The sequence below is a fragment of the Nonomuraea composti genome, from assembly GCF_012034275.1.
Classification (GTDB): Bacteria; Actinomycetota; Actinomycetes; order Streptosporangiales; family Streptosporangiaceae; genus Nonomuraea; species Nonomuraea composti.
The window spans coordinates 112937-170607 of the sequence record NZ_JAATEP010000016.1 but is presented as its reverse complement, the minus strand read 5'-3'; the positions used below and the strand labels follow the sequence as shown (position 1 = coordinate 170607).

General features: G+C 73.2%; 49 protein-coding genes and 1 pseudogene (2 of these 50 running past the window's edge). 30 read left to right on the top strand and 20 right to left on the bottom strand.

What is annotated here, in order from left to right:
• On the bottom strand, positions 1-331 hold the 5' portion of the coding sequence (locus HCN51_RS23620) for an STAS domain-containing protein (RefSeq protein ID WP_168011629.1). Its footprint begins 434 nt before the window's first position; only the first 331 of its 765 coding nucleotides appear in the window; the start codon lies at positions 329-331; its stop codon lies off the left edge, out of view.
• Positions 332-462: 131 nt separating this feature from the next.
• Between HCN51_RS23620 and HCN51_RS63020 the strand changes: the two are divergent.
• From HCN51_RS63020 to HCN51_RS23595, 5 genes and pseudogenes are all read left to right on the top strand, one after another.
• Positions 463-1082 (top strand): annotated as a pseudogene (locus HCN51_RS63020) (TIM-barrel domain-containing protein).
• Between the two features lie 236 nt (positions 1083-1318).
• On the top strand, positions 1319-2518 hold the full coding sequence (locus HCN51_RS23610) for an MFS transporter (protein WP_168011628.1): 1200 nt from the start codon (positions 1319-1321) through the stop codon (positions 2516-2518).
• Positions 2519-2593: 75 nt separating this feature from the next.
• A complete protein-coding gene (locus tag HCN51_RS23605) occupies positions 2594-4690 on the top strand; it encodes a protein kinase domain-containing protein (protein ID WP_168011627.1) in 2097 nt (698 codons plus the stop codon).
• Positions 4691-4836: 146 nt separating this feature from the next.
• Positions 4837-5250 carry a peptidase inhibitor family I36 protein gene (locus HCN51_RS23600; RefSeq protein WP_168011626.1) on the top strand — a complete coding sequence of 138 codons (414 nt, stop codon included), beginning with the start codon at positions 4837-4839 and terminating at the stop codon, positions 5248-5250.
• 174 nt (positions 5251-5424) lie between these two features.
• Positions 5425-6345: a phosphotransferase family protein gene (locus HCN51_RS23595; protein WP_168011625.1), complete on the top strand. Its 921-nt coding sequence runs from the start codon at positions 5425-5427 to the stop codon at positions 6343-6345.
• 19 nt (positions 6346-6364) lie between these two features.
• On the opposite strand, the gene HCN51_RS23590 is transcribed toward HCN51_RS23595, so the two are convergent.
• Complete coding sequence (locus HCN51_RS23590; protein ID WP_168011624.1) at positions 6365-7543, bottom strand: FAD-dependent oxidoreductase; 1179 nt, start codon at positions 7541-7543, stop codon at positions 6365-6367.
• Between the two features lie 86 nt (positions 7544-7629).
• Here HCN51_RS23590 and HCN51_RS23585 point away from each other — a divergent pair, with 86 nt between their 5' ends.
• From HCN51_RS23585 to HCN51_RS23570, 4 genes are all read left to right on the top strand, one after another.
• The gene (locus HCN51_RS23585; protein ID WP_168011623.1) at positions 7630-7977 is read left to right on the top strand and encodes a hypothetical protein; all 348 of its coding nucleotides are present in this window, start codon (positions 7630-7632) and stop codon (positions 7975-7977) included.
• Positions 7978-8076: 99 nt separating this feature from the next.
• On the top strand, positions 8077-10308 hold the full coding sequence (locus HCN51_RS23580; protein ID WP_168011622.1) for a WD40 repeat domain-containing serine/threonine protein kinase: 2232 nt from the start codon (positions 8077-8079) through the stop codon (positions 10306-10308).
• Positions 10309-10458: 150 nt separating this feature from the next.
• Positions 10459-11979: a M1 family metallopeptidase gene (locus HCN51_RS23575; protein WP_206067574.1), complete on the top strand. Its 1521-nt coding sequence runs from the start codon at positions 10459-10461 to the stop codon at positions 11977-11979.
• A 77-nt stretch (positions 11980-12056) separates the two neighbouring features.
• A complete protein-coding gene (locus HCN51_RS23570; RefSeq protein WP_168011621.1) occupies positions 12057-13070 on the top strand; it encodes a LacI family DNA-binding transcriptional regulator in 1014 nt (337 codons plus the stop codon).
• Between the two features lie 30 nt (positions 13071-13100).
• Here HCN51_RS23570 and HCN51_RS23565 read toward each other — a convergent pair whose 3' ends face one another.
• On the bottom strand, positions 13101-13433 hold the full coding sequence (locus tag HCN51_RS23565; RefSeq protein ID WP_168011620.1) for an SbtR family transcriptional regulator: 333 nt from the start codon (positions 13431-13433) through the stop codon (positions 13101-13103).
• On the opposite strand from HCN51_RS23565, the gene HCN51_RS23560 reads away from it, so the two are divergent.
• Both HCN51_RS23560 and HCN51_RS23555 read left to right on the top strand, forming a co-directional pair.
• Positions 13393-13911, top strand: a complete 519-nt coding sequence (locus HCN51_RS23560; protein ID WP_168011678.1) for an SDR family NAD(P)-dependent oxidoreductase — start codon at positions 13393-13395, stop codon at positions 13909-13911. The two genes, HCN51_RS23565 and HCN51_RS23560, sit on opposite strands and share 41 nt — an antisense overlap.
• 155 nt (positions 13912-14066) lie before the next feature.
• Positions 14067-14408 carry a DUF4190 domain-containing protein gene (locus tag HCN51_RS23555; protein ID WP_168011619.1) on the top strand — a complete coding sequence of 114 codons (342 nt, stop codon included), beginning with the start codon at positions 14067-14069 and terminating at the stop codon, positions 14406-14408.
• A gap of 6 nt (positions 14409-14414) precedes the next feature.
• On the opposite strand, the gene HCN51_RS23550 is transcribed toward HCN51_RS23555, so the two are convergent.
• A complete protein-coding gene (locus HCN51_RS23550; protein WP_168011618.1) occupies positions 14415-15047 on the bottom strand; it encodes a TetR family transcriptional regulator in 633 nt (210 codons plus the stop codon).
• Positions 15048-15254: 207 nt separating this feature from the next.
• On the opposite strand from HCN51_RS23550, the gene HCN51_RS58160 reads away from it, so the two are divergent.
• Together HCN51_RS58160 and HCN51_RS58155 are read left to right on the top strand one after the other, a co-directional pair.
• On the top strand, positions 15255-15647 hold the full coding sequence (locus HCN51_RS58160) for a 5'-nucleotidase C-terminal domain-containing protein (protein WP_206067572.1): 393 nt from the start codon (positions 15255-15257) through the stop codon (positions 15645-15647).
• Positions 15602-15919 (top strand): 5'-nucleotidase C-terminal domain-containing protein, encoded by a 318-nt coding sequence (locus HCN51_RS58155; RefSeq protein ID WP_206067570.1) that lies wholly within the window; start codon positions 15602-15604, stop codon positions 15917-15919. The genes HCN51_RS58160 and HCN51_RS58155 overlap by 46 nt, the downstream gene beginning before the upstream one ends.
• Here the strand turns inward: HCN51_RS58155 and HCN51_RS23540 are convergent.
• From HCN51_RS23540 to HCN51_RS23525, 4 genes are read right to left on the bottom strand one after another with little or no spacing between them, the layout of a single operon-like run.
• Positions 15882-16697: a carbohydrate ABC transporter permease gene (locus HCN51_RS23540; RefSeq protein ID WP_168011617.1), complete on the bottom strand. Its 816-nt coding sequence runs from the start codon at positions 16695-16697 to the stop codon at positions 15882-15884. The genes HCN51_RS58155 and HCN51_RS23540 overlap by 38 nt on opposite strands.
• Positions 16694-17677 (bottom strand): carbohydrate ABC transporter permease, encoded by a 984-nt coding sequence (locus tag HCN51_RS23535; protein ID WP_168011616.1) that lies wholly within the window; start codon positions 17675-17677, stop codon positions 16694-16696. Before HCN51_RS23535 ends, HCN51_RS23540 begins: the two co-directional genes overlap by 4 nt.
• A 4-nt stretch (positions 17678-17681) precedes the next feature.
• On the bottom strand, positions 17682-18902 hold the full coding sequence (locus tag HCN51_RS23530) for a sugar ABC transporter substrate-binding protein (RefSeq protein ID WP_168011615.1): 1221 nt from the start codon (positions 18900-18902) through the stop codon (positions 17682-17684).
• Positions 18899-19900: a LacI family DNA-binding transcriptional regulator gene (locus HCN51_RS23525; RefSeq protein WP_168011614.1), complete on the bottom strand. Its 1002-nt coding sequence runs from the start codon at positions 19898-19900 to the stop codon at positions 18899-18901. Before HCN51_RS23525 ends, HCN51_RS23530 begins: the two co-directional genes overlap by 4 nt.
• 89 nt (positions 19901-19989) lie before the next feature.
• On the opposite strand from HCN51_RS23525, the gene HCN51_RS23520 reads away from it, so the two are divergent.
• Positions 19990-22194 (top strand): glycogen debranching N-terminal domain-containing protein, encoded by a 2205-nt coding sequence (locus HCN51_RS23520; RefSeq protein ID WP_168011613.1) that lies wholly within the window; start codon positions 19990-19992, stop codon positions 22192-22194.
• Positions 22195-22354: 160 nt separating this feature from the next.
• Here the strand turns inward: HCN51_RS23520 and HCN51_RS23515 are convergent, their stop codons facing one another.
• Both HCN51_RS23515 and HCN51_RS23510 read right to left on the bottom strand, forming a co-directional pair.
• Complete coding sequence (locus tag HCN51_RS23515) at positions 22355-23362, bottom strand: sugar phosphate isomerase/epimerase family protein (RefSeq protein WP_168011612.1); 1008 nt, start codon at positions 23360-23362, stop codon at positions 22355-22357.
• A gap of 115 nt (positions 23363-23477) precedes the next feature.
• Positions 23478-24785 carry an ROK family protein gene (locus tag HCN51_RS23510; RefSeq protein ID WP_346433761.1) on the bottom strand — a complete coding sequence of 436 codons (1308 nt, stop codon included), beginning with the start codon at positions 24783-24785 and terminating at the stop codon, positions 23478-23480.
• A gap of 241 nt (positions 24786-25026) precedes the next feature.
• Here HCN51_RS23510 and HCN51_RS23505 point away from each other — a divergent pair, with 241 nt between their 5' ends.
• From HCN51_RS23505 to HCN51_RS23465, 9 genes are all read left to right on the top strand, one after another.
• A complete protein-coding gene (locus HCN51_RS23505; RefSeq protein ID WP_168011611.1) occupies positions 25027-26307 on the top strand; it encodes an ROK family protein in 1281 nt (426 codons plus the stop codon).
• A gap of 238 nt (positions 26308-26545) precedes the next feature.
• Positions 26546-31459 carry a ThuA domain-containing protein gene (locus HCN51_RS23500; protein WP_206067568.1) on the top strand — a complete coding sequence of 1638 codons (4914 nt, stop codon included), beginning with the start codon at positions 26546-26548 and terminating at the stop codon, positions 31457-31459.
• 33 nt (positions 31460-31492) lie between these two features.
• Entirely contained in the window at positions 31493-32134 is a 642-nt protein-coding gene (locus HCN51_RS23495; RefSeq protein ID WP_168011609.1) for a hypothetical protein, read from the top strand.
• Between the two features lie 71 nt (positions 32135-32205).
• Entirely contained in the window at positions 32206-33216 is a 1011-nt protein-coding gene (locus tag HCN51_RS23490; protein WP_168011608.1) for a COG1470 family protein, read from the top strand.
• 29 nt (positions 33217-33245) lie between these two features.
• On the top strand, positions 33246-33857 hold the full coding sequence (locus HCN51_RS23485; RefSeq protein ID WP_168011607.1) for a hypothetical protein: 612 nt from the start codon (positions 33246-33248) through the stop codon (positions 33855-33857).
• Positions 33858-33933: 76 nt separating this feature from the next.
• Complete coding sequence (locus HCN51_RS23480) at positions 33934-35067, top strand: sigma-70 family RNA polymerase sigma factor (protein WP_240973160.1); 1134 nt, start codon at positions 33934-33936, stop codon at positions 35065-35067.
• 115 nt (positions 35068-35182) lie between these two features.
• Entirely contained in the window at positions 35183-36379 is a 1197-nt protein-coding gene (locus tag HCN51_RS23475; protein ID WP_168011606.1) for an MFS transporter, read from the top strand.
• 60 nt (positions 36380-36439) lie between these two features.
• Positions 36440-37660 carry an MFS transporter gene (locus HCN51_RS23470; RefSeq protein ID WP_206067566.1) on the top strand — a complete coding sequence of 407 codons (1221 nt, stop codon included), beginning with the start codon at positions 36440-36442 and terminating at the stop codon, positions 37658-37660.
• A gap of 133 nt (positions 37661-37793) precedes the next feature.
• Positions 37794-38573 (top strand): hypothetical protein, encoded by a 780-nt coding sequence (locus HCN51_RS23465; protein WP_168011605.1) that lies wholly within the window; start codon positions 37794-37796, stop codon positions 38571-38573.
• 73 nt (positions 38574-38646) lie between these two features.
• Here the strand turns inward: HCN51_RS23465 and HCN51_RS23460 are convergent, their stop codons facing one another.
• The 3 genes from HCN51_RS23460 to HCN51_RS23450 form a co-directional block, all read right to left on the bottom strand.
• Positions 38647-39063, bottom strand: coding sequence for a hypothetical protein (locus HCN51_RS23460; RefSeq protein ID WP_168011604.1), 417 nt, complete (start codon positions 39061-39063; stop codon positions 38647-38649).
• Between the two features lie 26 nt (positions 39064-39089).
• Positions 39090-39476 carry a hypothetical protein gene (locus HCN51_RS23455; RefSeq protein WP_080040207.1) on the bottom strand — a complete coding sequence of 129 codons (387 nt, stop codon included), beginning with the start codon at positions 39474-39476 and terminating at the stop codon, positions 39090-39092.
• Positions 39477-39756: 280 nt separating this feature from the next.
• Positions 39757-40113: an SPW repeat protein gene (locus HCN51_RS23450; protein WP_168011603.1), complete on the bottom strand. Its 357-nt coding sequence runs from the start codon at positions 40111-40113 to the stop codon at positions 39757-39759.
• A 246-nt stretch (positions 40114-40359) separates the two neighbouring features.
• On the opposite strand from HCN51_RS23450, the gene HCN51_RS23445 reads away from it, so the two are divergent.
• Together HCN51_RS23445 and HCN51_RS23440 are read left to right on the top strand one after the other, a co-directional pair.
• The gene (locus HCN51_RS23445; RefSeq protein ID WP_168011602.1) at positions 40360-40842 is read left to right on the top strand and encodes a general stress protein; all 483 of its coding nucleotides are present in this window, start codon (positions 40360-40362) and stop codon (positions 40840-40842) included.
• A 107-nt stretch (positions 40843-40949) separates the two neighbouring features.
• The gene (locus HCN51_RS23440) at positions 40950-41855 is read left to right on the top strand and encodes an NHL repeat-containing protein (protein WP_168011601.1); all 906 of its coding nucleotides are present in this window, start codon (positions 40950-40952) and stop codon (positions 41853-41855) included.
• Between the two features lie 58 nt (positions 41856-41913).
• Here the strand turns inward: HCN51_RS23440 and HCN51_RS23435 are convergent, their stop codons facing one another.
• Together HCN51_RS23435 and HCN51_RS23430 are read right to left on the bottom strand one after the other, a co-directional pair.
• Entirely contained in the window at positions 41914-43392 is a 1479-nt protein-coding gene (locus tag HCN51_RS23435; RefSeq protein WP_168011600.1) for a carboxylesterase/lipase family protein, read from the bottom strand.
• Complete coding sequence (locus HCN51_RS23430; protein WP_346433764.1) at positions 43389-44297, bottom strand: MBL fold metallo-hydrolase; 909 nt, start codon at positions 44295-44297, stop codon at positions 43389-43391. Before HCN51_RS23430 ends, HCN51_RS23435 begins: the two co-directional genes overlap by 4 nt.
• A gap of 203 nt (positions 44298-44500) precedes the next feature.
• Here HCN51_RS23430 and HCN51_RS23425 point away from each other — a divergent pair, with 203 nt between their 5' ends.
• Positions 44501-47443, top strand: a complete 2943-nt coding sequence (locus tag HCN51_RS23425) for an AAA family ATPase (RefSeq protein ID WP_168011598.1) — start codon at positions 44501-44503, stop codon at positions 47441-47443.
• A gap of 50 nt (positions 47444-47493) precedes the next feature.
• On the opposite strand, the gene HCN51_RS23420 is transcribed toward HCN51_RS23425, so the two are convergent.
• The 4 genes from HCN51_RS23420 to HCN51_RS23405 form a co-directional block, all read right to left on the bottom strand.
• Entirely contained in the window at positions 47494-48186 is a 693-nt protein-coding gene (locus tag HCN51_RS23420) for a carbonic anhydrase (protein WP_168011597.1), read from the bottom strand.
• A 312-nt stretch (positions 48187-48498) separates the two neighbouring features.
• Positions 48499-48669 carry a hypothetical protein gene (locus HCN51_RS23415; RefSeq protein ID WP_155127919.1) on the bottom strand — a complete coding sequence of 57 codons (171 nt, stop codon included), beginning with the start codon at positions 48667-48669 and terminating at the stop codon, positions 48499-48501.
• A 10-nt stretch (positions 48670-48679) separates the two neighbouring features.
• Positions 48680-49246 carry an ArsR/SmtB family transcription factor gene (locus HCN51_RS23410; protein WP_168011596.1) on the bottom strand — a complete coding sequence of 189 codons (567 nt, stop codon included), beginning with the start codon at positions 49244-49246 and terminating at the stop codon, positions 48680-48682.
• 76 nt (positions 49247-49322) lie between these two features.
• Entirely contained in the window at positions 49323-49631 is a 309-nt protein-coding gene (locus HCN51_RS23405; protein WP_168011595.1) for a MiAMP1 family antimicrobial peptide, read from the bottom strand.
• A 112-nt stretch (positions 49632-49743) separates the two neighbouring features.
• Between HCN51_RS23405 and HCN51_RS23400 the strand changes: the two genes are divergently transcribed.
• Positions 49744-50472, top strand: coding sequence for a hypothetical protein (locus tag HCN51_RS23400; protein ID WP_168011594.1), 729 nt, complete (start codon positions 49744-49746; stop codon positions 50470-50472).
• A gap of 7 nt (positions 50473-50479) precedes the next feature.
• Here the strand turns inward: HCN51_RS23400 and HCN51_RS23395 are convergent, their stop codons facing one another.
• On the bottom strand, positions 50480-51685 hold the full coding sequence (locus HCN51_RS23395) for an ATP-binding protein (RefSeq protein WP_277350068.1): 1206 nt from the start codon (positions 51683-51685) through the stop codon (positions 50480-50482).
• Between the two features lie 137 nt (positions 51686-51822).
• Between HCN51_RS23395 and HCN51_RS23390 the strand changes: the two genes are divergently transcribed.
• The 3 genes in view from HCN51_RS23390 to HCN51_RS23380 are tightly spaced (each overlapping or abutting the next) and all read left to right on the top strand, a layout consistent with a single transcriptional unit that may run on beyond the window.
• On the top strand, positions 51823-55350 hold the full coding sequence (locus HCN51_RS23390) for a WD40 repeat domain-containing protein (RefSeq protein WP_168011592.1): 3528 nt from the start codon (positions 51823-51825) through the stop codon (positions 55348-55350).
• Positions 55341-56027 carry a hypothetical protein gene (locus HCN51_RS23385; protein ID WP_168011591.1) on the top strand — a complete coding sequence of 229 codons (687 nt, stop codon included), beginning with the start codon at positions 55341-55343 and terminating at the stop codon, positions 56025-56027. The genes HCN51_RS23390 and HCN51_RS23385 overlap by 10 nt, the downstream gene beginning before the upstream one ends.
• Positions 56024-57671: the 5' portion of an NACHT domain-containing protein gene (locus tag HCN51_RS23380; protein ID WP_168011590.1), read on the top strand. 1049 nt of this gene lie beyond the right edge of the window; only the first 1648 of its 2697 coding nucleotides appear in the window; its start codon is at positions 56024-56026; its stop codon lies off the right edge, out of view. The genes HCN51_RS23385 and HCN51_RS23380 overlap by 4 nt, the downstream gene beginning before the upstream one ends.

Here is a 57671-nt window from a genome sequence, read left to right as displayed (position 1 = left end):
CGGCCACGCTCGGGTACAAGGCGATCGCGGCCGCGCCGTCGCCCCCGGCCCTGAGCTCGATCAGCCGGCGCAGCGGCGGCTGGGCGTCGGCGACCACCAGGCGCCCGCCCTTCACCCGCAGCCTCCGGTGCGTGAGGGAGAGCTGGTCGAACCCGCCCAGGTCGCAGAAGCCCAGGCCCCCCGCCGCCACCACCACGTACGTGACCGGGGAGCGCGGGATCGACTCCAGGGCGTCGGCCAGCACGAACCGGTTGGACCGGTCGAGCTCGCCCGCCATGAACAGCAGCAGGGTGACGTCACCCAGGGGGACGAGGCGCAGCGACAGGGGCATCACCCGGAACCACTTCCCTCCGGGGCCAGGCACATGCCAGGGACCGCCGGGAAATGACCCATTGGCCGTCATGACGTGGGGCTGAGGCGCAGGCGAGCGGGAATGTCCCTGATGACGAGGAAGCGGAGGACATGAACCGGGCACCAGGCATGGTGGATGTCGAGGCCGCCGAGCGGGGGTTCCTGCTGAGGCGGCCGGACGGGTCGGTGCGGCAGTGGGACCTGTGGCAGGCCGGCATGGGGCTGGTGGACCTCACATACCCCGGCGCGGCCGAGTGGTTCCAGTCGAAGCTGCGGGTGCTGCTCGACCAGGGGGTGGACACGTTCAAGACGGACTTCGGCGAGCGGATCCCGCTCGACGTCGTCTACGCCGACGGCTCCGCGCCCGAGCGCATGCACAACCTCTACACGCGGCCGTACAACCAGGCCGTGTTCGAGGTGCTGGAGGAGCGGCGCGGCCGGGGCGAGGCGGTGCTGTTCGCGCGGTCGGCGACGGCGGGCAGCGCATGCCGGTGCGCTGGGGCGGCGACACCGGATCGACGTACGAGTCGATGGCGGAGACGCTGCGCGGCGGCCTGTCGCCGGCGTTGTCCGGGTTCTCGTTCTGGAGCCACGACATCGGCGGCTTCGAGGGCACGCCGGACCCCGGCGTCTTCAAGCGCTGGGTGGCGTTCGGGCTGACGTCGTCACACTCGCGGCTGCACGGCTCGTCGTCGTACCGGGTGCCGTGTCTAACGGCGAGACGACCGTGACCGTCACCGATCCCGCCACGGGCGTGCCCGCGCGGTTCAGGGTGACGCGTTCGGGCGGGGAGGTGTCGGTCTCGTCGTCGGTGGCTTTCGGGTGGACCTACGAATCTGCCTAAGTGAGGCTTTATCCCGATATGATCGCGTCCATCACCTATAGGCGCCGATATCCCCCTTGACGCGACCCCCTCACGCGACCCCCTCACGCGACCCCTTCACGCGAATCCCGGAGATCTTGCTGCATGGACCTCGCCACGCGCCGGCGCCGGCAGGCGCTGTTCCTGTTCTTCCTCCTCCCCGGGATCGCGATGTCGTCGTGGGTGACCCGCACCCCCGACCTCCGTGACGGCCTGGAGGCGTCCACCGCGCAGATGGGGCTGATCCTGTTCGGCCTGTCGCTCGGCTCCATGATCGGGGTGCTGTGCTCCGGGCGCCTCGTCTCCCGCTTCGGGACCAGGCCCGTCATGGGCATCGGGACCGCGCTGATCGTCGCCGCCCTGGCCGTCATCAGCGCCGGCAGCCTCCTGGCGTCGGCGCCGCTGGTCACGGCGGGCCTGTTCGCGTTCGGCCTGGGCATCGGCGGCGGCGAGGTGGCGATCAACGTCGACGCCACCGACGTCGAACGCCTCACCGGCAAGACGACCATGCCCATCCTGCACGGCTGCTTCAGCCTCGGCACCGTGGCCGGCTCCTGCGCGGGCATCGCGGCCACCGCCGCCCGCCTGCCGGTCCACTGGCACCTGGCCGCCGTCACCCTGATCGCGGCCGCCATGCTCCTGTACGCCATCCGCGCCATCCCGGCGGGTACCGGCCTCGGCGCGCCCGGCGAGACCCGGTCGGGCTCCGCGCGGCCGAAGCTGTGGAAGGACACCCGGCTCGTCCTCATCGGCGCCGTCGTCCTGGCGATGGCGCTGGCCGAAGGCGCCGCCAACGACTGGCTGCCGCTCCTCATGGTCGACGGGCACGGCCTCGACGCCACCGCCGGCTCCCTCGTCTACACCGGTTTCGCCGCCGCCATGACCATCGGCCGGTTCGGCGGCGCCTACTTCCTCGACCGCTTCGGCCGCACCGCCGTCGTCCGCGCCAGCGCCGTCTCCGGCGCTGTCGGGCTGCTCCTCGTCATCTTCTCGGACAACGCCGTGCTGGCCGGGGCCGCCGTGCTCTTCTGGGGGCTCGGCGCGTCGCTGGGCTTCCCCGTCGCGCTGTCGGCGGCCGGCGAGACCGGCCCGGACGAGACCGCCCGTGTCAGCCTCGTCGCCACCATCGGCTACATCGCCTTCCTCGTCGGGCCGCCCGGGCTCGGCTTCCTCGGCGACCACTGGGGGCTGCGCACCGCCATGCTGGTGGTGCTCGCCTTCGTCGTCTCCGCCGTCTTCCTCGCGCCGGCCGTCGACACCCGCGGCCGCCTCGCCGCCGCCCGCTCCCCCTCCCGCCCGACCTGACCCCGCCGGGCGCTTCCCCTCCCGCACGACCTGACCCCCTTGTGTGAGGTCCACCGGATGGCCCCACAATGATCCATGGCCGACTTCACGCCGCTGCTGCCCGGTGACCCACAGGAGTTGGGCGGCCTGGAACTGCTCGGCAGGCTCGGTGAAGGCGGGCAGGGCGTCGTCTACCTCGCCCGCACCCCCATGGACGTGCGCGTGGCCGTCAAATGGCTGCGCCCGTCGGGCGACGACGGCTTCGAGCGCTTCCTGCGGGAGGCCGAGGTCGCGCAGCGGGTGGCGCCGTTCTGCACCGCGGCCGTGCTGAGCACCGGGGTCGAGCAGGGGCGGCCGTACATCGTCAGCGAGTACGTCGAGGGCCGCTCCCTGGAGCGCGTCGTCCGGCAGGACGGGCCGCTCGCCGGCGGGGACCTGGAGCGGCTGGCCGTCGGCACCGCCACCGCGCTCGCCGCCGTCCACCAGGCCGGCGTCGTGCACCGCGACTTCAAGCCCGGCAACGTCATCATCGGCGCCACCGGGCCGCGCGTCATCGACTTCGGCATCGCCCGCGAGCTCGACCCGGCCACCCTGACCAGCAGCACGCAGATCGGGACGCCCGCGTACATGGCTCCCGAGCAGGTCATGGGGCGGGGCGTCGGGCCCGCGGCGGACCTGTTCGCCTGGGCCGGCACGATGGTGTTCGCCTCCTGCGGGCGGGCGCCGTTCGGCCTCGACGGGGCGCACGCCGTGATGAGCCGGGTGCTGAACGCGCGGCCCGACCTGGGCGCGCTCGACGGGCAGCTCGGCGAGCTGGTGCTGCGGTGCCTGGCCAAGGACCCGGCGAGCCGGCCGTCGGCCATGGACGTGATCGCCTGCCTGCTGCGCAACCCGGCACCCGGCGCCGACCCGCTCGCCGAAGGCGCCCGCCAGGCCGCTCGCCCCGCCTTCCGCGACGCCACCCAGGACAGCACCCAGGACGCCCCGGGGCACGGCGCCCGCATCGGCTCCCGAAGCGGCCTGAAGAGCGGCTTTCAGAGCAGCCTTCCGAGCGGCTTTCAGAGCGGCCTTCAGAGCGGCTTCAAGGACGACGCACGTGGCGGCGCTCGGGACGCGTCGCGGGGCGGGCGCTCCAGGCCGCCGCGCGTGGCGGTCCTCCTCGCCACCGCGGCCCTGGTCACCACGGTCGTCCTGGTGACGGGGCTGGCCGTGCCCGGCTGGCTGCGGCAGCCGGGCGCCGCGCCGGCCACGCCGTCGCGTGCGGCGGCCCCGCCCACGCCCTCCGCGCTGACCTTGCCCGGCGGTGCGATCACCCTGTACGAGCGGCCGTCCGACCCGATCACCCTGACCGCGTACGAGGTGTACGACAAGAAGCTCGACGAGGACGTGGACTACGCCAGGAGCTCGCTGCGCGGCACGTTCGACAAGTATCCGGACAACGTGGATTCGCTGGTCTCCCCCGACGGCCACCTCCTGGCGGGCCGGCCGGAGGACTACACCTCCGACGGCTACGACTCGATCCTCATCACCGACCGGCGCGACGGCTCCAGCTTCCGCGTCAAGACCGTGCGCAAGCCGCTGGACACGAGCCTGCGCGCCTGGTCGAAGGACGGCACCCGGATCCTGCTCAACCTCGACAGGAAGAGCGAGGACGAGCGGGGCGAGACCGTGTGGACCACGCTCGGCTTCGCCATCGTGGACGTGCCCCAGGCGCGGGTGCGGGTGGTGCGGGTGGCCGACGAGAGCGTCCGTGACGGCAACTTCGGCTGGGACGGCGACGAGCGCGGCGTGGTCGCCGTGCACCGCGACGACGAGGGGCTGCGCTTCTTCGACGCCTCGGGCAGGCGCACGCGGGACCTGCCGGGGGTGGGCCGGCCGGCGTCCGGCACGGTGGACCTGTTCTCGCCGTCGGGCCGGACGTTCGTGACGAACTGCCCGGGCGGTGACGGCGGCGGTGAGCACTGCCTCTGGGACGCGGCCACCGGCAAGCAGGTCCGCAGGTTCACCTCCGACTGCGACAAGGTGCTCGGCTGGTACGACGAGTCGCATCTGTACTGCTGGGAGAACGACAACGGCACCGACTCCGAGGTGCGCGTCGTGGCGTTCGACGGCAAGCTCACGCACACGCTGCTGCGGGCGGCGGACGAGCTGGAGGTCTCCCCCTACTTCACGGTCGATCCGACGACGTCCTGATGCGGCAATTGCCGGCACCCAGGAATGGCGGCATCGGGCGGGCCCGATATGGAATTCACCGTTTCCCGTTCCGCACTTCCATGAATAGTCGGTCGCGTGTTTTCCTGCTGTGGGGAAAGTTTGTCAGCACAGAAACGGGGAGAATCGTGCGCAAACTGTTAATGATCATGGCTGTGGCCGTGCTCGCGATGACGGGCCTGTCCGGGCCGGCCACCGCCCAGACCGCGACCGCCGCCGCGTGGGAGTGCCCGGGAGGGTACGTCTGCTTCTACGGCAGCCAGAACGGGGTCGACAAGATCTGCCAGACCGCCGTCAGCGGGGCTTTCACCTGCAACGGCGTGCGGTCCCTGTTCAACAACGGCTTCGCGGCGCCGGGTCTCGACCACGTCGATCTCTACGGTCCCTCCGGCGGCTACTTCGGCTGCTTCCACTACGGGTGGGCCGAGGGCCGCTACAACGTGGCGACGGGCTTCGCCATCAACATCGCCCGCGTCCAATGGCGTGGTGAATGCCCCGCCGCCGCCACCGAAGCCGACTCGAGGCTGACCCAGGTCTCCTGATTGTGCGGCTTTTTGGGCCCCGCCCGGCAATGCCGGGCAGGGCCCGTCGCCGGATCCGCTAATTGTCGACGGTGCCCGGAATGGCGGTGCGCCGATTTTATGCTGTCCGGGAAACATCACGCGCCCGGAAAAAGGACGCGACGGCGGCCGGGCGGCCGTGGCAGCATGGCGCGGATGGCGGTCAAGGCGGGATACGAGCCGGGCGGCGCGGCGCTGTCCGCGATCGCCCGGCGGCACGGCGTCGATGGCGGCCGGGTGCGGCCGTTGCCGCCGGGGGTGGCCAACCACGTGTTCCTGCTCGGCGACGATCTGGTGCTGCGCGTCCCCCGGGCCGCGGAGTTCCTGCCCGACCTGGTCAAGGAGGCCGCGGTCATCCCGGCGGCGCTGCGCGCCGGCGTGCGCACGCCCGAGGTGGTCGCGTTCGACGACTCCTGCTCCGAGGTGGACGTCCCTTATATGGTGCTCACCCGGGCGCCCGGAACGGATCTCGCCCGGCTCGGCCTTTCCGAGGGCGACGCCGCCGGGCTCTGCCGGGAGGTGGGCCGCGAGCTGGGCAAGCTCCACGGGTCGGCCTCGGTGCCCGCCGGCGTTCCCACGGAGGACGACACGGGAGATCCGTGGGAGCTCACGGGCCGGCTGCTCGCGGAGGGGTGGGTCGACGCCGGGACGGCCCGCCGGCTCACCGGCTGGTTCGACCGGCTGGCGCCGCACCTGCCGGCGAGCCCGTCCCTGGTGCTGGTGCACGGCGACGTCGCCCCGCAGAACCTGCTCGTCTCCCCCGGCACGACGCGGCTGAGCGGGATCGTCGACTGGGGTGACGCCGCCCGCTCCGACCCCGCCGTCGACTTTGCCAAGATGCCGCTGACCTGCGTGCCCGCCCTGCTCGACGGCTACCGGCAGGAGGCCCACGCGCCCGCGCCCGCGTGGGAGGCGCGGATGTTGTGGCTGCATCTCACCTGGGCGCTGGGCCGGCTCGCGGCTCCGCAGCCGCGGCCGGGCGAGCGCCACTGGACCGCCCCGCCGGCCAGCCGCATCCTGGGCCTGCTGCACTTCTTCGCCGCGGCCCCGCCCGCCCCTTGGTCGGACCTGACCTGACCGGCGAGCAGGGCGTTTCTCAGCGGGTCGGGCGGGAGGGGACGAACGGGGCCCGGCGGGAGAGCTCGACGGCGGCGAAGCCGTCGCGGAGCATCCGCCTCTCGTACTCCCGCTTGGCCTGCGCCAGGGAGGAGCGGCCGGCCAGCAGCCGCGCCAGCAGCGCCGCGTGCTGGAGCGCCACGTTCGCGCCGTCGCCGCGGCCCGGCGACATGGTGTGGATCGCGTCGCCGAGCAGGGTCACCGCCGGCTCGTCCCACGGCTGGACGGGGCGGGCCGAGGTGATCGGGACGCCGAACGTGCCGGGCACGTCGGCAGCGGCGACGATCTCGCCGGGCGCCGGGTGCCAGCTCTCCACCGTGCGGGCGGCCAGCCGGTGCAGCTCCTCCGGCGCGGACGGGCGTTCGCCGCCGGCGGGGGTGGCGACCATCCAGGAGAAGTAGCCCGGGACGTCGGTCAGCCGGGCGCGGGGCGCCAGGCGCGCGGCCGCCCGGGACGGGGCCTCGGCGGTGCGGCAGGTGGCCACGGAGAAGGCGGTGCCGTCCGGCGCGATGACCCGGTTGAAGCTGTCGACCAGCTCCGGCGGGACGCGGTCCAGCAGCGCGGGGGTGATCGGGGTGCGGCCCCACACGGCCCAGGCGAGCTCGTCGACGACGGCGTCCGGGACGAGCTGCCGCCGCACCGCCGAACGGGTGCCGTCGGCGCCGACGAGCAGGTCGCCCACGGCGTGCGAGCCGTCGGCGAACACGGCGCGGACGCGGCCGTCGGGCAGCGGCTCGTAGTGGTCGAGCGCCGAGCCGAACCGGACGGCGTCCTCCAGACCGGTCAGCAGGATCTCCCTGAGGGTCAGCCGGTTCACCCCGAACGGGGCGTCCTCGCCGTCCGGCGCCGGCGGGACGGGCCGCTGGAACTTCGGCCGGAGCCGCTCGTCCATGAAGATCATGTGGGTGGCCGTGCGGATGGCGGCGGCCCGGCACAGCCGGTGGAGGTCGGCGGGCAGGCACTCGCGCAGGGCCCGGGCTCCGGTCTCCTTGATGCCCAGCCGGTAGCCCTGCCCCCGGATCTCGGGGGACTCGTCGCGTTCGTGGACCTGGACGCTCAGGCCCGAGGCGCGCAGTGCCTGGGCGAGGCAGAGGCCGGCGATCCCACCGCCGGCGACGATGACGTGGAGCGGTGACCGCTCGGTGTGTAAGGGATTCATTGTCGTCAGGGTAACCTGACGGCCTCGAAGGCGTCAAGGCAACCTGACGGCCGGGGAGCCGCTCCGGCTCGGCTAACCTGGCCACCGTGAGCGCCGACACCGACCGTGGCAACGAACTGTGGACGAGGTGGAGCACGTTCCTGGAGCGGATCCAGCTCCAGCACGCGCTGGCCGACGCGCGGTCGGCCGGCCGCCAGGAGGAGGCGGCCCGCCTGGAGGGCAGGCTCGCGGAGCTGCCCGAGATCACGCCGCTGGAGGCGCTCCAGGCCAACGCCGACCTCATGGGCATGCTCACCGCCCAGCGATGGATCGCCATGCGCGTCGCCCAGGCGGAAGGGGCCAGCCTGGAGCAGATCGGGCGGCAGCTCGGCATCTCCAAGCAGTCGGCGTGGGAGTTCATGAAGCGCCGCATCGACGCGCACGAGAACGGCTGAGCCTCGCCCTCACGCCCGGAAACCGCAGAATGCGGGCGCAGGTCCGCCGGGAACGCGGAGAATCGCCGTCTTTCTGCTGCTCGTGTATCGTCGTGAACCATGTTCCGCCCCCTGCAGGCCGGCGAGCCGACCCGGCTGGGTGACTATCGCATCGTCGGCGGCCTGGGCGAGGGCGGGCAGGGCGTGGTCTACCTGGCCGAGCACCCGTCCGGCGAGCGGGTGGCGATCAAGATGCTGCACGCCAGGCTGGCGGTGCGCAGCGAGGCCCGCGAGCGGTTCCTGCGCGAGGTCGACGCGGCCATGCGGGTGGCGGCGTTCTGCACGGCGCGCGTCCTGGACGTCGCGGTCGACGGCGACCGGCCCTACATCGTCTCGGAGTTCATCGACGGCCCGTCGCTGGAGGACTCCGTCCGCGAGCACGGCCCCAGGTCAGGAGGCGCGCTCGACCGCATCGCGGTCAGCACCGCCACGGCGCTGGCGGCCATCCACCGGGCCGGCGTCGTGCACCGCGACTTCAAGCCGTCGAACGTGCTGCTCGGCTCCGACGGCCCCCGCGTGATCGACTTCGGCATCGCGCGCGCCGTCGACATGACCGTCACGGGCGGCGGCTCGGTGGGCACGCCCGCGTACATGGCTCCCGAGGTGATCCACGGCGAGCCGGCGCAGCCCGCGTCCGACGTGTTCAGCTGGGCGGTGACGGTCGGCTTCGCCGCCACCGGCCGCCCGTCGTTCGGCCTGGACACGATGCCCGCGGTGATGTACCGCATCCTGAACGCCGAGCCGGACCTGTACGGCGTGCCCGAGCCGCTGCGCGCGCTGCTCACCCGGTGCCTGGCCAAGGCGCCGCAGGAGCGGCCCACGGCGGCCGAGGTCCTGCACCTCCTCCTCGGCCACGACCGCGGCGAGCCCGCCACCGGCTCCGGCTCCGGCTCCGGCACGCACCCGGCCGCGGCGCCGCCCACCACCGCCATGCCCGGCTGGACCCCCTCCCCCGGCATGACACCGCCCGGATCGCCGCTCGGCACGCCGTCCGGGTCACCGCTCGGGTCTCCGTCCGGGTCACCGCTCGGATCTCCGTCCGGTACGCCGCCGCCCGCCGGGGCGCCGCCGTTCGGAACACCGTCCCCGGGCGCGTCGCCCTACGGCGGCTCGCCGGACGTCCTCACCACGGGCTCCGGCCGCAAGCGGTCCCGGCTCGTGGTCGTCGGCGCGGCCGCGTCCGTGGCGGTGCTCGTGAGCGTGATCGTGGTGGCCCTGCGGGGCGGTACGAACCGGCCGCCCTCGTCCTCCACGCCCCCGGCCGCGGCGACGACGGCCACGACAGCGGTGACGACGGACGCGCCGCCGCCCGCCGCCGCCCGCCCGTACGGCACGAAGCTGGCCAAGATCTCGCTCGGCGGCGAGGTCAACAGCATCGCGATCAGCAAGTACGGCGGCGACCGCGTCGTGGTGGCCGGCGGCACCAAGGGCGTGGCCAGGGTGTGGAAGCTCGGCGCCCGCCCCACCGAGGTCACGGAGCTGGCCGAGCTGGAGAACATCGGCGGCGAGCAGACGGGCGCCGCCGTCGACGTCGGCGAGGTGGACGGGCAGGCGGCCACGTTCAGGCGGCTGCAGAACGGCGGGGTCGTCGTGTCGGCGGCCCAGGGCAACGCGCCGCTCGGCCCCACCTACAAGGGCCACCGGGACATGGTCTACACGATCGCCACCGCCCACGTGGCGGGCAAGACCCTCATGGTCAGCGGCGACCAGGCCGGCGGCGTCCACGTCTGGGACCCGAAGAAGGGCCAGGACACCGGACGCCAGCCCAAGACGACCGGCGGCGACCCGATCTTCGGCGTCGCCACCGGGACGATGGACGGGCATCCGTTCGCGGTGACCGCGTCGGCCGACGACACCGCCCGCGTGTGGAACCTGGAGACGGGCGCCCTGGGCGCCACCTTCCGCGGGCACACCGCCGACGTGTTCGCCGTGGCGACCACCGACATGGACGGCAAGCCGGTCGGCATCACCGGCGGCGCCGACCAGCAGGTCCGGGTGTGGGATCTGGGCAGCGGGCAGGAGGTGGAGTCGTTCTCCGGCCACAACGCCGAGGTCGCCGCCCTGGCGGTGGGCCGGGTGAAGGGCCGCGCGGTCGTCGCCTCCGGCGGGTTCGACGGCACCGTCCGCGTCTGGGACCTGCGCGACGGCAAGCAGATCGGCGACCCGCTGAAGGTCCCGGCCGGGCGCGTCTACTCGGTGGCGATCGCCGAGGACCGCGGGGAGACGTGGCTGGCCGCCGGCGACGTCAAGGGCAACGTCACCGTGTGGAGCCTCGGCCCGGCCTCCCCCTGACGACGCCGGCGTGTCGGCGCGTCCCCCGGCGTCAGCGATCGCGCCGCCCCCACGCGGCGGGGGATGACCGGTTCCGGCCAAGTGCCCGCACTTCACCCGGGCCGGTGGTTGACGTACGTTCGCGACCACCGGATCTCACCGAGGAGGGACATGCTCCCGCGCTCGATCAGGCGCGCCGCGACGGCCGCCGCCTTATCCCTGACCCTCGCCGTTCCCCTGTCCGCCCCTCTGCCCGCCTCCGCCGCCACGGGCGGCGTGCCCGGCGCGCCCGGGATCGGGGACGTGTACTTCCCCGATTACGGGAACGGCGGCTACGACGTCAAGCACTACAGCCTGAAGCTGGACTACCAGCCGGGCGCCGACCGGCTGGAGGGCCGGGCGACGCTGCTGGCCACCGCCACGCAGACGCTGTCGCGCTTCAACCTCGACTTCCTGCTGGACGTGCGGGAGGTCAAGGTCAACGGCCGGGCGGCCGCCTTCGCCAGGACGGGCGCGCACGAGCTGGAGATCACCCCGGCGCGTGACCTGCCCAGGTTCCTGCCGTTCGTCGTCGAGGTGGCCTACGCGGGCGTCCCCAGCTCGGTCGAGGTGCCCGGCATCGTCCGGCCGTGGATCAAGCGGGCCGACGGCGCGCTCGCGCTGGGCGAGCCGGAGGTCGCCTGGTGGTGGTACCCGAGCAACGACCACCCGGCGGACAAGGCCACCTTCGACGTGACGGTCACCGTGCCGGAGGGCAAGCAGGTGATCAGCAACGGTGTGCTCGCCTCCCGGCGCACCGCGCGCGGCACGACGACCTTCCGCTACGTGATGGACAAGCCGATGGCCACGTACCTGGCCATGCTCTACATCGGTGACATCGAGGTGCACCGGACCCGCTCGTCCACGGGCCTGCCGGTGACGACCGCGTACGACGTGACGCTCGGCCCGCGCATGGGGTTCGCGAAGGCCAGCGTCGAGCGCACGCCGGAGGTGATCGCGTGGGAGTCGAGCGTGTTCGGCCGTTACCCGTTCTCCTCGATGGGCGGCTCGGTCGTCAACGAGAACGTGGGCTTCGCGCTGGAGACCCAGTCGCACCCCGTCTACGACTCGGTCTTCTTCGAGACCGGCCCGGACATCAGCGTGGTGGTGCACGAGAACGCCCACCAGTGGTTCGGTGACAGCGTCGCGCTGGAGCAGTGGCGCGACATCTGGCTGAACGAGGGTTTCGCCACCTACGCCGAGTGGCTGTGGTCGGAGAAGGAGGGCACGGGCACCGCGGCCGAGCTGGCCAACGCGCTCTACGACGAGATCCCGGCCGATCACCCCCGGTTCTGGGTGCGGGTTCCGGGCGATCCCAGCCCGGAATTCCTCTTCTACGCCTCGGTCTACTGGCGGGGCGGCATGACGTTGCAGGCGCTGCGCGAGGAGGTCGGCGACCAGGACTTCTTCGCCATTCTCAGGGCCTGGGCGAGGATCGAGCAGCACGGCAACGGAACCACCGCGGAGTTCATCTCCCTGTCGGAGAAGATCTCCGGCGAGCAGCTGGACGCGCTCTTCCAGACCTGGCTCTACACGCCGAGCAAGCCGGCCAGCCCGCCGGGTGCGGTGCCTTCCACCGCCGCCAGGAAGGGGCTCCCGGCCTCCTACGAGAGCCACAAGAGGTTCCACGAGCTGCTGCACGGCCCCGCCTGAGCGGTCCTTCGTGCGCGCGGCGGCACGGCCGCGCGCACGACCCCCGCCTCTCCGGGCCGCTGATACGATTCCGCGCGATGGCGGGTGCGACGAAGGAGACCCGGGTGGCCAGAGCGCGGCGCGTCACGTCCGTCGATGTGGCCCGCGAGGCCGGGGTCTCGCAGACCACGGTCAGCTACGTGCTCAACAACGTGCCGCACCAGAAGATCTCCGAGGAGACCCGGCGGCGCATCCACGCCGCCGTCGAGAAGCTCGGCTACACCCCTTCGGCCGCGGCCCGCACCCTGCGGCTCGGCCGGAGCGACATCGTGCTGCTGCTCGTCGCGAGCATGCCGCTGGGCCCCACGGCCGTCGAGCTGATCGAGCACCTCACCGCCGGCCTCGAACGCCACGGCCTGAGCGTGATCACGCGCATCGAGAGCGGGCGCGGCGCCGGCTCGCTGTGGAAGGACCTGGCGCCGGCCGCCGTGGTCTCCTTCGCCCCCGTCGGCAGGGAGCAGCGGGCGGACCTGCGGGCCGCCGGCACGTACGTGGTCGACGTCTGGGGCGACAGCGACGGCGAGCCGAACGTCCTGACGCGCGGGCAGCTCCGCATCGGCCTGATGCAGGCCGCCCACCTGGCCGCCAAGGGGCACACCCGGGTCGGCTACGCCAGCCCCGCCGACCCGCGCCTGCGCGCCTTCTCCGAGCCGCGCCTGGAGGGCGTCCGGCAGGGCTGCGCCGAGCACGGCCTGGCCCCTCCGGACGTGCGGGAGGTCGCGCTGGACGTCGGGGCGGCGACCGCCGCGGCGCGGGCGTGGCAGGCGGCGGGCGTCACCGCCGTGTGCGCGTTCAACGACGAGGTCGCCATCGCCCTGCTGGCCGGGCTGCGCGCCACCGGCCGGCCGGCGCCCGCCGGGCTGGCCGTCATCGGCGTGGACGACATCCCCATGGCCCGCTTCGCCGAGCCGCCCCTCACCACGATCGACCAGCACATGGAGGCCGTCGCCGCCGAGCTGGCCGACGCGGTGCTGCGGGGCCTGGAGAAGCCGGACACGCGCGGCCGCCCGCCCTCGGAGGCCGCGACCCTGGTGATCCGCGACTCGGCCTGATCCTCAGGAGCCGCACGGCCGCGTCGGGGCTCATGAGGGACGTGCCCGCAGCCCGGCGAGTGCCAGGCCGAAGACCCGCTCGCGCTGGGCGTCGTCGGCGTACTCGATGGCGCTGATGCCGGAGAACATCCGCAGCAGGTCGTCGATCGTCGGCTCGGGAGCCGCGGCGCCCGCGCGCTGCGCCCGCTCCAGCAGCGGGCCTCCGGCTTCGCGCATCGCCTTGCGGCAGGCCTGGAAGGTGTCGGTGGAGCGGTTGAGCGCGTCGGCGAAGGCCAGCTTGGTCCTGATGTAGTCGACGAAGCGGCGCAGCCAGGCGGCCGAGCTGATCGAGCGTGAATACGGCCGGCTCGACGTCCTGGTCAACAACGCCGGCGTGCTGCGGCGCAAGACCGCCGCCGAGGTGTCGGCCGGCGACCTGCTCCCGGAGTTCGAGACGAACGTGCTCGGCATGGTGCGGGTCGTCCACGCGATGCTGCCGCTGCTGCGCCGGTCCCCGGCGGCGCGCATCGTCAACGTCTCCAGCGACTCGGCCGTGTTCGCCAAGGCCACCGAGCAGGGCTCGATGTTCGCCCGCTCCCACGAGTCGTTCGCCTACTCGGCGACCAAGGCGGCGGTGAACATGCTGACCGTCAAGTACGCCAACGCCTTCGCCGACGTTCCCGGCACGGCCCACATCAAAATCAACGCCGTCACGCCGGGCTACGTCGCGACCGGCCTCAACGGCTTCAAGGGCGAGCGCACCCCGGACGAGGGCGCCCGCGCGGTCGTCCACTGGGCCACGGTCGGCGCCGACGGCGAGTCGGGCGGCTTCTTCGACGACAGCGGCCGCATGCCCTGGTGAGCCCGCGAGCCCCGGGCATCGGGATACTCCGCGCCGGGCTCCTGGTCGAGCGCCGTCCGTCCCGCTCGAAAGCTCGTGACCCGCGCTGCGCGGAAGCGTAGGATCGCGTCGCGAAGCGATGCGGATTCCCCCCGGCGTCTCCTTGAGGAGGGCCCATGCACTCTTCCTACGGAGATCACGAGTACCGCCCGCCGCCCCCGGTCCCCGCGACGCCGACGTCAGGGGTCGCCGTCGCCAGCCTCATCTTCGGCATCATCGGGTTCGTGGGGAGCTGGTGCCTGTTCGGCATCCCGTCCCTCGTGGCCGTCGTGCTGGGGCATGTCGCGGCGAGGCAGACCAAGCGCGGCACGAAGGGCGGGCACGGCATGGCGGTGGCCGGGCTCGTCCTCGGCTACCTCGTGATCGTTCCCGCTCTCGTCGTCTCCGGCTTCCTGCTCGCCAACCCCTCGATGGTCGCCGAGTGGATCAACCAGACGCTCTCCGGCGTGCGGTTCTGACGACGTTCACGTGCGCGCGTCCTCGGCGAGCGCGGGCACGAGGGAGGCCAGGAAGTCCCTGATCGCGCGCTCCATCCGCACCGAGTCGCGGTCGAACAGCCACTGGGCCTGCACGCCGTTGATGAGCGCGATCGTCATCGTGGCCAGCGTCTCCGGGTCGCCGGCCGAGCGCAGCTCCCCGCGCTCGGCCAGGGCCTGGAACGCCATGGCGTAGAAGCGGCGCAGCATCCGGTAGCGCTCGGTGTAGCAGGCGTGCGCCGGATGGTGCGGCCAGGTGGCCTCCCCCGAGACGACGCAGTGCAGCTCCATGAGGCCGGGCTGCAGCTCGTCGTCGAGGATGACGGCGAGCATGCCGCGCAGGCTCTCGACCGGGTTGGCGCTCGCGTCGAGGGCGTGCGCCGACTCCAGGTAGGCGGTGCCGCGCTCGTCGCGCGGCGCCAGCACGGCGGCCAGCAGCTCCTCCTTGCTCGAGAAGTGGTGCAGCAGGCCCGTGTAACTGATGCCGGCGCGCTCGGCGATGTCCTTCATGGTCGCGCCGTAGAAGCCGGCCTGGCCGAAGGCGTCCACGCAGGCCTCGACGACCTTGCGGCGGATCGCCGCCGTCTTGACGTACGGCCCGCGGGCGGCGCTCCGCGTCACGTTCTCCTCCGGCGGCAGCTCGAACCGGCGCCGGCCTGCCGAACCAGTGCAACAACCTGGCCGCGCCGATCAAGGACATCGTGCAGAGGTTCGACCCCGAGGTGGACGCCGTCATCTCCGGGCACACGCACAACCCGTACAACTGCGTGATCAACGGGATCCCCGTCACCCAGACCTCCGCCCGCACGCGCGAAGCTGACCAAGGTCGTGCTCACCGTCGGCCGGGCCACCGGCAACCCGACGGCCGCCAAGGCCGGGAACGTCACCATCACCCACGACATCAGGCCGGACGCCCGGATCGCGATCCAGCCGCCCTACGGCGGCGGCATCGGCGGCGACCTGATCGTCAACCCGACCGGCAACGAGATGTCGAACCTCGTCACGCACGGCAAGGCCCTGCGCGTGCAGCCGTTCGGTAGCATGCTCGTCACCATGACGCTCACCGGCGCCCAGGTGGAGCGGCTGCTGGAGCAGCAGTGGTGCGGCCAGAGCACCGCCCGCGTGCTCGGCGTCTCGCAGGGGCTGACCTCCACCTACGACAACGCCAGGCCCGCGTGCGGCAGGATCGACCCGCCACCGTCAAGCTCGACGGCACCGTGATCGACCCGGCCGCCTCCTACCGCGTGACCGCCAACTCCTTCATCGCGACCGGCGGCGACGGCTTCCCGGTGCGCACCGAGGGGACCGAGCGGGTGGAGAAGGTGCGCGGCATCGAGGCGTTCGAGTCCTGCATCCGCGCCAAGAGCCCGCTCCAGGCTCCGGCGCCGGGGCGCGTCACCCGCGTGAACCGACGACCCGGGGCGGGCTCCGGCGCGGAGCCCGCCCCCGAAGGCGTCAGCCCTTCTCCGCGCCCTGGTTCGGATCGCGGATGAAGTGCCGCTGGAACACGACGAAGATCACCGCGACGGGGACGGTCGCCAGCAGGGCGGCGGCCAGCTTGAGCGGGAACTGGGTGCCGCCGCCGAGCGAGCCGCTGACCAGGTCGGCCAGGCCGCGCGGCAGGGTGAACAGCGCCGGGTCCTGCACGGCGACCAGGGTGTGCGGGAACTCGTTCCACGAGCCCTGGAACGACAGGATCGTCAGCGTGATCAGCGCCGGGCGCGACATGGGCAGCACCACGGACCAGAAGACCCGGAACGGGCCGGCGCCGTCGATGCGGGCCGCCTCCTCGACGCTGCCCGGGATCGACTCGAAGAACTGCTTCATGATGAACACGCCGGTGGCGTCCGCGATGAGCGGGAGGATCAGCGCGAGGTAGGAGTCGTACATGCCGAGCTGGTTCAGGACCAGGAACTTCGGGATGAAGAGCACCACCCCCGGCACCGCCATCACCGCGATCACCGCCGCGAACAGCCCCGAGCGGCCGCGGAAGCGCAGCCGGGCCAGCGCGTACCCGGCCATCGAGTCGAGCAGCACCCGCCCCAGCGTGACCACCACCGTCACCAGCAGCGAGTTCGCCAGCCAGACCGGCATGTCCGTGCCCAGGAACACCCGCTCGAACGCCGACAGCGTGGCCGGGTGCGGAAGGGGGGACAGCGGGTTGGCGGCGGCGTCGGGGTCGGTCTTGAAGGAGTTGGCGACCTGGATGACGAACGGGTAGACGAAGACGACCGAGAAGACGGCCAGGAGGATGCCTCTCATGGCTTTCATGCCCTGCGCTCCCTCATGACCCACCGCTGCACCAGCGTCAGCACCACGATGATCAGGAAGAGCACGAACGAGATCGCCGTGCCCGCGCCGTAGTCGAAGTCGCGGAAGGCCGTCCGGTACGACAGGAACGCCGGCGTCAGCGTCGTCTTGGCCGGATCGCCCTGGCTCATCACGTAGATCTGGTCGAAGACCTGCCACGTGCCGATCAGCCCGAGCGTCAGCACCAGGAACATGGTCGGCTTGAGCATCGGCAGCGTCACCCGGCGGAAGCGCTGCCACCGGGTGGCGCCGTCGAGCATGGCCGCCTCGTCCAGCGCCTTCGGGATGTTCTGCAGCGCCGCGAGGAACATCAGCATGAACGTCCCCGACGTCGTCCACACGACGAGCACGATGATCGCGCACATCGCCACGCTGGGCCCCGCCAGCCAGTCCCACCAGGTCAGGCCGAGCAGGCCGTGCTCGGTGAGCGCCGCGGGCGGCTCGCCGACGAGGAGCTGGATCACCCCGCGCGGGTCGGAGAACCACTGCGGTCCCCGCACGCCGGCCAGGGCCAGGAGCTGGTTGACCGCCCCCGAGTTGCTGAAGATGAACAGGAACACCACGCTGATCGCCACGGAGCTGGTCACCGAGGGGAAGTAGAACGCGGTGCGGAAGAACGCCCGGCGCCGGTTCACCACGAGGGCGAGGAAGAGCGCGAGCGCCGTCTGCAGCGGCACCACCGCGGCGACGTAGTAGACGTTGTTGCGGAGGCTGGTCATGAAGTTCTCGCGGGCCAGGCCGTCCTCGGTGAACAGCCGGGCGTAGTTGTCCCCGCCCACGAACGGCACGCCGGCGCGGAACGGGCTGCCCTGCCCGTTCCATCCCGTCAGGCTGACCCACAGCGCCATGAGGATCGGCAGCAGCAGGAACAGCCCGAGGATCGCCACGACCGGCGCCACGAAGAGCCAGCCCGCGAGGTTCTCCCTGGTACGACTGCGCATGACGTCAGCCGCGCACACTCTCGGTGTTCTTCTGCAGCCGGGCCAGGAGCTGCTTGGGGTCGCTGGTCGCCAGCTTCTGCAGCCCCGAGTCGAAGTCGGACAGGACGCTGTCCATCTTGGGGGCGTTGACCGGGCCCTGCGCGTAGTCGGCGCCGGCCACGAAGGCCGCGTCGCCGGGGAACTCCTTCAGGTAGGCGTCCTTGGCCGACTGGCGCGAGGGCATCACGCCGAAGGCCCGCGCGAACGCGAGCTGCTGGTCGGCCTTGGTCATCGCCTCGACGAAGCTGATCGCCGCGTCCTTGTGCCGCGACTTGGCGGAGATGCCCCAGCAGTTGCTGAACGACAGCGTGCCCTTGCCCTTGGGGCCCGCGGGCAGCTCGTGCACCGAGAAGCGCACGTCAGGGTAGTCGGCTTTCATCGCGCCCCGGATCCAGTTGCCCTCGATGGTCATCGCGGCCTTGCCCTTGCCGAACGCCTCGCCGCCCCAGTCGGCGTCGAGCGCCCTGGCGTACTGGGCCTGCTTGACGGTGAGCAGGCCCTTGACGTACTCCAGCGCGGCGAGGTTCTGCGGGCTGTCGCCGGTGGCCTGCTTGCCGTCGGGGCTGGTGATCCAGCCGCCGGCCTGCACCATGAAGACGCCGACGCGGTCGCGGGTGTCGCCGAACACCAGCGGCGTCACGCCCTTGATCCTCTTGGTGACGGCGGTCAGCTCGTCCCAGGTCGTGGGGATGTCGTCATCGGTGAGGCCGTTCTTCTTCCACAGCTCGTCGTTGACGACCAGGGCGAGCGTGGAGAAGTCCTTGGGCGCGCAGTAGAAGCGGCCGTCGTAGGTGAACGTCTCACGCAGCTTCGGGTAGAAGTCCTGGCTGGCGGAGATCCGGTCGGCGTACGGCTCCAGGGCGCCGACGCTGGCGTAGTCGGCGAAGCGGGAGGCATCGACGTAGAACACGTCCGGCGGGTTGCTGCCGGCCAGGGCCTGCCCGAGCTGCTGGTGGATGTCCTGGGCGGGGGTCACGGTGGCGGTGTTGCCGCTGGCCTTCGCCCACGCCTGCGCCGCCTGCTTGACGGCGTTCGTCTCGGCGTCGCCCGAGGAGGCCATGAGGATCTGGAGGGCGGCCGGGCCGGCGCTCTGCTGCGGCGCCGGCTGGCGGTCATCGAACCCGCTGCCGCAGGCCGTGAGAGACAGCAGCACGGCCGTCGCCGCCGGGATCGTGAGGCTCTTCATGAGCGAGGCTCCTTTCGGATGACCAGAGAGGGGGTGAGCAGCACGTGCGTCGCGGCGGGCCGATCGGGCAGCCGATCGGGCAGCCGGTCGGGCAGCCGGCCGGACAGCCGGCTGGTCAGCAGCTCCACGCAGCGTGCCGCCGCCTCGGTGAGCGGCTGGCTGACGCTGGTGAGCCCGACGGCCGCGGCCACGGGCGTGTCGTCGAACCCGACGACGTCGGGGACGACCTGCAAGGCGCCGAGCGCCACCGAGTCGCTGACGCAGACCAGGGCCGTCGCGCCGCGCTCCACCAGCTCGCGCGCGGCCGCCTGCCCCTGGGCCGACGACCCGTCGGTCTCCAGGACGAGGCCGGCGTCGAGCTGGTGCGCGGCCAGCGCCCGCTCCCAGCCGGCCCTGCGGTCGTCGCCGACGCCGGAGCCGGGCTCCCAGCCGATGAAGCCGATGCGGCGGTGGCCCGCGTCGAGCAGGTGGCGGGTGGCCGTCTCGGTGCCGGCGGCGCCGTCCACGTCCACCCAGGGATGCACGCCCTCCGGCGCCCCCCACGGCCGGCCGAAGCTGACGAACGGCAGGCCGCGCCCGGCCAGCCAGGCGGCCCGCGGGTCGCCGTGATGGGTGCTGGTCAGCACGAACCCGTCGGGCTCGAACTCGCCCAGGAGCTGGTCGATCGTGTCGATCTCGGCCCGGTCGTCGGCCGCGGTGTAGAGCAGCACGCGGTAGCCGGACCGCGCGGCCGACTCGGTGAGGCCGTGCAGGAAGCGGTCGAAGACGTTCATGCCGTCCTGCGTGGTCTCGATCCGCACGGCCAGCAGCCGCGAGCGGCCGGTGCGCATCTGCCGGGCGGCGGCGCTGACCCGGTAGCCGAGGGCCTCGACGGCGTCCAGCACGCGCTGCCGGGTCTCCTCCTTGACCACTTCGGGGGAGTTCAGCACGTTCGACACGGTCTGTCGGGACACGTTGGCGTAGCGAGCCACGTCGGCGATCGTCACCTTTGACGCCATATGTGTCCTTTCTGGGGGTTTGATCGATCCAAAAGGCGTGTGCCAAGATTAGATCGTTCAAATCAACGGAGTGTCAAGGGGCCCTCACCGTGCACGACCACCGTCTGCAACCGCTGCTGCACGACCTCGTCTCCACCGTCCGGGCGCCGACGACCGCGCTCAGCGGCACCGACGGCCAGATCAGGCCCGCCGGGGTGCAGGGGCTCTTCCACGCCGACGCGCGGGTGCTCTCCCAGGCCGGGCTGCTCGTCGACGGCCGCGAGCCGGAGCCTGTCGCGCACGCCGTCCCGGCGCCCGGTCTCTCCCGCTTCGTCTCCCTGGCCCGCTGGCTCGGCGACCCCACCGCCGATCCGACGGTACGCATCGACCGCGTCCGCCACGTCACGCCCGGCGCGATGGACGAGGAGATCACCGTCACCTCCACCGCGGCCGAGCCCGTCACCTGCACGGTCACGCTCACGCTGGCGTGCGACCTGGCCCCCGTCGAGGTGGTCAAATCCGGCAGGACCGCCGCCCCGCTCCCGGCCTCGGTCGCCGGCGGCACGCTGACCTGGCACTCCGGCCGGACCCGCGTCACCGCCCTCTTGGGGGCGGAGGACGGTGGAAAGGGCGACGGCAGGCCAGGCGCCACTTCAAGCATGAGTACCGGAGGTGCCGAGGTCGCAAACGCGAGCACAGGCGCAGACCCGGGCGCGAACGCAGACGCAGACCCGGGCGCGGGCACAAGCGCGGGCGCGGGCGTCGTTGCCGGCGAAGGTGGGGCCGTGCTCCGGTGGCGGGTGACCGTTGCGCCCGGGCGGGCCGTGACGCTGCGGTGGGGGGTGCGGGTCGAGGATCCGGAGGCCGTCGTGGCGGCGCCGGCCGGCGGCCCCGAGTGGAGCCGGCCGCGGGTCGAGGCCGACGACGCCCGCCTGGTACGCCTGGCCCGCCAGTCACTCGACGACCTGGAGTCGCTGCGGCTCACCGAGGCCGAGGCGCCGGGCGACACGTTCCTCGGCGCGGGCGTCCCCTGGTTCCTGACGCTGTTCGGCCGCGACAGCATCTGGGCCGCCCGCATGCTGCTCCCCCTGGGGACCCGCCTGGCCGCGGGCACCCTGCGCGTGCTGGCCCGCCGCCAGGGCACCAAGGTGGACGCGACCTCCGGCGAGGCCCCCGGCAAGATCATGCACGAGCTGCGCCGCCACGACTACGACCTCGAGACCAGCGGCCTGCAGCTGCCCGCCGCCTACTACGGCACCATCGACGCCACCCCGCTGTGGATCTGCCTGCTGCACGACACCTGGCGGTGGGGCCTGCCGGACGCCGAGGTGGCCGCGCTGCTGCCCGCCCTGGAGGCCGCGCTCGGCTGGCTCGGCTCCGACGGCGACGCCGACGGTGACGGCTTCCTGGAGTACATCGACACCAGCGGGCGCGGCCTGGCCAACCAGGGCTGGAAGGACTCGGGCGACGCGGTCCGCTTCCACGACGGCTCGCGGGCCGAGCCGCCGATCGCCCTGGCCGAGGTGCAGGGGTACGCGTACGAGGCGGCCGTGGCGGGCGCGGCGCTGCTGGAGGCGTTCGGCCGGCCGGGCGCCGACCGGTGGCGCGACTACGCGGGCAGGCTGGCCGAGCGGTTCCGGGAGCGGTTCTGGGTGGCGGGCGGCTACCCGGCCCTGGCCCTCGACCGGGACAAGCGTCCGGTGGACGCGCTGACCAGCAACATCGGCCACCTGCTCGGCACCGGCCTGCTCACCGCCGAGGAGGAGCTGCGGATCGCGCGCACGCTGACCGATCCGGCCATGTCCGGCGGTTTCGGCCTGCGGACGATGTCGGCCGCCGACGCCGGTTTCAGCCCGCTCTCCTACCACTGCGGCTCCGTCTGGACGCACGACACCGCGATCGTGATCTCCGGGCTGGCCCGGTCGGGGCACGGCGGCGTGGCCGCGGACCTGGCCGCCGACCTCACGCGGGGGCTCCTGTCGGCGGCCGAGACGTTCGGTTACCGGCTGCCGGAGCTGCACGCGGGCGACGACCGCACGCTGATGGGGCGGCCGGTGCCGTACCCGGCGGCGTGCCGGCCGCAGGCGTGGTCGGCGGCTGCCGCCGTCGCGATCCTGCACGCCGCCACGGGCCTGTACCCGGACGTGCCGTCGGGCCGCACGACCCTGCGCCCGCTGCCCGGCGCCCCGCTGGGCGCGCTGTCGGTACGCGGGCTGCGCGTGGCCGGCTCCCCGGTGGACGTGACGATCGACCGCTCCGGCACGCCCCAGGTCACAGGCTTGCCGGCGGGCATGGAGCCGCGCCCCGCCGAGTGACCCGGCACGTCCCCGACGCCCAGCGACGCGGGAGGACGACGCGCACGCGGCAGCCACCGGTGCGAGATGAGGCCAAGACGGCACGGCGGCGCACACGCCCGGCGCCACAAGACGGCACGGTGGGCGGCGGTCGCGGAGGGGGCCGCCGCCCGCCGGGGAATCACTCGGAGGAGAAGGCGGCGTCGAAGGAGGCGGCCGGTGGGGTGATGGCGTTGAGCGCGCGGATGTAGGCGAGGGATTCCGGCGCGCCGTGCAGCCGGTCCATGCCCGCGTCCTCCCACTCGATGGAGATCGGCCCGTCGTACCCGATGTGGTTGAGCGCGCGGAAGCACGTCTCCCAGGGCACGTCGCCCCGCCCGGTGGAGACGAAGTCCCAGCCGCGGCGGGGGTCGGCCCAGGCGAGGTGGGAGGCGAGCCGGCCGCGCCGCCCGTCGCGGCCGGCGACGCGGGCGTCCTTGCAGTCGACGTGGTAGATGCGGTCGGCGAAGTCGAGGATGAACCCGGCCGGGTCGAGGTCCTGCCACACCATGTGGGAGGGATCCCAGTTGAGGCCGAACGCGGGCCGGTGGCCGATGGCCTCCAGCGTGCGCACGGTGGTGTGGTAGTCGTAGGCGATCTCGCTCGGGTGCACCTCATGGGCGAAGCGCACGCCCACCTCGTCGAAGACGTCGAGGATGGGGTTCCAGCGGTCGGCGAAGTCGGCGTACCCGGCCTCGATCATCGACGGCGGGACGGGCGGGAACATGGCGAGGGTGTGCCAGATGGAGGAGCCGGTGAAGCCGACGACGGTGGTGACGCCGAGTGCGGCGGCGGCCCGGGCGGTGTCCTTGATCTCTTCGGCGGCGCGCCGCCGCACGCCTTCGGGCTCGCCGTCGCCCCAGATGCGGGCGGGCAGGATGCCTTTGTGCCGCTCGTCGATGGGGTGGTCGCAGACGGCCTGGCCGACGAGGTGGTTGGAGATGGTCCACACGCCGAGGTTGTACTTGGCCAGGGTCTCTTTCTTGCGTTCGATGTAGGAGTCGTCCGCGAGGGCCTTGTCGACCTCGAAGTGGTCGCCCCAGCAGGCGATCTCCAGGCCGTCGTAGCCCCATTCGGAGGCCAGCCGGCAGACCTCCTCGAACGGCAGGTCCGCCCATTGTCCGGTGAACAGGGTGATGGGTCTGGTCATGAAGTCCTCCACGGTGATCAGGGAACGGCCCCGCCCGCCTGACGGCGCCGGTTGGCACCGCCGCGGCGGCACCGAGTTCGGCGTCAACGGTGCCGGTGCGGCTCCGGGTGGCCGGTCAGGCAGGCGGGACGTTCTGGGGTGGCACGAGGCTGGGGACCGTGATGCTGGTGGGGTCGGACAGCGCCCGTTCGACGACGACTCCGGCCGCTCCGCGTGCGGCGGCGCCGAAGCCGAGGTCGGAGGCGGCGAAGTGGCAGCGTTCGATGGCGCCGTTCATGCCCGCGCGGGCCAGTTCCTCGTGTGCGGCGGGGATGAGCCGGTCGGCGAGCCTGGCGAAGTAGCCGCCCAGCACGATCACCCGCGGGTTGAAGATGTTGACGAGCATGGCGGCGCCGAGGCCGAGCCACCGGCCCACTTCGGCGACGGCGGCGTCCACGCGGGGGTCGCCTTCGGCGCGCCGCTGCTCGATCTCGGCCAGCCGCTCCTCCGGGTCGCGGACGAGGCCGGTGCCGTAGGCGTGCTCGGGCGTGGCCATGCGGACGAGGGCGGCCAGCCCGACCTTGGTCTCCCAGCAGCCGGCCCGGCCGCAGCGGCACGGCTCGCCGTCGGGCTCGATCATGACGTGGCCGACCTCGCCGGCGAAGCCGTCGGCGCCGCTGAGCAGCCGGCCACCGGCGATGACGCCGCCTCCGACGCCGACCTCGCCGGTGAGGTAGACGAGGTCGTCGGTGCCGGCGGCGACGCCGGTGGTGTACTCGGCCAGGGCGGCGAGGTTGGCGTCGTTGGCGACCGCGATGGGGATGCCCGCGGCGCGGCCGGCGCGTGACAGCCGCTCGGCCACCGGCACGCCGCGCCAGCCCAGGTTGGGGGCGACGACGACGGTGCCGGTGGTGGTGTCGATGAGGCCGGGCACGGCCACGGTGATGCCGGCCGGTCTGACGCCGAGCCGGTCGAGGTCGGCGACGGTGCGCTCGACCATGCGGGCCAGCTCGTCGAGGGAGCGTTCGGGGCCGGAGCCCATGGCGTCGAAGCCGATGCGCCGGTCGATGAGCACGCGACCGGCGAGGTCGGTGGCGATGGCGGCGATGTAGTCGACGTTGACCTCGACGCCCAGGGCGCCGACGCGGGAGCCGTCGAGGCCGAGCGCGACGCCGGGGCGGCCGACGGAGCCGGCGTGCTGCGGCCCCATCTCCTTGACCAGGCCGCGGGCCTGCAGCTCGCTGACGAGGCTCGTGACGGTGGCCTTGTTCAGCCCGGTGGCGCCGGCGACGGCCGAGCGGGAGCACGGGCCGTGCGTGCTGACGTGGCGCAGCACGAGGGCGAGGTTGGAGCGGCGCACGGTGGCCTGGTCGGCGGGCAGCCGCGCGGGCCGGCCGCGACTCGCCGAGCCGGCCGCGTGGCCGCCGGCCGGGTTGTGGTCCACGCTCCTCCTCGATTAGTCGGGGTGGCTAGCCGAATTAAAAGGGGCCGACCCGGCGCACACAAGAGTGAAATCGGTTACAGATTATGTAACGTTCCAGTAACGAGCCGCGCAATAGCTCCTGAAGTGCACGGAAATCAGTGTTGCCAACTCGTTACGAAGGCGCGGGGTGTACGGCGCGATCTCGCCGTGTTACAACTCCGATTAATTGATCTCGGAGATAAACAAAGGGCAGGTGGCGCGGATGACGTACAAGCCGCCCCGCACCCGCCCGCCGGGTGGCGCCCCTCCCGCGGGCGCCGCCGCGCTGCGCCGGGCGAACCTCTCGCTGGTGCTGCGCAAGCTGCGCGAGCACGCCTCCCTGTCCCGTGCCCACATCGCCGAGGCGACCGGGCTGCACCGGGCCACCGTCTCCAACCTCATGGCCGAGCTCCTGGAGCGGCGGCTGGTGCGGGAGGTCGGCGTCGAGCACGTGGGCGCGATCGGGCGTCCCAGGCGGGCGGTGGCCCTGCACGGGGCGCACGTCGGCGCCCTGGGCATGGAGATCAACGTCGACTACATCGCGGTGCACGGCACCGACCTCAGCGGCCGGGCCCTGGTCGAGCGCCGGGTCGCCTACGACGCCATGGGCAGCGGCCCCGACCGGGCCGTGCGCCGGCTCGGGCTCGTGGCCAAGGAGTCCGTGGAGGCGATGCGGCGGGCCGGGGCGGCTCCCGCCGGCGTCGCGGTCGCCGTACCGGGGCTGGTGGACGTGGCGCGCGGCATCGTGACCCTCGCCCCGAACCTCTACTGGCACGACGTGCCCCTGGCCGACCAGCTCGCCACCATGCTGGGCACGCCGGCCGTGCCCGTGCGGGTGGAGAACGACGCGAACCTGGCCGCCCTGGCCGAGTACACCTCGGGCGTCGCCGCCGGCACGCCCTACCTGGTCTACCTCACCGGCGAGGTCGGCGTCGGCGGCGGCATCATCCTGGGCGGCGAGTTGCTGCGCGGAGCCGACGGCTTCTCGGGCGAGGTCGGGCATCTGCAGGTGGACCCGAACGGCGCGCGCTGCGGTTGCGGCCGCGTCGGCTGCTGGGAGACCAAGGTCGGCCTGGCCGCGCTGGTCGGGGCGGCCATGCCCGAGCAGGCGTACGGGCTGCCCGGCCGGCCCGTGCCCGACCCGGGCGAGCGGGTGGCCGACATCGCCAGGGGCCTGGCCGCCGGCGACCGGCGGATGACGATGGCGGTGGCGCAGGTCGGCGAATGGCTGGGGCTCGGCGGCTCGATCCTGGCCAACCTGTTCAACCCGCGGGTGATCGTCATCGGCGGCTACTTCGCCTCGCTGGCCGAGTGGCTGCTCCCCCACGCCCAGGACCAGCTCCAACGGCTCATGGTGGCCGCTCCCGCCGCCCAGTGCCGGTTCGTCGCCTCCACGCTCGGCTTCGGCGCCGCCTCCCGGGGCGCCGCGAGCATGGTGGTCAGCCACCTCATCGACGACCCTACGACGCTCATGGACGCACTCCCCCGGCCGGCACCCCGCTGACGGCCCCCGCAGACCTGGAGACGGCACCCTCCAGCAACCGCACCATCCGCTCCTCACCACCCCGTCACCATCCCGTGGCAACAGCGCGGCGGCGCGCGCCTTTGCCTGACGTCCCCCCGGTCAGGAAGGGTTCCTCATGTCACCACGTCAGCGCACGTGGGCCAGGCTCCTCGGCTCGGCCCCACGAGCCGGCGGACGGCGTCCGAGACGCCGCACCGCCGCGACGGCCGTCTTATCGATGGCCGCGGCCCTCATCGTCCCCTTCGTCACGCTCTCCCCGGCCCCCGCGGGCGCCGAGACCGCCACCACGGCGGCGGAGCCCGCCTTCAAGGTCCTCGTCTTCTCGAAGACGACCGGCTTCCGTCACGACTCGATCCCCGAGGGCATCGCGGCCGTGCAGAAGCTCGGCCAGGACAACAACTTCACGGTCGACACGACCGAGGACAGCGCGCTGTTCACCGACCAGAACCTCGCGCAGTACCAGGCCGTGATCTTCATGTCCACGACCGGCGACCCGCTCAGCACGCAGGAGCAGAAGGACGCCTTCCAGCGCTACATCCAGAAGGGCGGCGGGTTCGTGGGCGTCCACGCCGCCGCCGACAGCGGTTACAACTGGCCCTGGTACGGCAAGCTCGTCGGCGCCTACTTCAAGCAGCACCCGGCGATCCAGCAGGCCACGGTCAAGGTCGAGGACCCGGCGCACCCGTCCACCAAGGACCTGCCGACGACCTGGACCCGTACCGACGAGTGGTACGACTACCAGGCGAACCCGCGCGCGACCGTCCACGTGCTGACCTCGATGGACGAGAAGTCCTACACCGGCGCCACGATGGGCGCCGACCACCCGATCACGTGGTGCCAGGACTTCGACGGCGGCCGCTCGTGGTACACGGGGCTCGGCCACCTGAAGGAGAACTACAGCGAGCCGAACTTCCTGAAGCTGCTGCTCGGCGGCATCCAGACGGCCGCCGGCGCGGTCAAGGCCGACTGCTCGGCCTCGCAGAGCTCCAGCTTCGAGAAGGTCACGCTCGACGACAACACCTCGAACCCGATGATGGTGGACGTCGCCAAGGACGGCCGGGTCTTCTACATCGACCGGCTCGGCGAGGTCCGGATCATCAAGCCGGCCGGCGGCACGGTGACGGCGGCGAAGCTGAACGTCTTCACCGCCAACGAGAGCGGCCTGCTCGGGCTGGCGCTCGACCCCGCCTTCGACACCAACCACTGGCTGTACCTGTACTACTCCCCCTCCGGGACGAACGTCGACCGGCTGAGCCGCTTCACCGTCACCGGTGACACGGTGGACCTGACGACGGAGAAGAAGATCCTCGACGTGCCGGTGCAGCGGGCCGAGTGCTGCCACCACGGCGGCGGCATGGTGATCGACCCGAAGACGGGGAACCTGTGGCTGGCCACGGGCGACAACACCAACCCGTTCGCCTCCGACGGCTACACGCCGATCGACGAGCAGCAGGGCCGCTCCAGCTGGGACGCCCAGCGCAGCGCGGGCAACACCAACAGCCTCAGCGGCAAGCTGCTGCGCATCCACCCGGAGGCCGACGGCACCTACACCGTGCCGGACGGCAACCTGTTCCCGCCGGGCACGGCGAAGACCAAGCCGGAGATCTACGGCATGGGCCTGCGCAACCCGTTCCGCATGGGCCTCGACCCGAAGACCGGCCACATCATGCTCGGCGAGTACGGCCCCGACGCCGGCACGGCCAGCGCCACCCGGGGCCCGCAGAACACGGTCGAGTGGAACCTGGTCTCGAAGCCGGGCAACTACGGCTGGCCGTACTGCGTCGGCAACAACACCCCGTACGTCGACTACAACTTCGCCACCAAGCAGTCGGGCTCGCCGTTCAACTGCGCGGCGCCCGTCAACGACTCGCCGAACAACGACGGTCTGACCACGCTGCCGCCGGTGATCCCGGCGACGATCTGGTACCACTACGCGGCCGACCCGCAGAACTTCCCCGAGATGAGCGGCGGCGCGCCGATGGGCGGCCCGGTCTACCGCGCCGACCCGAACCTGCAGTCGGACGTGAAGTGGCCGGCGTACTGGGACGGCAAGGCGATCTTCGGCGAGTGGAACAACGACAAGGTGTGGTCGTTCCAGCTCGACGAGACCGGCACCAAGCTCGTCGAGATGAACCCGATCCTCGGCTCGCTGACGTTCAAGAAGCCGATGGACATGAAGTTCGGTCCCGACGGCGCGCTGTACATGATCGAGTGGGGCTCCGGCTTCGGCGGCGACAACGCCGACTCGGGCATCTACCGCATCGAGTACACCAAGGGCACCCGCCCGCCGATCGCCCGCGCCGCGGCGGACAAGACGGACGGGCCGCTGCCGCTGGCCGTCACGTTCTCCAGCGAGGGCAGCCGGGACCCGGACGGCAAGCCGCTCACCTACGCCTGGGACCTCGACGGCGACGGTGACACCGACTCCACCGACCCGAACCCCTCCTACACCTACACGGAGGGGGGCGACTACAACGCGGTCCTGACCGTCAAGACCCCCGACGGCAAGACCGCCACGGCCAGCGTCGAGATCAGCGCGGGCAACACCCGCCCCACCGTCTCGGTGAACCTCCCGCCGAACGGCGCCTTCTTCGAGTTCGGCGACCAGGTGAAGTTCAAGGTCACCGTCACCGACCCCGAGGACGGGACGATCGACTGCGACAAGGTCACGATCCAGGCGATCCTCGGCCACGACAGCCACGGCCACCCGCTCGACCAGCACAAGGGCTGTGAAGGCGTGCTGCAGACCCAGCAGGCCGGCCACGGCGAGTACGACAACCTGTTCTACGCCATCGAGGCCAGCTACACCGACGGTGGCGCCAACGGCGCCAAGCCGCTGACCGGGCGGGGCCAGGTCCTCCTGGAGCCCAAGCGCAAGCAGGCCGAGCACTTCTCGCGGACCGGCCGGGTGGCCGACGGCAAGGGCACCGACACCGCGGGCGTCCAGGCGGAGACCACGAGCGACCCGCAGGGCGGCAACCAGCACATCGCGTTCGTCCAGGACGGCGACTGGTGGTCGTTCGACCCGGCGAACCTGACGAACGTCACCGCGATCCGGTTCCGGGCCTCCTCGGGCGGCGCCGGCGGCACCGTGCAGGTCCGGGCGGGCAACCCGGAGACCGGTACGCTGATCGGCTCGGTCGAGGTGACGCCCACCGGCGGCTGGCAGACGTTCACCGACGTCACGCTCGACCTGAGCAGCCCGCCCACGGACAGCGGCCCGCTGTACTTCGTCGTGCGCAAGCCGGCGAGCGCGGCCGACAACGCCTACCTGGCCAACTTCAACTGGGTCGACTTCGTCGGCAAGGGCGCCACGGACAACGAGCATCCGGCGGTGACCGCGACGGCGACCCCGGCGACCGGCGTCGCGCCGCTGAAGGTCGACTTCAAGGCGACGGCGACCGACCCCGAAGGGGACGCGATCACGTACAAATGGAACTTCGGGGTGAGCGGCGCGCCGGAGCCCACCACCGCCGAGGCCAGCCACACCTACGACGCGCCCGGTACCTACACCGCCGTCGTGACGGCGACCGACGACAAGGGCGCCTCGGCCACCGCCCAGGTCACGGTCAAGGTGGACGCGCCGGCCACGGTGTGCTTCACCGGCCGCTCAGACGACTTCACGGGCAGCCAGCTCGACCGGAACCGCTGGTCGGTCGTCCGGGAGAACCAGGACCTCAAGGTCGCCGACGGCAAGCTGGTCATCCCGACCTCGACCACCGACATCTACAGCACGGGCGGCAACACGCCGAACATCGTGCTGCAGCCGGCGCCGTCGGGCGCGTGGACGGCCACCGCCAAGCTCACCCTGGACGCGCGGGACGCCTACCAGCAGGCGGGCCTGATCATCTACGGTGACGACGACAACTACGCCAAGATGGTGCTCCAGGCGCGGTCGACGTCGGGCTCCGACCACGCCAGCCGCATCTTCCAGTTCATCCGCGAGGAGAACGCCGCCCCGAACGAGGTGTCGCAGAGCAACACGGCCAACCTCGGCGACTCCTACCCCGACACCGTGTACGTGCGGTTCGTCAGCGACGGGACGAACATCACCGCCCACTACTCCGCGGACGGCAGCACGTTCACCGCGATGCCGCAGACCAAGCCGCTCGCCGGGATCACCAACCCGAAGATCGGCCTGCTCTCCCTGGCCGGGGCCGGCCATCCGGTCGTGGACGCCGCCTTCGACTGGTTCCACATCACCCCGGACGACACCGCGACCGCGCCCGACCCGGACGACGAGTTCGACGGCACCGCCCTCGACACCTGCCGCTGGAGCGCGATCGTGCGCCCCGACGCCACCGCGGCCCGCGTCAAGGACGGCAAGCTGGAGCTCGACACCACCACCGGCGACATCTACGGGACCACCAACAGCGGCCCGAAGAACTTCGTCCTGCAGCCCGCGCCGAACGGCGACTGGACGCTGGAGACGAAGGTGGACGCCTCGGCGCTGAACGAGCAGTACCAGCAGGGCGGCCTGATGGTGTACGCCGGCGACGACGACTACGTCAAGCTCGACTTCCTGACCACCAACGCCGCGGGGTCGGCGGTGGCGCGGGCCATCGAGCTGCGCAGCGAGGTCGGCGGCACCGTGCAGAGCCCGCAGCCGCAGGCGAACAACCTCAGCGGCGGCGTGTGGTGGCTGCGGCTGAAGAAGGCCGGCGCCACCTTCACCGGCTCCTACTCCGCCGACGGCCAGACGTGGACGGAGCTGTCCGCGCCGGTCGAGAACAGCGCCGTGGCCAGTGGCGCCAAGGCCGGCGTCTACACCATCGGCACCAACCAGTCGGCGTCGAAGACGGTCACGTTCGACCACTTCCACCTGACCGCGCCGGCCTCACAGGTCAAGCTGGCGGTCTCCGCCTCCTCCCGCTGCGTCGGCACCTCGGCGTACGTCGCGGTCACGGCCGTCAACAACGCCGGGGTACCGGTGACGGTGACGCTGACCACGCCGTACGGGTCGAAGACCGTGACCGGCGTGGCACCGGGCAAGCAGGCGTACCAGTCCTTCAACAGCAGGGCCGGACAGATCGACGCGGGCACGGTGACCGTGAAGGGCACCGCGACGATCGGCGGCGAGCAGGTCACCACGTCCTACGACGCCGCCTACCCCGCGCTCGGCTGCGGCTGACGCGCCCGGCCTCCCTCTGACTGGAGCGATCACATGAGATTACACAGGACAACCCGGACATTCGCCGCGGCGGTGCTCGGTGTCGCGCTGACCGGCCTCGGCATCGGCGCGGCCGGCCCCGCCTCGGCGGACGACGACCCCGACAACGGCATCGACGTGTCGGTCACCATCGAGCCCGCCACCACTCCCGGCCAGGTCTCCATGACCGTCGCCGACAACGGCGGCGTCTCCCTGCAAGAGGACGGCTCCAACGCCACCGCCCGCCAGTTCGTCGGCACCCTGCCGACGGTCACCGTCACCGACACCCGCCGCCCCGAGGAGATCCCCGCCGGGGACTTCTGGGCGGTCGTCGGGCAGGCCGCCGAGTTCACCGCGACGGGCGGCTCCGCGCCGCCCATCGGCCCGCAGTACCTGGGGTGGCGGCCACGGCTGCTGAGCGACACCTCCACCGGGGCGGTCTCGGCCGGCGAGCCCGTCTCCAGCGTCATCTCCGACGGCAGCGGCGCCCCCGCCGTCGGCCTCCAGGGCCAGGAGCTGCTGGTCTCGACGGCGAACTCCGCCGACGAGATCGGCACCTGGCAGGTCAACGCGGACCTCGCCCTGCGCACGCCCGTGGACGTCGCGGCCGGCGAGTACCACTCGACCGTGACGCTCTCGCTGTTCAACCAGTCCTGAACCGTCATCGTCCGCCGTGGGCGCCCGGGCACCGTCCCGGGCGCCCCCCGATGAGGCTGGAGACATCTCCGTTGACGAAAAGCCGTGCACTGGGCGCCCTCGCCGCCCTGCTCGTGACCCTGCCGGTCAGCCTGCTGGTCAGCCTCGCCGGCCCGGCCGCCGCCGACATCACCTGGTCGGTCGTGCCGGCCAACGCGGGCGGCCCCGACGGCCGGAGCGTCATCGACCTCGAACTCGCCGGCGGGCAGCAGGTGACCGAGCACGTCGCGGTCACCAACCGCTCCACCCGGCCGGTGGACTTCGCGATCGACGCCAACGACGGCTATCTCACCGCCAAGGGCTACTTCGACATGCGGCCCTCGGACGCCGTCCCGGCCGACGGCGGCGCGTGGCTGGAGATCCCCGAGCGGGTGACGGTCGCCGCCGGCGCCACGTCCGTGGTGCCGGTCAAGGTGACGATCCCGCAGAACGCGACCCCGGGCGACCACCCGGCGGGCGTGACCGCGTCCCTGGAGACGGTCTCCGGTCAGGTACGCGTCCAGAACCGGGTGGGCGTCCGCCTGAACATCCGCGTCACCGGCGACTACGTGGCCAAGGTCGCGGTGAGCGACGTGCGGGCCGAGTACGTCCAGTCGTGGAACCCCTTCGCCTCGGGCTCCGTCGAGGTCACCTACACCGTGGCCAACGCCGGCAACGTCCGGCTCGTCACCGACAACCGGGTGCTGACCGCCACGCTCGCCGGCCAGAGCGACTGGAGCGACCCGTCCGCCGCCAGGGCCAGGGAGCTCATGCCGGGCGGCAGCCGCACGTTCACCGCCCGCGTCACCGGCGCCTGGCCGCTCGGGCCCATCGGCACCACGGTCACGGCCATCCCCTCGCCCGCCGGCGGGCCGCTCCCGGGCGTCGCCGCCGAGCAGGTGGCGGTGCAGGCCACCGTCTGGGCCCTGCCGTGGCCGCAGCTCGCCCTCCTCGTCCTGCTCGCCCTCGCCTACCCCGCCGTACGGCTGATCGCCGCCTGGCGCCGCAAGCGGATCCAGAAGCTCATCAGGCTGCACAGCCGGGAGACGCCCCAGGAGGCGTGAGCACCATCGACCCACAAGGAGCCATCACCGTGAACAAGGCACCGGCCTACCTCCTCACCCTCCTGCTCGCCGGGCTCGCGCTCGTGCTCGGCGCGCCGGCCGCCGCCGCGCACGGCGGGCCGATCGAGCTGGAGGTGACCGGGGACGGGGCCGACAACGTCAACGTGCTGGTGACGTACAAGAAGGACGGCCATCCCGTCACCGAGATCGTCGAGGCGACCCTGAAGGCGACCTCGTCCGACGGCCGTTCCTTCGGCCCCGTGCCGCTCAGGTCGGCGCCCGAGGGGCAGAACCTGTACCACTCGGCCGAGCCGCTGCCGAGCGGCGAGTGGCGGGTCACCGTGGTCGCGACCGAGCCGTCCAAGGCGAAGGCGACGGTGAAGGTGAAGGCGGGCGCGATCACCGCCGCGCCCGCCGCGTCCGCCCCGGCCGCCGCGACCCCCGCCCCGAGCCAGGCGGCCACCCCAGCCCAGGCGACTCCGGCCCAGGCGGCTCCGGCCCAGGCGGCTCCGGTGGCCGCGGTGGAGGACCGGGGCACGACGGGGACCCCCGTCAAGGTCGGCGTCATCGTCCTCGTGGCGCTCGCCGCCGTCGCGGCCTGGATCGGCTTCGCCCGCCGCCACCGCGCGCCCCTCCGGTGAGCGCCCCGCCGACCCCTTCCCGGCCCCGATGGTGTCCATCCCTAGGGAGAGCCACCATGGAAGAGAAGGAGCCGGCATGCGAGGGATCCCACCGTCCGACGAGACAGGCGCCGACCAGACAGGCGCCGACCAGACAGGCGCCGCCGGGCGGCTGATGACGGCCGCGCGCGGCGGCGACGGCGACGCGTTCCGCGCCCTGGTCGAGCCGTACCGGCGCGAGCTGCACGTGCACTGCTACCGCCTGCTCGGCTCCGTCCAGGACGCCGAGGACCTGGTGCAGGAGACGTTGCTGGCGGCGTGGCGCGGGATCGGCGGCTACGAGGAGCGGGCGTCGCTGCGGACGTGGCTCTACCGGATCGCGACCAACCGCTGCCTGAACGCGCTGCGGGCCGGCGCTCGCCGCCCGCCCGCGCACGCCATGGCGCGGGTCCCGCCCTCCGAGCACGCCGGGCCATCGGTCCCGGCCTCCGAGCCCGTTCCGACGCCGGTACCGGCCGCCCGGCCGGCACGCCGGCGCGAGGAGGCGAGCTGGCTGGAGCCGTACCCGGACGTGCTGCTCGACGAGCTGCCCGACCGGCTGCCGGGCCCCGAGTCCCGCTACGAGACCAGCGAGTCGGTGTCGCTGGCGTTCCTGGCGGCCCTGCAACGGTTGCCGGCCCGGCAGCGGGCCGTGCTGGTGCTGCGGGACGTGCTGGGGTACCGGGCCGCCGAGGTGGCGGACCTGCTCGGCACGACCACGAACGCGGTGACCATGGCGCTGAAGCGGGCCCGGGCGACGCTGTCGCGCGAGCTGCCCGGCCCCGACCGGGAGAGCGCCCCGCTGCCGGGCTCGCCACGCGAGCGCCGCCTCGTGGCCGGATTCACCCGGGCGTTCGAGGCGGGCGACGTCGACGCCATCGTGGCGCTGCTGACGCAGGACGCGTCGCTCACCATGCCGCCGCTGCCGCTGGCGTACCGGGGCCCGGACGAGATCCGCACCTTCCTCGCCACCGCCGCGCTGGCCGGCGGCCGCCGGTACGCGCTGATCCCGACGCGGGCGAACGGCCAGCCGGCCTTCGGCTGCTACCTGCGTGACCCGCGCACGCCCATCCTGCACGCGCAGGGCGTGCTCGTGCTGACGCTGGCGGGCGAGCGCGTGTGCGGGCTGACCCGCTTCCACGACAACTCGCTGCTGACCGCGTTCGGCCTGCCACGCTCCCTGCGCGCCTGACCGGGCTCGGCCTGCCGCGCTGGTCGCGCGCCGGCCCGAGCCGCATCTCACCCTCACCCACGCCCGGCACGTGGGTTCGCCGTGCCGGCGTTTCGACCTGCGCGAAAGGATCCCCATGACCACCACCCCCGCCAGGGGCGGGACCACCCTCGCCCTGGCCACCCTCTTCCTCGGCACGTTCGTCCTGGGCAGCGCCGAGCTGCTCGTGGTCGGCCTGCTCAACCTGATCGCCGCCGACCTGCGCGTGAGCGTCCAGGCGGCGGGCGCGCTGGTGACCGCCTACGCCCTCGGCGTGGCCGTCGGCGGCCCGCTGCTGACCGCCCTGACGATCAGGCTGAACAAGCGGACCGTCCTGACCGGGGCGCTCGCCCTGTGCGTGGCGGGCAACCTGGTGCCGGTGCTGACCGCCGATCACGGCCTGTTCGTCGTGGCGCGCGCCCTGACCGGCGCGCTCGGCGGCCTGTTCGTCGCCGTCGCCTTCGTGGTGGGCATGTCGGTCGTGCCGCCGGAGCGTATGGGGCGGGCGATCTCGGCGGTGTTCGGCGGGTTCGCGGTGTCGGGCGCGCTGGGCGTGCCCCTCGGCACGCTGCTCGGCCAGGTGGTGGGCTGGCGGGGCGCGTTCCTCGCCGTCGTGGCGCTGGCCGTGCTGGCCCTGGTGGCGGCGCCGCTGCTGCTGCCGTCGGTGCCCGGCTCCCAGGGTGGCGCCGGCGACCAGGCCAGGCACGCGTTCGCGCCGCGGGTGCTGGCGATGCTCGTCCTGCAGTTCCTGGTCTTCGCCTCGCTGTACGCGGCGCTGACGTACATCGTGCCCTTCCTGGAGCGGGTCACCGGCGTCTCGGGCGCGCTGGTCAGCGTGTTCCTCCTGGCCTACGGTGCCGCGTCGGCGGCGGGCTCGTTCGCCGGCGGCCGGTTCGCCGACCGGGACGCCGCCCGCACCCTCACGGTCGCGACCGTCATGACGGCGCTCTGCCTGGGGGCGCTGTACCTCGCCGGCGCGGTCGCGTTCCTGGTGGTGCTGGTGCTGCCGGCCTGGGGCCTGTTCGCGATGGGCATGGTGCCGTCGCTGCAGTACCGCGTGGTGCACCTGGCCGGCCCCGGGGGCGCGCTGGCCTCCTCGCTGCCGGCCTCGGCGGCCAACCTGGGCATCGCCGCCGGCTCGGCCGCCGGCGGCGCGGCGATCGGCGGCTCCACCGCCTCGGCGCCGGTGATCGCCGGCCTGGTCATCGCCGTGCTCTCCGTACCGGTCGCCTGGGGGACGGGCTTCCTGAAGCCGCCGGCCCCGGAGCGGGAGCCCGCCTCGGAGGCCGCGTGACGGGGCCCGCCCCGGCCTAATCCGGTTGCGGCCGGGCCGGCGCACCTGGTGAGGTACCGGATGAAAGGTGCCGCCAGCAGGCACAACGGCGAGAACCAGAAAGACGACGTGCACCTCACCCGACCACCGGCCCCATGGCACAGACTCGCGGTGCTCGCCGCCCTGATGCTGGCCGCGCTCACCTTCAACACCGCGGAGAACCTGCCGGTCGGCCTCCTCGACCTCATCGCGGAAGACCTCCAGGTCTCGCTGTCGGCGGTCGGTCTCCTGGTGACCGGCTACGGCGTGACGGTGGCCGTCACGTCCGTGCCGGTCGCCCACCTGATGCGCGCGGTGCCCCGGCGCCACGTGCTCACGGGGCTGCTGGGGGCGCTCGTGGTGTCCAGTCTGGCGGCGGCGCTGGCCCCCTCGTACGCGGTGCTCCTGGGGGCGCGGCTGCTGACGGCGCTCGCGCAGGCGCTGTTCTGGGCCGTGATGGGGCCGGTCGCGGTGGGCCTGTTCGCGCCCGGGGTGCGGGGGCGGGTGGTCGGGGCGCTGTCCGTGGCCGGCTCGCTGGCCCTGGTGCTCGGCGTTCCGGCCGGGACGTGGCTGGGCCAGCGGACGAGCTGGCAGGTGCCCGTCGCCGCGCTGGCCGCTCTGGGGCTGCTCTGCCTGGTGACGATCGCCGTCCTGTTGCCGACCTCGCGCCCGGAGGAGGAGCCCGCGGCGTACGGGAGCGATCCCGACGTGCGGCGGTTCCGCACGGTGCTGGCGGCCGGGACACTGTCGGCCACGGGCGCTTTCACCGGGTACACCTACGTCGTGGCGTTCCTGGGCGAGGTGAGCGGGTTCTCCCCCGGCTCCGTCAGCGTCCTGTTCGTGGTGTTCGGGGTGGCGTGCCTGGCCGGGGTGAGCGTGACGGGGGCGGTCCTCGACCGGTTCCCGCAGGGCGCGCTGGTGGCGGCCGTGGCCACGCAGGCGGCCGGCCTGCTCGGCCTGTACGCGCTGGGCGCGCACCAGGGGGCGGCGGTGGTGTTCCTGGTGCTGACGGGCGGCGCGCTCGGGCCGGTGTTCATGACCACCCAGAACGCGATGTTGTCCTGCGCGCCGGGCCGCACCGACCTCGCGCTCGCCGCCAACTCCGGCGGCTACAACGTCGGCATCGCGGCGGGCGCGGCGCTCGGGGGGCTGATCCTGCCGCTCGCCGGCGTGCGCGGCACGTTTCTCGCGGGCGGTCTGCTGACCGTCGCCTCCTGCGCGGTGCTGCTCCTCAGCGCCTCCCGTGACAGGGTGCGGCGCTGAAAGTTTCCTCGGGTCTCACCCTCTCCACCAGGGGCGTTGCCGGCGGCGGTCGCCGCGTGCCCGCCCTCGGGCGGCGGATGGCGTACCTTACTCCCGCTCATGAACATCCGCGTCCGTCGCAGAGGGAGTCGTCGTGCGTACATGGTGGGCCCGCGCCGTTGTGTCCGTCCTGATGGTGCCGCTGGCCGCCGCACCGGCCGCGGCCTCCGCCCGTACGGACCCGCGTACCTGCGCGAAGGCGGCCCTGCTGTTCTGCGAGGACTTCCAGGCGCTGCCCACCGGCGGCGCGAGCAGCCTGCGCTGGGGCATCGACACCAAGCACGGCACGCTCACCGTCGAGCGCGGCGCGCGGGGGCAGAAGGTGCTGCGCGTGCACACCGAGGGCAACGGCCGCGCGTTCCTGAAGGTGGACGACTTCGCCGCGCCCGGCAACAGCTTCTACGGCCGGGTACGGCTGCGCGTCTCCGCGTTCCCAACGGCGCCGGACTGGGCGCACTACACGCTGGTCGAGGCGACCGGCGACGGGCCCGAGGTCGTCCGCCCGCTCGGCGGCCAGTACGCCCCGCCGCCCAACGGCGGTGCCGCGTACTGGGGCGTCGGCGCCGACGGTGGCCCCACCGGCGACTGGACGAACTGGCGCACCACCGCGCCCTCCGTCGCCGGGAAGTGGACGTGCGTGGAGTGGCACATGGACGCCGCCGACAACCGGATCTCGCTGTGGTTCGACGGGGTGGCCAAGCCGGAGCTCACCGTGTCCACGCGGGAGCACGGCGGCAACCCGGTGGACTTCGTCTTCCCCCGCTTCGACACGGTCAAGCTGGGCTGGCAGCTCTACCAGGCGAACCCGGCGCCGGCCGCCTTCGACGTGTGGATGGACGACATCGCGCTGAGCGGCAGGCGGGTGGGCTGCTGAGCGCGCGCCTCAGGTTTCGGGCTCGTGGCGAGGCCGCGCGCGGGTCACGTGCGCGGCCTCGCTCGCGGCGGCGTCAGGAGACGGTCAGGTAGAACGCGGTCTCCGCGGCCCACCGGGAGCCTGCCTGGCTGTAGACGGCGATCGTCCGCTCGGCCACGCTGCGGGGCAGGTCACGGCGGACGCACGCGCGGGCGCCGCGTTCCACCGACAGCGAGCGCGCGTGGTCATGACGGCCGATGGGCGTGACGTGCACGGCCACCTCGCCGTCCAGGTCGACGACCTGGTTGAGGAGCACGCAGTAGACGCCCCGGGACGGGTGCCAGACGTCGTCCACGTGCTTGCTCTCGGCCACCGAGCCGTCCGCTTCGATCGTGGCGGAGGCCTGGGCGAACGGGGTCTCCGCGGAGGCGGCCCCCGGCGTGAGGAGGGCGGCGGCCGCCATGGCCGCGGCGGTGAGCTTCCCGGTGGCGGATCGCCTGATGGTGTTCATGTCGGTCGTATGTCCTTTCGGCCGGGTCAGGAGACCAGCAGATCGAAGCCGCTGTCGGCCAGGCGCCCGGTATGCGTGCTGTAGACGTTGACGGTGATGGTGTTCTCCAGCCGGCACGTGGCCGACGGGTGGCGGTAGGCGATGTGCGGCAGGCGCAGCGCGTGGCGCGGCGTGAGCTGGATGAGCGAGTCGCGCGCGTCGATGTAGTGGCTGAGCTGGACGCAGTACCGGCCGGTGCCCGCGCGCCAGGCCTTGATGACGTTCTTGCCCTCGTTGAGCGAGCCGTCGGCGTCGATGATCGCGGCGGCGCGCGCGTACGGGGCCTTGAAGTCCGCGTGCGCGGCCGGTCCGGCGATGACGGCCAGGCCGGTGGCGGCGAGCGCGAGGCAGCCGGAAAGAGCACGACTGAGCATGAGGAATCCCCCTTTGTTGCGGCTGATAGGAACCACAACGAAAGGTAAGTTCGCGGGGGCCCGCGCGACGCTCGCCACCCCGTGCCGGCCGATCAAGGTTTTTTGCCCGGCCGCACGTGAACTTCTGGCCCCTTCGCCGCGTCCTGCCCGCCTCCGCCCGCCGGGAGGTGGCCGTGCCGCGAGAGCGCGGCGGCTGACTCATCCTTTACCGGTGCCGCCCGCCGTCACACGCGGAAGCGGCCCCGTACGTACGGGGCCGCTCCCTCTGATCTGTCGTGTCTCAGGCGTGGGCGGATCGGTGGCCGCGCATCTGGGGCACGGCGACCCACAGCCCGGCCGCGACGGCCAGGACGCCGGCGATCCACGCCGTCCACGCGGCGCCCATCTGGTCCTGGAACCCGAAGACCCACGGGGCGACGATGAGCAGCACGCCGAGCACCACGTGCGTCCACTCGCTCATCAGCGCGCCGGGCACACCCAGCGACCACAGAGCGCCGATGGCCAGCAGGGCGCCCAGGATCACGAGCGACCAGGTGCCGCCCGCGGTGTCGGGGGTGAACCAGAGCGGGGTCAGCGCCGTCACCACGCCCACGACGAACGCCAGCCAGTCCTGCCAGCGGACCCACTTCCTGTCCATGAGACCACCTCCTCGGCCGGTCGCCTGCCTTGTCCTTTCGTGCCTGCGGCGACGGCCCAGCCGGTTGACTTCCGAGCACTCACCGATGAGGAGTGCCACCTTCTATGTAACGACTTGACCCGGCGTTCCGCAACTTGTGCCGACTCCTTCCCCGAGCAGGACCGATGCCGGGAACTTACAACTGAAGTTTGATGTTTACTGCAAATGGGAAGGAAAGTAGACGGAGATCGAGGAAGGAGCACTGTCATGGTTCTGGCCGGCCCGCTCACCGGCGGGCAGCCCGCGACCAGCGTGGGCTCTTACACCACCCACGAGCAGGCACAACATGCCGTGAGCTTCCTGGCCGACAACGACTTTCCGATCGACCGGGTCAGCATCGTCGGGTCGGACCTGCGGCTCGTCGAGACGGTCCTGGGCCGCCTCACGCCGGCACGCTCCGCCCTGGGCGGGGCGGGCACCGGTGCCTGGATCGGCCTGCTGGCCGGCCTCATCAGCGGCATGGCCGGCGCCGGAGCGGCCTCGCTCCTGGCCATCGGGCTGATCGGGGCGCTGTTCGGGGCCGCGTTCGGCGCCGTGTTCGGCCTGGCGGCGCACGCCTCCACGCGCAAGATCAGGGGGCTCGTCTCCCGCAGCAACGTCGTCGCCCAGCGGTACGAGGTGCTGGTCCCGCGCGACCTGGCCGAGGAGGCCCGCAACCTGCTGATCAAGCACGAGTGGCGCACGAGCTGAGACATCGTCCCACCAATCTCTCAACGTTGAGCTATTTGACAACAGACTATCCGACCGTCTTAGGCTCGGCTACATCAATATCTCAACGTTGAAAGGTTGGCCTCCTGATGCGCCGCCACCTCGCCGCCGCACTGCTCGCACTCGGGCTGATCGCCTCGACGGACGCGCCCGCGCAGGCGTCGGAGTTCCCCAGCACGATCCGCCTTCCCGACGGGTTCCGCCCCGAGGGCGTCCTGACCGGCCCCGGCCCGTTCGCCTACGTCGGCTCCATGGCCGACGGCTCGATCTACCGGGTCGACCTGCGCACCGGCCGCGGCGCCACGTTCAGCAAGGGGCCCGGCACCCAGGCGCTCGGCCTGCACGCCGACGGGCACGGCCACCTGTTCGTGGCCGGCGGCACCGGCGGCGACCTGCGCATCCTCGACGCCCGCAGCGGCCGGCTGCTCGCCACCCACCGGCTGACGACCGAGGCCGCCTTCGTCAACGACATCACCTTCAGCCAGGGCGCCGCGTGGATCACCGACTCCACCAACCCCGTCCTCTACAAGCTGCCGCTGCGCGGCGACCGGCTGCCCGGCCCGCCGGTCCGGATCCCCCTCACCGGCGACATGACGTACGGCTCCGGCTTCAACGCCAACGGCATCACCCCCACCCCCGACGGCCGGGCCCTGCTCGTCGTGCAGTCCAACACCGGCGACCTGTTCCGCGTCGAGCCGTCCGGCGCCACCCGCCGGGTGGACCTGCACGGCGAGACCCTCGTGGAGGGCGACGGCCTGCTGCTGCACGGCCGGACCCTCTACGCCGTACAGAACCGGTGGAACGCCGTGGCCGTCCTCCAGCTCAACGATGACGGCACCGAGGCGCGCGTGGTCCGCCGGTTGCGCAGCGAGCGGTTCGACTGCCCGGCGACGGTGGCGGCGTTCGGGTCGCGGCTGTACCTGCCGAACGCCCGCTTCGACACGGCGCCGACGCCGCGGACGCCGTACACGCTGGTCGCGATCCCCCGCCAGTAGCTCTCCGCGCGGCCCTGGGAGCACGACCGCCCACCGCGCCCGCGTTCCTGGGAGATCGTCAGGGCCAGGCTCGGAGCTCGGCGCCGTCCGGGTCCTCCAGCAGCTCCCACGTGCCGCCGATGCGCATGGTGGCGCGGCGGGCGGTGTCGTAGCGGTCCCAGCCGGGGTCGCCGGTCGTGGCGAAGGCCACCCAGGCCGCGTGCGTCCGGGCGGCCAGGTCCGGCGGCGGCGCGTCCGGGCCGAGCAGGGCCTGGGGGCCGTGCAGCGCGGGCAGGCCGGTGACGTCGAAGACGAACGGCAGCTCCACGGCGTGGGCCGCGCCCAGCTCGCCGCCGAGCGCCTTCGAGCGCCACGCGAAGGAGTAGCGGTGGGTGGCGGCGGCGCTGCCGGTGTGCGCGTCGGCCAGGCGGCGGCTGCCCACGCCGAACAGGGCGTCACCCATGATGGCCGCGCGCAGCTCCCCGTGCGACGCGTGCGGCCTGGCCTTGCGGTAGACGGCGACGAGGTGGGCGGGCCGGGGGTGCGAGCGGGCGGCGGCGTCCACGTCCGCCGCCGTCGAGGTGGACAGGCTCCCGAACGGCGCCAGGTAGAGGTTGCCCTCCTCCGTGTTCGTGCCCACCAGCAGCTCCACGTCCGCGCCCCGGCCCGCCGCCACGGCCGCGGCCGGCTGCCGGTCGAGCACCACGCTGAACGGGCTCAGCCCGATGAGCGGGTCCCGATGGGTCTCGGTGCTCAGGTCGAGGCCCGACAGCTCGGGCATGACCTCGACGAGCCGCCGGTCGGGAACGCCGGCGAAGGCGCCGGCATGCGGCTCGACCCCGAGAGCGCGGGCCGCCGCGCGGGTCACCCGGGCGGCCTGCTCCGGGGTGAACGCGCCCAGGCCGCTGCCGCTCTGCACGATCGCCCGCCGGAACAGCCCCTCGGCCTCCGGCGTGGCCAGCACGGCGCCCACGATCGTGGCGCCCGCGGACTGGCCGGCCAAGGTGACCCGGTCCGGGTCGCCGCCGAACGCGGCGATGTTCTCGCGCACCCAGCGCAGGGCGGCGATCACGTCGAGCAGGCCGCGGTTGGCGGGCGCGCCGGGCAGGTCGAGGAAGCCCGCGATGCCCAGCCGGTAGTTGAGCGTCACGAGGACGACGCCGTCGCGGGCGAAGGAGGCGCCGTCAAGGACGCCGGCCCGGGTGGAGCCCGCCACGAACCCGCCGCCGTGCACGAACACCATCACGGGCAGGCGCTCCCCCGCCGCGCCCGGCGTCCACACGTTGACGGTCAGGAAGTCGTCGCCGGGCACCCAGCCCGGCCCGAAATAGGGGGTCATGTCCACGCTGCCGAGCCTGCGTTCGGCCTGCGGCGCGGTCGGCCCCGGCGCGGTGGCGTCCCGCACGCCGTCCCAGGGGGCGTGCGGCCGCGGGGCGGCGAACCGGGCGGCGCCGGTCGGCGCGGCGGCGTACGGGATGTTCATGAACGCGGTCGTGCTGTCGCGCCGCAGCCCGCGCACGAGCCCCTGGGCGGTGCGGACGGTGTCGTGGCGGCTCATCGGGCATCCTCCGAGATGTCGGCGAACGGGGCCCAATCCTTGACGGCGAACCCGTTCCCCGCACGGGCCACCTCGGCCGCCCCTGCCCCGCCCAGGTGCGCGGGGAACACCAGCGCGCGGTGGTCGGCGGCCCAGCCGAGGATCCGGCGGCGGGTGGCGCGCGCCCCGGCCGGGTCCTCGCAGAAGCAGCTGTTCGCGTCCGGCTCCACGATCTGCACCGGATTGTGCAGCAGGTCGCCGACGAACACCGCGCGATCCGTACCCGAGGCGAGGGTCAGCACCGAGGACCCCGGCGTGTGCCCCGGCGCGAGGTCCAGGCGCAGGTTGGCGTCGATCGTGTACGAGCCCTCCCACAACGTCGTCAGCCCCGCCTCGTGGACGGGGGCCACGCTGTCCTCGAACACGTTCTGGTTGCCCCGCCCGAGCACCGACCTGTGCTCGTTCGCCGGGTTCCAGAAGTCGAAGTCGGCCTTGGCGATGAGGTACGTGGCGTTCGGGAAGGTCGGCACCCAGGAGCGGCCGTCCAGGAACGTGTTCCAGCCGACGTGGTCCACGTGGAGGTGCGTGTTCACCACGACGTCCACGTCCTCGGGGCGCACGCCCGCGGCGGCCAGGTTGTCCAGGAAACCGGTGTCGAGCCGGCTCCAGACCGGGGCGTAGGGACGCTCCTTGTGATTGCCGACGCCGGTGTCGACGACGATGATCCGTCCCTCGCTGCGCAGCAGCCAGGTCTGGATCGCGGAGTTCACGATCCGCGTGCCCGGGTCCACGAAGTGCGGCTCCAGCCAGGAGGAGTGCTCCTCCCAGGTGCGTGGCGTGCTCTCCGGGAAGAACGTCTCCGGCGTCATGTCGACGGGGCCGTAGTATTCACGGACCCTCGTGACGGTGACGTCACCGAGAGTGATTTCGTTGGCAGGCAATGGCCATCCTTGATCTCGACGATTCGTGATGGATGCGGCGGATCCGCCGCCGTCCATCGTGCGCCGTCACCCATGGGCGGCGGTATGCGTCAGGTGACTGCAATCGGGGCTTGCTACCGTGACAGGCGGGTGTGAGGACCTGCGGCTATGCCGTACGGTCCGTGGTCGGTGAGACTCCTGGAGGTCCTGTGGGCGAGCGGGCCCTGCCCGTCGGACGGGACGTGATCGTCGGACGGGACGTGATCGTCGGACGGGACTCCGAGCTCGATCGGCTCTCCGCGCTGGTTGCGGGCGCGGCCGGCGACGGCGGGCGGGTCCTGCTCCTGTCCGGAGCCGCCGGGATGGGCAAGAGCACCCTCCTGGAGTACGCCGCCCGCCGCGCCGGGGAAGCGGGCCGCCGGGTGCTGCGGGCGAGCGGCCGTGAGTCGGAGAGAGACCTGGCCTTCGCGGCCCTGCACCAGCTCCTCCGCCCGGTACTGGACGAGGCCGCCCACCTGCCCGACCGACAGCGCCGGGCCCTGCTCGGCGCCTTCGGCTTCGTGTCCGACGCCCCCGATCCCCTGCTGACGAGCGTCGCCGTCCTGACCCTGCTGTCCCAGGTCGCCGAACGGGCGCCGCTCGTGATCGTCCTCGACGACGCCCAGTGGATCGATCCCGCCTCCGCCGACGTCCTCGCCTTCGCCGCCCGCCGCCTCGACGACGACCCCATCACCCTGCTGGCCGCCCTCCGCGACCCCACCCCCGGCCCGGGCGACGGCGGTTTCCCGTTCGCCGACACCCCCGGATACCCGACACGCACACCGGGCCCACTCGACGCGGCCGGATTCCCCACGCTCGCGCTCGGCCCTCTCGACGCCGCCGCGTCCCGGCGGCTGCTCGACCTGCGCGCGCCCGGCCTGGCGGGCCGGATCAGGGAACGCGTGCTCGGCCAGGCCGCGGGCAACCCCCTGGCCCTGCTCGAACTGGCCGCGCACGCCACGCTCGCCCCCGACGACCACGGCCCGCCACCGGTCGGCGAGCGGCTGGCGGCCATCTACGCCGCCCGGCTGGCGGAGCTGCCCGAAGCCGCCCGGCAGGCCCTGGTGCTCCTGGCCGCCGCCGACGCCGAAGATCCCCCGGACGCCGTCCTGGCGCTGCTGCCCGACGCCGACGACAAGATCTGGCTGGCCGTCGAAGAGTCGGGGCTGATCCACCGGGCAGGCCGGCACCTACGCTTCCGCCACCCCCTGATCCGCTCCGCGATCTACCACGCCACCCCGTTCGACGCCCGCCTGGAGGCCCACCGCGCGCTGGCCGGCGCCCTGCGCGACGAGCCGGACCGCCGCGCCTGGCATCTCGCCGCCACCGCCCTCCACCCCGACGCGGAGGTGTCGGCCGCCCTGGAACGAACGGCGGCCAGGGCCCGCCGGCGGGGCGGCTACGCGGCGTCGGCCAAGGCGCTGGCCCGCGCGGCGGAGCTGCGTCCCGACCGCGACGAAAGCGCCCGGCTGCTAACCGACGCGGCCGCCTCGGCCGTCCTCACCGGAGACCTGCCCTGGGTGGAGGAGCTGGCCGGCCAGGCCCGCGCCCGTACCGACGACCCCGCCCTGCTCGCCACCGCCGCGCTGCACGTGGGGCGCCTGTCCGCCCTGACCAGGCGACACGCCGCCGCCTTCGACGAGCTGGCCGGCATCGCCGGCGACCTCGCGCTCACCCACCCGTACATCGCCCTCGACGCGCTCGCCGCCGCCGCGGTGCTGCGCTTCTACTCGGGCGAGGAGTCCCAGCGGCAGGGGATCGACCGCCTCCTGCCCCGCCTCCCCGCCACGCCGCTCCGGGAGTGGGCCCGCATCGTGTCGGACCCGTTCGGCACCGGCCGCGCGGCAGCGGCCCGGCTGCCTGCCCTGATCTCCGCAGCCGGGCGGGGCCATGGAGCGGGCGGCCACGTAGAGGCCCAGGGCACCGACGATCGCGCAAGGACCGGGGACAGCCGTGGAACGGACAATGGCGCAGGGGCAGACCGCCGCGCCGATACCGGAGGTGGTCCCGAACGGCTGACCGCGCTGGCCGTGGCCGCCTGGGTGCTCGACGAGACGCCGCTCGCGATCCGGACGTTCGACGCGGCCGTCCGGTCGTGGAGAAACGCGGGCCCGCTCCCCGACGGGCTCGGCGGCGTGGTCGCGCTGGCCTGCTTCGAGTATGGCCGCTGGGACCAGGCCCGCGCGCTCTGCGCCGAGCTCGGCGCGCTGCCGGCCGCCGCCAGGCTGCACCACGCCGTCGCGTGCGCGCACGCCATCGAGGCCATGGTCGTGGCCGCCCAGGGCGACCCGGCGACCGCCCGCACGCTCGCGGAAGAGGCGCTGCGCCTGGTGGACCCGCTGGAGAGCCGGTCGGTCGCCGTGTACGCGCGCCGCGCCCTGACCACCGCCGCCATCGCCGAAGGCGACTACGAAACCGCCTACGAGCACCTGCGCGGGGTCTTCGGCCCGGGCGGCGACCCCGTCCACTACCACGCCTCCTACCCGGCCCTGCCGGACCTGGCCGAGTCGGCGGCCCGCACCGGCCGTCACGCCGAGGCGATCGAGACCGTCGAGCGCGCGGCCCGCATCCTCGCTCAGGGCGGCTCGCCCCGCCTGCGCGGCCTGGTGCACCGCAGCCGCGCGCTGCTCGCCGGCCCCGACCGGGCCGAGGAGGAGTTCTCGGCCGCGCTGGCCGTGCCCGAGCTGGAGCGCTGGCCGTTCGAGCACGCGCAGGGGCTGCTGGAGTACGCGGAATGGCTGCGCCGCCGTCGCCGGATCGCCGAGGCGCGCCCGTTCCTCACCTCGGCGTACGACACGTTCCGCCGGCTGGGCGCGCGCCCGTGGAGCGAACGCGCCCAGGCGGAGCTGCGAGCGGCGGGCCTGGACGTGGACCCGGCGGTTCCTGGCGCCCTGGCCCGCCTCTCACCTCAACAGCAGCAGATCGTCCGGCTGGCCGCCCGCGGGCTGACCAACCGCGAGATCGGCGAGCGGCTCTTCCTGTCGCCGCGCACCGTCGGCTCGCACCTCTACCGCACCTTCCCCAAGCTGGGCGTCACGGCCCGCTCCCAGCTCCGCGACGTGGTGGAGGCGGCGGGCGCGGACGGCGACCCTGCGTGGGCCGGCGGCTGGTGACGGGGTGACGGGGTGACATCCGCCCCGGACACCGCCGAACCGCCGGGCCGTCACACCAGCCGGGTGACCTTGCCGGTGTCGAGCGAGTAGTACCCGCCCACGACCTTGAGCTTCCCTGCCGCGATGCGCGGGGCGAGCAGCTTGTCGGACTTGAGCTCGGCCACCACGTTGGTGGTGTTGATCCGGATCATCCGGTCCACGTCCCCGTGGGCCTGCTCGTAGGCCGGTCGCAGGTCGTCGACGATGCGCTGCAGGTGACCGGGCAGCTTGGTGCCGTGCTTGAGGGCGTCGGCGGCGGCGGTGACCGCGCCGCACCGCTGGTGGCCGAGCACCACGATCAGGGGCGTGTCCAGCTCGGCGGGGCCGTACTCGATGGCGCCGGAGACGAGGGGGTCGATGGTCTGGGCCGCGCTGCGTACGGTGAGGATGTCCCCGACCCCCAGGTCGAAGACGATCTCCGGGGCGACGCGCGAGTCGATGCAGGAGACGACCACCGCATACGGTTGCTGCTTCTGGGCGGCCTCGGCCCGCCGGGCGAGATCCTGATGGGGGTGGACGGAGGCGTCGGCGGCCCAGCGCCGGTTGCCCTCGCGCAGCTTCGCCCACGCCTCGTCCGGGGTGCCGGCCCGCCGCGCGGAGTCCCGTGCGAGGCCGTGCGCCACCCCGCCGTCTAACAGGACCCCGCCGACGACCAGCCCAGCGGCGAGCAGTACTTTACGACGGTCAATGATCTTCTCAGACATGGGATCCAGTATGCGGTACACCGGATACGCCACTTTCGCCGGGGTACCGGTTAACTGGACGATTTACACCTTGCCGCCCCACCGGGTGTAGCGGGTCTCGACGCAGAGGTGCCGGCCGCGCACGCCTTGAGGTCGGAGCCGGAGAACCACGGCGGCCTGCGCGGGTGCGGCGCTCATGAAAGGGAGGTGGAAAGCGCCGAGAGAACGGTGATCGTCTTGTTCACGAGGGATCATCATGCCGTACCGGCCTGTCGGCCCTCGATGGCCACCGCGGATTCGTGTGGCCCGTTCCTCATGGCCCTGGTGGGGCTGTCAGGCCGGTTCGAGGCGGTCGGCGAGGCGGCGGAGGGTGAGCGCGAACCGGACGCGGAGGCGCGGCAGGACCTGCCGGCGTGGGCGGGGTGGGATCATGCGTGAGCGGGCGGCCTCGGCTCGCCGCTCGGCCAGGTCCGCGCGGATGCGCTCTTCATGCAGGCCGTACATGGAGGGCCCTTCACGGTTCTTCGGGGAAGGCGTGGTAGAAGGTGAAGACCGGGCGGGTGTCCGGCGGGGCCTCGTTCGCTTCTACCCGTGATCGGCTCAGCTCGCGCCACGGCTGCAGCACGGCGTTGAGCTGGTCGGCGAGCCGGGCGAGCTCGTCCGGGGTGAGCCGCAGGTGGTGGCTGCCGCCGAACGACGCGTTCTGCCAGTACTCGGGGAGCGCCGTGCGCGTGCGTTCGAACTGGCGCAGCCGTTCGAACTGGTCGATCACCCACTGCGACGTCCATGCCTGCACCACCGCCCTGGCCTCCGCGGTTTCGAGGTTCACCACGGCCAGCCCGCCCATGGCGGCGCGGACCCAGCGTTCCCGGCTGTCGCGGGCGAGCTCCGGCACGTCCTCGATCAGGTCGTGCCTCTGCATCTGCCGCAGGTGGTAGCTGACCTGGCCGGGGTCGGCGTCCATCCGCCTGGCCAGCTCGCTCACGGTGACGGGGCCGATCCGGAACAGGAGGCTGAAGAGCTTCATCCGGAACCGGCTGGTCATGACCCTGAGCACGTCCAGGTCGTCGATCTGTCGCATGGTCACGACCGTAGGACCCACGCGTGAGGCTGCTCAAGGCTTCTACTGGATCTTGAAATGCCGGCCGGTGGAGGCGTCAGCACACGATGAAGATGCTCTTCCAGCCCACCGGCGTGCGCTGCTCGGCGTTCCTGTTCGAGGCCAGCGTGAAGTGGGCCACGCCCTGGGCGTTGGGCTGGTTGTACATGCGCCCGCTCTGGCCGTCGCCGTACCACTTGTAGGAGCCGTTGAAGGGGATGTTCGACACGCCGCACCGGTCGATGACGACGCTTCTGCCGGTGAAGCCGGGGCCTTCGTAGGCGACGTACTGCGAGGCGTAGGCGGCGCCCGCGGTGCCGGCGACGATGGCGGCGGTGAACACGGAGGTGAGAACGAACTTCTTCACGCGGGTCCTTCCGACGGAACTGACTGCGGAAAGTAATGGTAGCGGCACTCTCCGCAGTCGCCCAAGCCTTTTCCGTCACGCAGCCGCGCCCCCGCCCCTAGGATCACGCTTTATGATCATTCGTTTATCCGCCGGGGCGGCCGTGGGCCTGGCCCTGTTCGCCGGCCCCGCGCTCGCCGAGCCGGTCAAGGGCGCGCCCGAGCTGACCCACAACGCCCTCTACAAGGCGGCCAAGCTGCCCAAGGTCGCCTGCAAGCTGGACAAGGGCACGAGCGGTGCCTCCACGAAGAAGTACGTCACCACCCTCGTCGGCTGCCTGAACAAGGCGTGGAAGCCGGCCATCAAGGGCTTCGTCCCGGTCAAGGTGGTGTTCAAGGACGCCGACGACAAGGAGTCGTGCTCCACCGGCATGGGCGTCAGCGGCTCCTTCACCGAGATCTGCGCCACGCAGCTGCACGTGCGGCTGGCCGACGACTGGATCAAGGCCAAGAGCGACGTGGCCGTGTTCACCTCCGTCGTGCGGACGTGGGGCGGGGTGGTGACCGGGCAGACCGGCATCGGGCAGGCGTGGTGGGCGCTGGAGAACGACGCGTCCGAGACGGTCATGGACGAGCACAACCGCCGCTACTACCTGCAGATCGCCTGCTTCTCGGGGGTGTCGGCGAAGGCGCTGGGGCGTCAGGTCAAGGACTGGAAGCCGATTCTCAAGGTGCCGGAGTTCTGGCCCAACCGGTTCCAGGGCAAGACGGCGAACCGCCTCTACTGGATGGACAAGGGGTACAAGGCGGGTAAGCCGGGCGCTTGCAACACCTGGACGGCCAGCTCGTCCCGGGTGGCCTGAGCCCGGCTCAACCCGTCCGGGACGCGTGGTCGCGGACGAGATCGTGGAAGCGGTAGCGGCCGGGCGCGGCCTCCCGCAGGAGGTGCGCGTCCAGCAGGTGCTCCAGCAGCCGCTCCGCCTGGGACGCGCCCGTCCCCAGCAGGTCGGCGGCCGTGCTCGGGCCGAACTCCGCGCCGGCGTGCGACCCCAGCAGCCGGTACGCGCGCCGCAGGTCGGAGGGGAGCCGGTCGTAGGAGGCGTCCAGGGCGGCGGCGACGTCGTGCCGTCCCGCCGCCAGCGCGGCCAGCCGGTCGCCGGCGAGCCGGTCGAGCAGGTGCCGCACGCTCCACGTGGGACGCGCCCGCAGCCGGTCGGCGGCGACGCGGACGGCCAGCGGCAGCCACCCGCAACGCGCCACGACCTCGTGCAGGTCGTCGCGCGGCACGCCCGCCACCCGTTCCCATCCGGCCACGCCGGTGAACAGGGCGACCGCCGCCGCCGGGGACAGGACGTCCAGCGGCAGGCCGCGGGCGTCGCCGAGCCCGCTCAGGCGGCGGCGGCCGGTGACGATCACGCGGCAGCCGGGGCCGCCGGGCAGCAGCGGGTGGATCTGGTGCTCGTCGAGGGCGTCGTCCAGCACGATCAGCACCCGGCGCCCGGCCAGCACGCTGCGGTACAGCGCGGCGCGGTCGTCCAGGTGCTCAGGGACGTCCGCGCCGGGCACGCCGAGGGCGCGCGCCATCCGGGCCAGGGCCTCGCCCGGCTCGGCCGGTCGCCGGCCGCGGGCGTGGCCGCGCAGGTCCACGAAGAGCTGCCCGTCGGGGAAGCCGGGGGCGAGCCGGTGGGCGGCGTGCACGGCCAGGGCCGTCTTGCCCGTTCCCGCCATGCCGTCGATGGCGACGACCGGCGCCGGGCCCGCGTGGTGGTCGCCGGTGAGGGCCGCCAGCTCGTCCTCCCGGCCGATCAGACTCGCGAGGCCGGCGGGCAGCTGCCGGGGGACGATCGTGGTCACGGCCGGCTCGCCCGCCTCTCCGGCCAGCAGCTCCCGTTCCGCGCCGTCCAGCTCCAGGGCCTGCGCCAGCAGCAGGACGGACCTGCTGCGCGGCTGCCAGAGGCCTCCGTTCTCCAGCCGCCGCACGGTCCGCACATTGAGCCCCGCCTTCTCGGCCAGTTGCTCCTGGGTCATCAACGCCCGCTTCCGCCATCCCCGCAGCAGTGTCCCCGCAGAATCCAACGTGTCCCCCGTCGATCAACCATCAGGCGTCCATCAGAATCGCGTTGGAGCCGTTCCGGCCACAGGTGGGACGACATTGGACGAAATCGGACGACAACCGTTTGATGCCAGTGGCCCGGTTTGTCAGAATGACCGCCATGGGCGAGCGGGGTGATCATCCCAGCGAGATCTGCCCCTACCAGGGCCTGGCCCCGTTCGAGCAGGGCGCGGCCGAGCTGTTCTTCGGCCGCACGCGAGCCACCCGCGACCTCCTCGAACGCCTGGGGCGGCGACTGGCCGGCCGCGGCGCCGTCCTGCTCGTCTCGGGCGCCTCGGGCGTCGGCAAGTCGTCGCTGTTACGGGCGGGCCTGCTCCCGGCCGTGGCCAAAGGGGAACTAGGGGCGTGGCGGTGCCTGCTCACCACGCCCACCGCGACCCCGTTCCGCACGCTGGCCGAGGTCTGGGCCAAGGAGTTCGGCGGGGACGCGGAAACGGTGGCCGAGCGGCTGCGCGACGACCCGCGGCGGCTCCTGCCCGGAGGGGACGACCGGCTCCTGCTGGTGGCCGACCAGTTCGAGGAGCTGTTCACCCTGGTGGCCGACGAGCGCGAGCGCCAGACGTACGTGGCCGCCCTGCACGCCCTGACCGGCGGCCCGCACGGCGCCGCGGTGGTCGTCGGGGTGCGCGCCGACCACTGGGACCGGTGCGCCGCCTACCCCCGCTTCGCCGAGGCCATCCAGGACGGCCAGGTCATCGTCGAGCCGATGACGGAGGCGGACCTGCGGCTGGCCATCACCGGCCCGGCCGCCGCCGCCGGGCTGAAGATCGAGCCCGGCCTGGTGGAGACCATCCTGGCCGAGCTGCGGGCGGGGCTCGGCGCGGGCGACCGTCCCCTGCCGGGCGCGCTGCCCCTGCTCTCGCAGGCGCTGCGCAACACCTGGGAACGGCGTGCGGACGGCACCCTGACCCTGCGCGGCTACGAGGAGTCGGGCGGGGTGCGCGACTCCGTGCGCCGCACCGCCGACGAGGTGCTGGAGCGGCTGCCGCCGGAGGACCGCAAGGCCGCGCTGCGGATCTTCCGCCGCCTGACCCTGATCACCGCGGGCGGCCAGGTGGCGCGGCGCGCCGCGCGGCTGGCCGAGCTGCACGCCGCCGCCTCCGCGCACACCGAGCAGCGGCGCGAGCAGGTCGGGGCGCTGCTGTCCGCGTTCGCCGACCGGCGCCTGCTCACCCTGCACGTGGACAGCGCCGAGATCGCCCACGACGCCCTCCTGACCGCCTGGCCCGCCCTGCGGCAGTGGCTCGAACCCGACCTCGCCGCGCAGGCCGTCTACGACCGGCTGGTGGAGGCCGCCGCCCAGTGGGACGGCAACCACCGCGACCCCGCGTTCCTCTACCGGGGCGCCCGGCTGCTCGCCGTGCAGGACAGCCGGCCCCGCTGGGAACGCGACCCCGACAGCTTCCCGCCGCCGGGGCCCGTCGTGGAGAGCTTCGTCGCGGCCTCCACGCGGGAGGTGCGGCGGGCCGGCCGCCGCCGCCGGCTCGCCGTGGCGGGCCTGGCGATGGTGTCGGTGCTCGCCCTCGCCGCCGCCGCCATCGCCGTCAACGCGGCCGACGAGGCCGGCCGGCAGCGCCGGGTGGCCCTTTCCCGCCAGCTCGCCGCGCAGAGCGAGGTCACCGGCGACGTCGCCCTGTCCTCGGTGCTGGCCGTGGCGGCCTGGAACCTCGCGCAGACCGACGAGGCCCGCAACCGCCTGCTGTCGGCGGCGACCAGCACCGGCCGGGGCAAGCTCACCGGGCACACGCGCGGCGTCACGTCCCTGGCGTTCAGCGCCGACGGCTCGACCGTCGCGACCGGCGGCGCCGACGGCACCGCCCGCCTCTGGGACACCGCGACGCGCCGGCAGCTCGGCGCCCCGATCACCCGCGCCAGGTTCGAGTGCTCGGACGTCGAGGTGGCCCTCAGCCCCGACGGCCGCACCCTGGCCACCGCGTGCCTGAGCACCGTCCGCTTCTACGACGTGGCCACCCGCCGCCGACTCGGGCCCGACGTGAAGCAGGAGGAGGTCGTGTCGGCGCTGGAGTTCAGCCCGGACGGCAGGACGCTCGTGACGGGCGACTTCAGAGGCGTCGTCCGGCAGTGGGACGCGGCCACGCACCGCCCGCGCGGCCCCGCGATGGGCCGCCCCGACCACGGGCCGGAGCTGGCGAGCATCGTCCAGCGGGTGGTGTTCACCAGGGACGGCAGGACCCTGGCCGTCGCGCGGGGCCGGGCCGTCCGGCTCTGGGACGCCGCCACCTCACGCCCGCTGGGCGGCCCGATCGCCCGGCAGAGCAAGCCCTTGCTCGATATCGCGTTCAGCCCGGACGCGAGGACGCTGGCGACCGTGGGCTTCGACAACGGCGCCGGGCTGTGGGACGTAGCGTCGGGCGAGCGCAAGGCCGTGATCAAGGACAGCATCTACGGCTTCTACTCGGTCGCCTTCAGCCCCGACGGCACCCGGATCGCCACCGGCGGGCGCTCCGGCCGTACCGTCCTGTGGGACACCGCCAGCCGGCAGCGGGTGCTCGCGCTCCAGGACAACCCCATGAGCGTCAGGCGGGTGGCGTTCAGCGCGGACGGGAAGCTGCTGGCCGCCGCCAGTGACGACGGCGTGGTCCGGCTCGCCGACCCGCAGGTCCACCTGCAGATCGGCCGGCCGGTGCCGGCGGAGAACGCCGTCGCGCTGAGCCCCGACGGGCGGATCCTGGCGACCGGCGGCCCCGGCAGGAACGACCCCGCCGTCCACCTGTACGACGCGGCCACCCAGCGGCCCCTCGGCCCGCCGCTGCGCGCCCCGGGCGCCCGCGGCGCCGTCATCAAGATCGCGTTCGCGCCCGATGGGCGCACGCTCCTGACCTCCGCCATGGACGGCCTGCGCGTCTGGGACCTCGCGAGCCGCCGCGTGCTCGCCCATGACCGCACGTTCGACGGCCTGGCCGAGTTCAGCCCGGACGGCAGGTTCGCCGCCGTCCAGCACGAAGGGGCCATCGCGTTCTGGGACGTCGCGACCCGCCGCGAGTTCGGGCCGCGCATCCGCGTCGCCGACCACACCGACGTCATCACCGGCCTGGCCATCAGCCCCGACGGCAGGACGCTGGCCAGCGCCGGCTTCGACTCGCGGGTGCGGCTGTTCGACGTGGCCACCCGCCGCCAGATCGAGGGCACCCCGCCCGCCGTCGCCGGCGGGCTGGTCAACGACCTGGCCTTCAGCCCCGACGGCGCGACGCTGGCGTTCACGGCGGCCGACGACGCCGTGCGGCTGTGGGACGTCCGGCTGCGCCGCACCAACGGCGTCGCCCTGGTCCCCGAGGACGACGCGCCCAACGCGCTCGCGTTCAGCAGGAACGGCCAGGTGCTGGCCACCGGCCTGCAGAGCGGCGACGTGCTGCTGTGGGACCTGCGCACGCACCGGCCCCTCGGCGACCCCATGACCGGCCACACCCGCGGCGTCGTCGCGCTCGCCTACGCCCCCGACGGCACGGCGGTGGCCACCGTCTCCGGCGACGGGACCGCGCGCCTGTGGCACACCGGCACCCCCGCCGACCTCGTCGCCGCCGCGTGCGCCAACGCGGGCCGCGCGCTCGGCCGCGGCGAATGGGAGATGCTCATCCCGGAGGAGGAGTACCGCCCGACGTGTTCGTGACGCTCGCACTCACCCTGGACAAGGCCCGCATGTTCGTGCGCGGGCTGCGGCGGCGGACCGGCCGGCCGGTGCCCGAGCTGGTGGACCTGTTCCGCTCGATCATCGACGGCGGCCGGGACTTCCACCCGATCGCCTCCGACTTCCTCCAGCACTTCATGGACGGGGCGGGCACCTCCAGGACGATGTCACTGCGCTGGCTCCGCTCGTTCAAAGTGATCAAGAAAGCCGAGCGCAAGAACCAGCGCCGCTTCGAACGCCAGCTCGTGCGGCGCGCCGCCCGGCTCGGCGAGCACGACTCCGCCTGGCTGCACGACCACTGGGACGCGCGGATCAACGCCTTCATCGGCACCGAGCTGTTCTACGTCAGCAGGATGAGCCTGCTGCGCTCGCAGGGCTCGTTCGTGCTGACCAGGGACGGGCGGGAGGTGCGGGTGTCCGGCACCGTACGGCACCGCTGGTTCGACCCCTACGACTGGGACCGGGGGCGCTGGGTCTACATCCCGCGGCACGGCTTCGTCCCCATCGCCGTCGGGCGGGACCTGGTGGAGGCCGACGAGGCGCGCAACTTCCTCATGGAGGCGCGCCACGTCCAGACCCTGGAAGGGGTGTGCGTGCCCGGGCGGTGGCGCGGGCGCGCGTCCTTCACGTGGGCGCTGGTCAGGACCGGCGACCGATGAGCGCCCAACGTCCCCTCCCGCCCGATCCCGGGCAGGCCGCCGACGTGGCGGAGTTCGTCGCGGCGCTGGTACGGCTGCGGCAGTGGGCCGGCGAGCCGTCACTCAGCCGGCTGCGGTCGCTCGGCGGCCGGATCGCCGCCTCGGACGGCACCATGGTGGACGCGCTGCCCAAGAGCACCACCTCGCACGTGTTGCGGCAGAGCGGGCGGTTGCCGCGGTGGGAGTTCGTGCGGGCGTTCGTCACGGCCTGCCTGCGGTCGTGCGGGCATCCTGAGGAGCTGATCGGTGGGGAGCTCGAACGGTGGCGCGCCGCCCGAGCCGCCCTCGCCGCCCCGGCCACTCCCCCGCCCGCACCCGACGAGACCGCTCCCCCGCCTGACGCGGCTCCTCCGCCTGCATCCGGCGTGGCTCCTTTCCCGCCACCGGATTCCGGCGCGGCTCCTTCTCCGTCGCCTGCGACCGGTGCCTCCTGGGCCGGGCGGGATCCGGCGGTGGAGCTGCTGGTCCGGCGCGTGCTGCGCGAGGAGGACCGGGCGCGCAAAGGGCTGCTGGGCGGCTACGACATCGCACCCGTCTCCTTCGGCCCCGCTCACACCGACCCCTCCGGCCGTGGCCCGGACGACCCGCACACGACCCGCCACTCCGCCCAGAGCCCGGACGACCCGCACACGACCCGCCACTCCGCCCAGAGCCCGGACGACCTGCACACCATCGGCCGCTTCTTCACCGCCCTGCACCCCCGGCGGCTGCTGGTCGTGGGCGAGTCGGGGGCCGGCAAGACGGTCCTCGCCATCGAGCTGGTCCTGCAACTCCTGGAGCCCCGGCTGACCACCGGCGACCCCCCGCGCCTGGTCCCGGTCCGCCTGAACGCGGCCCGCTGGACCGTCGGCAGGCCGTTCGAGACCTGGCTGGCCGAGCAGCTCGTGCAGGACTTCGGCCTCGCGGCCGGCGACGCGCACCGGCTGGTCCGCGACCGCAGGGTGCTCCCGGTCGTGGACGGGCTGGACGAGCTGGACCCCGGCCTGCCGGCCGGGACGCCCCGCCGGGCGATGGGCCTGCTGGCCGAGCTCAACCGCTACAGCGACCTGTCCGGGCGCCGCGCCGGCCCGGTCGTCGTCACCTGCCGCGCCGACCGCTACGCCGAGCTGCGCGCGGCCGGCGTCTGGCTCGACGACGCCGCCCTGATCCGGCTGCGCGACCTGACCGTCGAGCAGATCGCCGTCTACCTGAAGGCCCGCTGGCCGGACGGCCATCCCTGCGCCGGGCACCGCGACGGCATCCAGGCGGCTCTGGCGGGGCCGGCGGGCCGGGCCGTCCACCTCGCGCTCGCCACACCCTGGCGGCTGCTGCTGACGGTCACCGCCGTGGAGTCCGGCGCCGAGCCGTACGAGCTGTTGCGCGCCGATCCGCACGCCGACCCTCGTGCGGGCGCGGACGCGATCGCCGGGCGGCTGCTGGAGGCGTACGTCCCGGCGGCGACCCGGCTGACGCCCCGGGCCGCGCACCGCACCCCGTACCAGCCGGACCAGGTGCGGGCCTGGCTGGTGCGCCTGGCGGCCCACCTGCGCTGGCAGGCCGCCCGCACCGCCGCGACGGACCGGCCGCCGCCCGGCCTGACGGCGATCGACCTGGTCCCCCACCTGC

Coding starts and splice junctions, on each gene's coding strand:
- HCN51_RS23575 (WP_206067574.1), top strand. CDS start 10,459: ATGCTCCCGCGCTCGATCAGGCGCGCCGCGACGGCCGCCGCCTTATCC.
- HCN51_RS23505 (WP_168011611.1), top strand. CDS start 25,027: ATGACGTACAAGCCGCCCCGCACCCGCCCGCCGGGTGGCGCCCCTCCC.
- HCN51_RS23475 (WP_168011606.1), top strand. CDS start 35,183: ATGACCACCACCCCCGCCAGGGGCGGGACCACCCTCGCCCTGGCCACC.
- HCN51_RS23580 (WP_168011622.1), top strand. CDS start 8,077: ATGTTCCGCCCCCTGCAGGCCGGCGAGCCGACCCGGCTGGGTGACTAT.
- HCN51_RS23610 (WP_168011628.1), top strand. CDS start 1,319: ATGGACCTCGCCACGCGCCGGCGCCGGCAGGCGCTGTTCCTGTTCTTC.
- HCN51_RS23570 (WP_168011621.1), top strand. CDS start 12,057: ATGGCGGGTGCGACGAAGGAGACCCGGGTGGCCAGAGCGCGGCGCGTC.
- HCN51_RS23500 (WP_206067568.1), top strand. CDS start 26,546: ATGGCCGCGGCCCTCATCGTCCCCTTCGTCACGCTCTCCCCGGCCCCC.
- HCN51_RS23540 (WP_168011617.1), bottom strand. CDS start 16,697: ATGAAAGCCATGAGAGGCATCCTCCTGGCCGTCTTCTCGGTCGTCTTC.
- HCN51_RS23535 (WP_168011616.1), bottom strand. CDS start 17,677: ATGCGCAGTCGTACCAGGGAGAACCTCGCGGGCTGGCTCTTCGTGGCG.
- HCN51_RS23525 (WP_168011614.1), bottom strand. CDS start 19,900: ATGGCGTCAAAGGTGACGATCGCCGACGTGGCTCGCTACGCCAACGTG.
- HCN51_RS23420 (WP_168011597.1), bottom strand. CDS start 48,186: ATGTCTGAGAAGATCATTGACCGTCGTAAAGTACTGCTCGCCGCTGGG.
- HCN51_RS23595 (WP_168011625.1), top strand. CDS start 5,425: ATGGCGGTCAAGGCGGGATACGAGCCGGGCGGCGCGGCGCTGTCCGCG.
- HCN51_RS23480 (WP_240973160.1), top strand. CDS start 33,934: ATGCGAGGGATCCCACCGTCCGACGAGACAGGCGCCGACCAGACAGGC.
- HCN51_RS23410 (WP_168011596.1), bottom strand. CDS start 49,246: ATGCGACAGATCGACGACCTGGACGTGCTCAGGGTCATGACCAGCCGG.
- HCN51_RS23460 (WP_168011604.1), bottom strand. CDS start 39,063: ATGAACACCATCAGGCGATCCGCCACCGGGAAGCTCACCGCCGCGGCC.
- HCN51_RS23450 (WP_168011603.1), bottom strand. CDS start 40,113: ATGGACAGGAAGTGGGTCCGCTGGCAGGACTGGCTGGCGTTCGTCGTG.
- HCN51_RS23605 (WP_168011627.1), top strand. CDS start 2,594: ATGGCCGACTTCACGCCGCTGCTGCCCGGTGACCCACAGGAGTTGGGC.
- HCN51_RS23495 (WP_168011609.1), top strand. CDS start 31,493: ATGAGATTACACAGGACAACCCGGACATTCGCCGCGGCGGTGCTCGGT.
- HCN51_RS23555 (WP_168011619.1), top strand. CDS start 14,067: ATGCACTCTTCCTACGGAGATCACGAGTACCGCCCGCCGCCCCCGGTC.
- HCN51_RS23415 (WP_155127919.1), bottom strand. CDS start 48,669: ATGTACGGCCTGCATGAAGAGCGCATCCGCGCGGACCTGGCCGAGCGG.
- HCN51_RS23390 (WP_168011592.1), top strand. CDS start 51,823: ATGGGCGAGCGGGGTGATCATCCCAGCGAGATCTGCCCCTACCAGGGC.
- HCN51_RS23470 (WP_206067566.1), top strand. CDS start 36,440: ATGAAAGGTGCCGCCAGCAGGCACAACGGCGAGAACCAGAAAGACGAC.
- HCN51_RS23590 (WP_168011624.1), bottom strand. CDS start 7,543: ATGAATCCCTTACACACCGAGCGGTCACCGCTCCACGTCATCGTCGCC.
- HCN51_RS23445 (WP_168011602.1), top strand. CDS start 40,360: ATGGTTCTGGCCGGCCCGCTCACCGGCGGGCAGCCCGCGACCAGCGTG.
- HCN51_RS23455 (WP_080040207.1), bottom strand. CDS start 39,476: ATGCTCAGTCGTGCTCTTTCCGGCTGCCTCGCGCTCGCCGCCACCGGC.
- HCN51_RS23530 (WP_168011615.1), bottom strand. CDS start 18,902: ATGAAGAGCCTCACGATCCCGGCGGCGACGGCCGTGCTGCTGTCTCTC.
- HCN51_RS23435 (WP_168011600.1), bottom strand. CDS start 43,392: ATGAGCCGCCACGACACCGTCCGCACCGCCCAGGGGCTCGTGCGCGGG.
- HCN51_RS23400 (WP_168011594.1), top strand. CDS start 49,744: ATGATCATTCGTTTATCCGCCGGGGCGGCCGTGGGCCTGGCCCTGTTC.
- HCN51_RS23440 (WP_168011601.1), top strand. CDS start 40,950: ATGCGCCGCCACCTCGCCGCCGCACTGCTCGCACTCGGGCTGATCGCC.
- HCN51_RS23515 (WP_168011612.1), bottom strand. CDS start 23,362: ATGACCAGACCCATCACCCTGTTCACCGGACAATGGGCGGACCTGCCG.